Origin of the sequence: Nocardia sp. NPDC058666, assembly GCF_042714895.1 — a bacterium.
GTDB lineage: Bacteria > Actinomycetota > Actinomycetes > Mycobacteriales > Mycobacteriaceae > Nocardia.
This window is the reverse complement of sequence record NZ_JBHXRY010000006.1, coordinates 56,258-110,643: the sequence shown is the minus strand read 5'-3', so window position 1 is coordinate 110,643 and position 54,386 is coordinate 56,258. Positions and strand designations below refer to the sequence as shown.

General features: G+C 66.9%; 61 protein-coding genes (2 of these 61 running past the window's edge). 38 read left to right on the top strand and 23 right to left on the bottom strand.

Annotated features, from left to right (window positions below; genetic code table 11):
* Together ACFWVD_RS16560 and ACFWVD_RS16555 are read left to right on the top strand one after the other, a co-directional pair.
* On the top strand, positions 1-992 hold the 3' portion of the coding sequence (locus ACFWVD_RS16560) for an AI-2E family transporter (protein ID WP_379243525.1). It extends 181 nt beyond the left edge of the window; 992 of the gene's 1,173 nt are visible here — the last part of the coding sequence; its start codon lies beyond the left edge, outside the window; it ends in the stop codon at positions 990-992.
* Positions 993-999: 7 nt separating this feature from the next.
* The gene (locus ACFWVD_RS16555) at positions 1,000-1,731 is read left to right on the top strand and encodes a ZIP family metal transporter (protein WP_379243524.1); all 732 of its coding nucleotides are present in this window, start codon (positions 1,000-1,002) and stop codon (positions 1,729-1,731) included.
* A gap of 13 nt (positions 1,732-1,744) precedes the next feature.
* Here the strand turns inward: ACFWVD_RS16555 and ACFWVD_RS16550 are convergent, their stop codons facing one another.
* The 3 genes from ACFWVD_RS16550 to ACFWVD_RS16540 all read right to left on the bottom strand — a co-directional run bounded on the left by ACFWVD_RS16550 (position 1,745) and on the right by ACFWVD_RS16540 (position 4,129).
* Positions 1,745-2,305 (bottom strand): putative toxin-antitoxin system toxin component, PIN family, encoded by a 561-nt coding sequence (locus ACFWVD_RS16550; protein WP_379243522.1) that lies wholly within the window; start codon positions 2,303-2,305, stop codon positions 1,745-1,747.
* Positions 2,305-2,781 (bottom strand): excisionase family DNA-binding protein, encoded by a 477-nt coding sequence (locus ACFWVD_RS16545; RefSeq protein ID WP_379243520.1) that lies wholly within the window; start codon positions 2,779-2,781, stop codon positions 2,305-2,307. Before ACFWVD_RS16545 ends, ACFWVD_RS16550 begins: the two co-directional genes overlap by 1 nt.
* Before the next feature lie 64 nt (positions 2,782-2,845).
* A complete protein-coding gene (locus tag ACFWVD_RS16540; RefSeq protein ID WP_379243518.1) occupies positions 2,846-4,129 on the bottom strand; it encodes a condensation domain-containing protein in 1,284 nt (427 codons plus the stop codon).
* Positions 4,130-4,216: 87 nt separating this feature from the next.
* Here ACFWVD_RS16540 and ACFWVD_RS16535 point away from each other — a divergent pair, with 87 nt between their 5' ends.
* A complete protein-coding gene (locus ACFWVD_RS16535) occupies positions 4,217-4,753 on the top strand; it encodes a TetR/AcrR family transcriptional regulator (protein ID WP_379243516.1) in 537 nt (178 codons plus the stop codon).
* 98 nt (positions 4,754-4,851) lie between these two features.
* The gene (locus ACFWVD_RS16530) at positions 4,852-6,300 is read left to right on the top strand and encodes an alanine/glycine:cation symporter family protein (protein ID WP_379243514.1); all 1,449 of its coding nucleotides are present in this window, start codon (positions 4,852-4,854) and stop codon (positions 6,298-6,300) included.
* Here the strand turns inward: ACFWVD_RS16530 and ACFWVD_RS16525 are convergent.
* The 7 genes from ACFWVD_RS16525 to ACFWVD_RS16495 form a co-directional block, all read right to left on the bottom strand.
* Complete coding sequence (locus ACFWVD_RS16525) at positions 6,279-6,845, bottom strand: vitamin K epoxide reductase family protein (RefSeq protein WP_379243512.1); 567 nt, start codon at positions 6,843-6,845, stop codon at positions 6,279-6,281. The two genes, ACFWVD_RS16530 and ACFWVD_RS16525, sit on opposite strands and share 22 nt — an antisense overlap.
* Positions 6,842-7,588: a DsbA family protein gene (locus tag ACFWVD_RS16520; protein ID WP_379243510.1), complete on the bottom strand. Its 747-nt coding sequence runs from the start codon at positions 7,586-7,588 to the stop codon at positions 6,842-6,844. Before ACFWVD_RS16520 ends, ACFWVD_RS16525 begins: the two co-directional genes overlap by 4 nt.
* A gap of 84 nt (positions 7,589-7,672) precedes the next feature.
* Positions 7,673-8,518: a polyphosphate kinase 2 family protein gene (locus ACFWVD_RS16515; protein WP_379243508.1), complete on the bottom strand. Its 846-nt coding sequence runs from the start codon at positions 8,516-8,518 to the stop codon at positions 7,673-7,675.
* A gap of 64 nt (positions 8,519-8,582) precedes the next feature.
* A complete protein-coding gene (locus ACFWVD_RS16510; RefSeq protein WP_379243506.1) occupies positions 8,583-9,215 on the bottom strand; it encodes a class I SAM-dependent methyltransferase in 633 nt (210 codons plus the stop codon).
* Positions 9,212-10,456 (bottom strand): saccharopine dehydrogenase family protein, encoded by a 1,245-nt coding sequence (locus ACFWVD_RS16505; RefSeq protein ID WP_379243504.1) that lies wholly within the window; start codon positions 10,454-10,456, stop codon positions 9,212-9,214. Before ACFWVD_RS16505 ends, ACFWVD_RS16510 begins: the two co-directional genes overlap by 4 nt.
* Before the next feature lie 25 nt (positions 10,457-10,481).
* Positions 10,482-11,906, bottom strand: coding sequence for an ABC1 kinase family protein (locus ACFWVD_RS16500; RefSeq protein WP_379243502.1), 1,425 nt, complete (start codon positions 11,904-11,906; stop codon positions 10,482-10,484).
* 142 nt (positions 11,907-12,048) lie between these two features.
* Entirely contained in the window at positions 12,049-12,729 is a 681-nt protein-coding gene (locus ACFWVD_RS16495) for a TetR/AcrR family transcriptional regulator (protein ID WP_379243943.1), read from the bottom strand.
* A 263-nt stretch (positions 12,730-12,992) separates the two neighbouring features.
* Here ACFWVD_RS16495 and ACFWVD_RS16490 point away from each other — a divergent pair, with 263 nt between their 5' ends.
* From ACFWVD_RS16490 to purU, 6 genes are all read left to right on the top strand, one after another.
* Entirely contained in the window at positions 12,993-14,324 is a 1,332-nt protein-coding gene (locus tag ACFWVD_RS16490; RefSeq protein ID WP_379243500.1) for a DUF445 domain-containing protein, read from the top strand.
* Positions 14,325-14,437: 113 nt separating this feature from the next.
* On the top strand, positions 14,438-14,884 hold the full coding sequence (locus tag ACFWVD_RS16485) for a helix-turn-helix domain-containing protein (protein ID WP_379243498.1): 447 nt from the start codon (positions 14,438-14,440) through the stop codon (positions 14,882-14,884).
* On the top strand, positions 14,884-15,537 hold the full coding sequence (locus ACFWVD_RS16480) for a heparin-binding hemagglutinin (protein WP_379243496.1): 654 nt from the start codon (positions 14,884-14,886) through the stop codon (positions 15,535-15,537). Before ACFWVD_RS16485 ends, ACFWVD_RS16480 begins: the two co-directional genes overlap by 1 nt.
* A 74-nt stretch (positions 15,538-15,611) precedes the next feature.
* Positions 15,612-15,902: a DUF2516 family protein gene (locus tag ACFWVD_RS16475; RefSeq protein ID WP_379243941.1), complete on the top strand. Its 291-nt coding sequence runs from the start codon at positions 15,612-15,614 to the stop codon at positions 15,900-15,902.
* 70 nt (positions 15,903-15,972) lie between these two features.
* On the top strand, positions 15,973-17,025 hold the full coding sequence (locus ACFWVD_RS16470; RefSeq protein WP_379243494.1) for an alpha/beta fold hydrolase: 1,053 nt from the start codon (positions 15,973-15,975) through the stop codon (positions 17,023-17,025).
* 21 nt (positions 17,026-17,046) lie between these two features.
* Positions 17,047-17,937 (top strand): formyltetrahydrofolate deformylase, encoded by an 891-nt coding sequence (gene purU, locus ACFWVD_RS16465; protein WP_379243492.1) that lies wholly within the window; start codon positions 17,047-17,049, stop codon positions 17,935-17,937.
* A 5-nt stretch (positions 17,938-17,942) separates the two neighbouring features.
* Here purU and ACFWVD_RS16460 read toward each other — a convergent pair whose 3' ends face one another.
* Positions 17,943-18,461, bottom strand: coding sequence for a GNAT family N-acetyltransferase (locus ACFWVD_RS16460; RefSeq protein WP_379243490.1), 519 nt, complete (start codon positions 18,459-18,461; stop codon positions 17,943-17,945).
* Between the two features lie 105 nt (positions 18,462-18,566).
* Here ACFWVD_RS16460 and deoC point away from each other — a divergent pair, with 105 nt between their 5' ends.
* Positions 18,567-19,232, top strand: coding sequence for a deoxyribose-phosphate aldolase (gene deoC / locus ACFWVD_RS16455; RefSeq protein WP_379243488.1), 666 nt, complete (start codon positions 18,567-18,569; stop codon positions 19,230-19,232).
* Here deoC and ACFWVD_RS16450 read toward each other — a convergent pair whose 3' ends face one another.
* The gene (locus tag ACFWVD_RS16450) at positions 19,233-19,967 is read right to left on the bottom strand and encodes a DUF2993 domain-containing protein (RefSeq protein WP_379243486.1); all 735 of its coding nucleotides are present in this window, start codon (positions 19,965-19,967) and stop codon (positions 19,233-19,235) included.
* Positions 19,968-20,072: 105 nt separating this feature from the next.
* Here ACFWVD_RS16450 and ACFWVD_RS16445 point away from each other — a divergent pair, with 105 nt between their 5' ends.
* On the top strand, positions 20,073-20,681 hold the full coding sequence (locus ACFWVD_RS16445) for a hypothetical protein (RefSeq protein WP_379243484.1): 609 nt from the start codon (positions 20,073-20,075) through the stop codon (positions 20,679-20,681).
* Here ACFWVD_RS16445 and ACFWVD_RS16440 read toward each other — a convergent pair.
* From ACFWVD_RS16440 to ACFWVD_RS16430, 3 genes are all read right to left on the bottom strand, one after another.
* Positions 20,667-21,464 (bottom strand): class I SAM-dependent methyltransferase, encoded by a 798-nt coding sequence (locus tag ACFWVD_RS16440; RefSeq protein ID WP_379243482.1) that lies wholly within the window; start codon positions 21,462-21,464, stop codon positions 20,667-20,669. The genes ACFWVD_RS16445 and ACFWVD_RS16440 overlap by 15 nt on opposite strands.
* Positions 21,464-21,985: a DUF2505 domain-containing protein gene (locus tag ACFWVD_RS16435; protein ID WP_379243480.1), complete on the bottom strand. Its 522-nt coding sequence runs from the start codon at positions 21,983-21,985 to the stop codon at positions 21,464-21,466. Before ACFWVD_RS16435 ends, ACFWVD_RS16440 begins: the two co-directional genes overlap by 1 nt.
* Before the next feature lie 85 nt (positions 21,986-22,070).
* Positions 22,071-23,162: a UDP-N-acetylmuramate dehydrogenase gene (locus tag ACFWVD_RS16430; RefSeq protein WP_379243939.1), complete on the bottom strand. Its 1,092-nt coding sequence runs from the start codon at positions 23,160-23,162 to the stop codon at positions 22,071-22,073.
* A 43-nt stretch (positions 23,163-23,205) separates the two neighbouring features.
* Between ACFWVD_RS16430 and ACFWVD_RS16425 the strand changes: the two genes are divergently transcribed.
* Complete coding sequence (locus ACFWVD_RS16425; RefSeq protein WP_379243478.1) at positions 23,206-23,694, top strand: DUF2505 domain-containing protein; 489 nt, start codon at positions 23,206-23,208, stop codon at positions 23,692-23,694.
* Positions 23,695-24,012: 318 nt separating this feature from the next.
* On the top strand, positions 24,013-25,170 hold the full coding sequence (locus ACFWVD_RS16420) for an Ig-like domain-containing protein (RefSeq protein WP_379243937.1): 1,158 nt from the start codon (positions 24,013-24,015) through the stop codon (positions 25,168-25,170).
* Between the two features lie 98 nt (positions 25,171-25,268).
* Here ACFWVD_RS16420 and ACFWVD_RS16415 read toward each other — a convergent pair whose 3' ends face one another.
* From ACFWVD_RS16415 to ACFWVD_RS16405, 3 genes are all read right to left on the bottom strand, one after another.
* On the bottom strand, positions 25,269-26,621 hold the full coding sequence (locus tag ACFWVD_RS16415) for an MFS transporter (protein WP_379243476.1): 1,353 nt from the start codon (positions 26,619-26,621) through the stop codon (positions 25,269-25,271).
* A gap of 234 nt (positions 26,622-26,855) precedes the next feature.
* Entirely contained in the window at positions 26,856-27,272 is a 417-nt protein-coding gene (locus tag ACFWVD_RS16410) for an MscL family protein (RefSeq protein ID WP_379243474.1), read from the bottom strand.
* Positions 27,273-27,564: 292 nt separating this feature from the next.
* A complete protein-coding gene (locus tag ACFWVD_RS16405; RefSeq protein ID WP_379243472.1) occupies positions 27,565-28,296 on the bottom strand; it encodes an SDR family NAD(P)-dependent oxidoreductase in 732 nt (243 codons plus the stop codon).
* Between the two features lie 116 nt (positions 28,297-28,412).
* On the opposite strand from ACFWVD_RS16405, the gene ACFWVD_RS16400 reads away from it, so the two are divergent.
* The 5 genes from ACFWVD_RS16400 (at position 28,413) to ACFWVD_RS16380 (ending at position 33,717) form a co-directional block, all read left to right on the top strand.
* Positions 28,413-29,231, top strand: coding sequence for an alpha/beta fold hydrolase (locus ACFWVD_RS16400; protein ID WP_379243470.1), 819 nt, complete (start codon positions 28,413-28,415; stop codon positions 29,229-29,231).
* Between the two features lie 120 nt (positions 29,232-29,351).
* The gene (locus ACFWVD_RS16395; RefSeq protein ID WP_379243468.1) at positions 29,352-30,359 is read left to right on the top strand and encodes an alpha/beta hydrolase; all 1,008 of its coding nucleotides are present in this window, start codon (positions 29,352-29,354) and stop codon (positions 30,357-30,359) included.
* A 356-nt stretch (positions 30,360-30,715) separates the two neighbouring features.
* Positions 30,716-31,705: an alpha/beta hydrolase gene (locus ACFWVD_RS16390; protein ID WP_379243935.1), complete on the top strand. Its 990-nt coding sequence runs from the start codon at positions 30,716-30,718 to the stop codon at positions 31,703-31,705.
* Between the two features lie 159 nt (positions 31,706-31,864).
* A complete protein-coding gene (gene mshA / locus ACFWVD_RS16385; protein ID WP_379243933.1) occupies positions 31,865-33,223 on the top strand; it encodes a D-inositol-3-phosphate glycosyltransferase in 1,359 nt (452 codons plus the stop codon).
* Between the two features lie 14 nt (positions 33,224-33,237).
* Positions 33,238-33,717, top strand: a complete 480-nt coding sequence (locus ACFWVD_RS16380; RefSeq protein WP_379243931.1) for a YbjN domain-containing protein — start codon at positions 33,238-33,240, stop codon at positions 33,715-33,717.
* Between the two features lie 47 nt (positions 33,718-33,764).
* Here the strand turns inward: ACFWVD_RS16380 and ACFWVD_RS16375 are convergent, their stop codons facing one another.
* A complete protein-coding gene (locus ACFWVD_RS16375) occupies positions 33,765-34,940 on the bottom strand; it encodes a lipase family protein (RefSeq protein ID WP_379243466.1) in 1,176 nt (391 codons plus the stop codon).
* 188 nt (positions 34,941-35,128) lie between these two features.
* Here ACFWVD_RS16375 and ACFWVD_RS16370 point away from each other — a divergent pair, with 188 nt between their 5' ends.
* The 4 genes from ACFWVD_RS16370 (at position 35,129) to ACFWVD_RS16355 (ending at position 37,600) form a co-directional block, all read left to right on the top strand.
* Entirely contained in the window at positions 35,129-36,034 is a 906-nt protein-coding gene (locus tag ACFWVD_RS16370) for an ROK family protein (protein WP_379243464.1), read from the top strand.
* A gap of 80 nt (positions 36,035-36,114) precedes the next feature.
* The gene (locus tag ACFWVD_RS16365; protein ID WP_379243462.1) at positions 36,115-36,291 is read left to right on the top strand and encodes a hypothetical protein; all 177 of its coding nucleotides are present in this window, start codon (positions 36,115-36,117) and stop codon (positions 36,289-36,291) included.
* Positions 36,292-36,318: 27 nt separating this feature from the next.
* A complete protein-coding gene (locus tag ACFWVD_RS16360) occupies positions 36,319-37,056 on the top strand; it encodes a phosphoglyceromutase (RefSeq protein ID WP_379243460.1) in 738 nt (245 codons plus the stop codon).
* Positions 37,057-37,252: 196 nt separating this feature from the next.
* Complete coding sequence (locus ACFWVD_RS16355) at positions 37,253-37,600, top strand: DoxX family protein (RefSeq protein WP_379243458.1); 348 nt, start codon at positions 37,253-37,255, stop codon at positions 37,598-37,600.
* Positions 37,601-37,709: 109 nt separating this feature from the next.
* On the opposite strand, the gene ACFWVD_RS16350 is transcribed toward ACFWVD_RS16355, so the two are convergent.
* On the bottom strand, positions 37,710-38,420 hold the full coding sequence (locus tag ACFWVD_RS16350; RefSeq protein WP_379243456.1) for an NADPH-dependent F420 reductase: 711 nt from the start codon (positions 38,418-38,420) through the stop codon (positions 37,710-37,712).
* Between ACFWVD_RS16350 and ACFWVD_RS16345 the strand changes: the two genes are divergently transcribed.
* The 3 genes from ACFWVD_RS16345 to ACFWVD_RS16335 all read left to right on the top strand — a co-directional run bounded on the left by ACFWVD_RS16345 (position 38,419) and on the right by ACFWVD_RS16335 (position 40,959).
* Positions 38,419-38,904, top strand: a complete 486-nt coding sequence (locus ACFWVD_RS16345; protein WP_379243455.1) for a winged helix-turn-helix transcriptional regulator — start codon at positions 38,419-38,421, stop codon at positions 38,902-38,904. The two genes, ACFWVD_RS16350 and ACFWVD_RS16345, sit on opposite strands and share 2 nt — an antisense overlap.
* A 130-nt stretch (positions 38,905-39,034) precedes the next feature.
* A complete protein-coding gene (locus ACFWVD_RS16340; RefSeq protein ID WP_379243453.1) occupies positions 39,035-40,273 on the top strand; it encodes a sensor histidine kinase in 1,239 nt (412 codons plus the stop codon).
* Positions 40,270-40,959, top strand: coding sequence for a response regulator (locus ACFWVD_RS16335; RefSeq protein ID WP_379243451.1), 690 nt, complete (start codon positions 40,270-40,272; stop codon positions 40,957-40,959). Before ACFWVD_RS16340 ends, ACFWVD_RS16335 begins: the two co-directional genes overlap by 4 nt.
* A gap of 57 nt (positions 40,960-41,016) precedes the next feature.
* Here the strand turns inward: ACFWVD_RS16335 and ACFWVD_RS16330 are convergent, their stop codons facing one another.
* The gene (locus ACFWVD_RS16330) at positions 41,017-41,346 is read right to left on the bottom strand and encodes a hypothetical protein (RefSeq protein ID WP_379243449.1); all 330 of its coding nucleotides are present in this window, start codon (positions 41,344-41,346) and stop codon (positions 41,017-41,019) included.
* Between the two features lie 70 nt (positions 41,347-41,416).
* On the bottom strand, positions 41,417-42,295 hold the full coding sequence (locus ACFWVD_RS16325; protein ID WP_379243447.1) for a hypothetical protein: 879 nt from the start codon (positions 42,293-42,295) through the stop codon (positions 41,417-41,419).
* 65 nt (positions 42,296-42,360) lie between these two features.
* On the opposite strand from ACFWVD_RS16325, the gene ACFWVD_RS16320 reads away from it, so the two are divergent.
* From ACFWVD_RS16320 to ACFWVD_RS16280, 9 genes are all read left to right on the top strand, one after another.
* Entirely contained in the window at positions 42,361-43,347 is a 987-nt protein-coding gene (locus ACFWVD_RS16320) for a hypothetical protein (protein ID WP_379243445.1), read from the top strand.
* A gap of 82 nt (positions 43,348-43,429) precedes the next feature.
* Positions 43,430-45,487: a hypothetical protein gene (locus ACFWVD_RS16315; RefSeq protein ID WP_379243443.1), complete on the top strand. Its 2,058-nt coding sequence runs from the start codon at positions 43,430-43,432 to the stop codon at positions 45,485-45,487.
* Positions 45,488-45,503: 16 nt separating this feature from the next.
* The gene (locus ACFWVD_RS16310) at positions 45,504-46,388 is read left to right on the top strand and encodes a sugar phosphate isomerase/epimerase family protein (RefSeq protein ID WP_379243441.1); all 885 of its coding nucleotides are present in this window, start codon (positions 45,504-45,506) and stop codon (positions 46,386-46,388) included.
* Between the two features lie 76 nt (positions 46,389-46,464).
* Complete coding sequence (locus ACFWVD_RS16305; RefSeq protein ID WP_379243439.1) at positions 46,465-47,331, top strand: thioesterase family protein; 867 nt, start codon at positions 46,465-46,467, stop codon at positions 47,329-47,331.
* Between the two features lie 28 nt (positions 47,332-47,359).
* Positions 47,360-48,178 carry a pyrroline-5-carboxylate reductase gene (gene proC / locus ACFWVD_RS16300; protein ID WP_379243437.1) on the top strand — a complete coding sequence of 273 codons (819 nt, stop codon included), beginning with the start codon at positions 47,360-47,362 and terminating at the stop codon, positions 48,176-48,178.
* Positions 48,179-48,322: 144 nt separating this feature from the next.
* Positions 48,323-48,604 carry a helix-turn-helix domain-containing protein gene (locus ACFWVD_RS16295; protein WP_228537168.1) on the top strand — a complete coding sequence of 94 codons (282 nt, stop codon included), beginning with the start codon at positions 48,323-48,325 and terminating at the stop codon, positions 48,602-48,604.
* 189 nt (positions 48,605-48,793) lie between these two features.
* Positions 48,794-48,895 carry a 30S ribosomal protein bS22 gene (locus ACFWVD_RS16290; protein WP_003402602.1) on the top strand — a complete coding sequence of 34 codons (102 nt, stop codon included), beginning with the start codon at positions 48,794-48,796 and terminating at the stop codon, positions 48,893-48,895.
* Positions 48,896-49,080: 185 nt separating this feature from the next.
* Positions 49,081-50,166 (top strand): NAD-dependent epimerase/dehydratase family protein, encoded by a 1,086-nt coding sequence (locus ACFWVD_RS16285; protein WP_379243435.1) that lies wholly within the window; start codon positions 49,081-49,083, stop codon positions 50,164-50,166.
* Positions 50,163-51,179, top strand: a complete 1,017-nt coding sequence (locus ACFWVD_RS16280; protein WP_379243433.1) for a lysophospholipid acyltransferase family protein — start codon at positions 50,163-50,165, stop codon at positions 51,177-51,179. Before ACFWVD_RS16285 ends, ACFWVD_RS16280 begins: the two co-directional genes overlap by 4 nt.
* Positions 51,180-51,191: 12 nt before the next feature.
* On the opposite strand, the gene ACFWVD_RS16275 is transcribed toward ACFWVD_RS16280, so the two are convergent.
* Complete coding sequence (locus tag ACFWVD_RS16275) at positions 51,192-52,217, bottom strand: HAD family hydrolase (protein ID WP_379243431.1); 1,026 nt, start codon at positions 52,215-52,217, stop codon at positions 51,192-51,194.
* An 88-nt stretch (positions 52,218-52,305) separates the two neighbouring features.
* Between ACFWVD_RS16275 and ACFWVD_RS16270 the strand changes: the two genes are divergently transcribed.
* The 3 genes from ACFWVD_RS16270 to ACFWVD_RS16260 form a co-directional block, all read left to right on the top strand.
* Entirely contained in the window at positions 52,306-52,587 is a 282-nt protein-coding gene (locus tag ACFWVD_RS16270) for a glutaredoxin family protein (RefSeq protein WP_379243429.1), read from the top strand.
* Between the two features lie 207 nt (positions 52,588-52,794).
* Positions 52,795-53,652, top strand: coding sequence for a redox-sensing transcriptional repressor Rex (locus ACFWVD_RS16265; RefSeq protein ID WP_379243427.1), 858 nt, complete (start codon positions 52,795-52,797; stop codon positions 53,650-53,652).
* A gap of 49 nt (positions 53,653-53,701) precedes the next feature.
* Positions 53,702-54,386: the start of a glutamyl-tRNA reductase gene (locus ACFWVD_RS16260; RefSeq protein WP_379243425.1), read on the top strand. 788 nt of this gene lie beyond the right edge of the window; the window shows 685 of its 1,473 coding nt (coding positions 1-685); it begins with the start codon at positions 53,702-53,704; the stop codon falls past the right edge of the window.

The window sequence follows — 54,386 nt, the reverse complement described above, 5'->3', positions numbered from 1 at the left end:
TGCTGGTCTCGTTGTTCCTGGCGTTCGCGATCGAGCCGGCCGTGAATTGGCTTGCCGCGCGCGGCGTTCGGCGTGGGGCAGGCACCGGGTTGGTGTTCGGGTTGGTGCTGGTGGTGATCGTCGCGTTCGTGTGGACGTTGGGCGCGTTGCTGATCAACCAGGTGACCATGCTGGTGCAGAACGCGCCCGGTTACGTGCAAGACCTGGTCGATTGGGTCAATGTCACCTTCCACCAAACGATTTCGGGTGAGGACCTGACCAAGTACGCCTCGGAGTGGAGTTCCACGATCGAGAAATACCTGGTGAGCATGGCCGGAAACGTCTGGGGCATAGGCACTGTCGCGATCGGGGCACTCTTCCAGCTGCTCGGGGTGCTGCTGTTCACGTTCTACTTCGCCGCCGACGGCCCGCGTTTTCGCACCTGGGTGTGCTCGCTGCTGCCACCCAGACAGCAGAAACATGTGCTGCGAGCCTGGGATATCGCGGTCGAGAAAACCGGCGGCTACATCTATTCGCGCGCACTGCTTGCCCTGTGCTCGGCGATCGCGCATTACGTCGCGCTGCGGGTGCTCGATGTGCCGTCGGCGTTCGCGTTGGCGCTGTGGGTAGGCGTTGTCTCCCAGTTCATTCCGACCGTGGGCACGTATATGGCCGGTGCGCTGCCGGTGCTGGTGGCGTTGGTGCACGACCCGATCACCGCGCTGTGGATCTTGCTGTTCATCGCCGCCTACCAGCAGTTCGAGAACTATGTGCTGCAGCCGCGCATCACCGCGACCACCCTGGACATGCACCCGGCGGTGGCGTTCGGGGCGGTGATCGCGGGTGCCGCGTTACTCGGGCCGACCGGTGCGCTGCTGGCGATCCCGGTCACCGCCACCCTGCAGGGTTTCGCGGGCGCCTACGTGCGGCGCTATGCCGTGGCCGAAGAACCCGAAGCCACACCTTCGAAGAAGAAGCGCAAGCCCCGCAAGCCCGAACCCACCGACGAATAGGCGGACCATGGCGATCCTGTTGTCCCTGGTGTCGATGCTGTCGACCCTGTTCGGCGGATTCGTCGCCATGCGCATCGGCGACCGCAAACACCTGGTCCTGGGCCTGGCCGCGGGTGTGATGCTCGGCGTGGTCGCCTTCGACCTGATCCCGGAGGCATTGGAACAGTCCGACGGCCAGTTCCACGGCATCCCCGTGGTGCTCATCGCCGCGGTCATCGGCTTCCTCAGCCTGCACATCATCGAACGCGCGGTCGCGATCCACAAAGGCCACGAACACGAATTCGGTTCACACAAGCACGGTTTCGAGTCCGTGGGCCTGCTCGCCGCGGGCGGGCTGATCTTCCACAGCACCCTGGACGGTTTCGGCATCGGCCTGGGCTACCAGGCGGGCGCGGCCGTCGGTATGTCCGTGGCGATCGCGGTGATCTGCCACGACTTCGCCGACGGCTTCAACACCTTCACCATCCCCACCGTCTACGGCAACGCCCGCAAACGCGCCCTGATCCTGCTGGCCATGGACGCCATCGCCCCGGTCGTGGGCGCCGTCCTCGGCACCATCATCCACGTACCGGAAAACTGGATCGGCCTGTACATGGGTTACTTCGCCGGCTTCCTGCTCTACCTGGCCACCGCCGACATCCTCCCCGAAGCCCACGCAGGCCACCCTTCCCGCCTGACCCTGCTGTGCACCATCCTCGGCGTGGCAGCGATGTTCGTCGTGGCCGCACTGAGTCACTGAGTCGCCGACACTGTCAGTCGAGGTGCCGTCGCACCTCAGCAGCGAAACCAGGAACACCGGAACGGTCCAGGACGTCGAGCAGGCCAAGAAGATGTTTCGGTGGACGTTTGTGCTCGGCGACTTGCCGATCGAGCAACCGGAGCACGCAGCCGGGAGCCAGATCCAGAACATCCAGTAGGAACGCATCCGGGTGCAGCAACTCCGGGAAACCTTCGCCGACTGGTCTTACCTCGAAGTCTTTGAGATTGAACGTCAGCAGCACATCCGCATTGCCTTGCAGCGCGGCCGCGAGCACGTGCCGATCCTTAGGATGGTTCTCCATCCGATCGACCAGTGGCTCGTAACCGTCGACGATCGAGTCGGAGAAGAAGCCTGTCAACGTGCTGATCAGTCGGTCGACCTTGGCCGAGGCAAGCTCGTCCTCCGCCGGCCTGTTGCAGAGGTTTCGGCGGAGTTCCGTGAGGATCTCCGCCGACCACAGAGGCTGAAACAGGTCCGCTTCAGCCAGTCGAAGCATCGTGTCGCGTAGGTGGGACGGATACAAGACGCAGGTATCGAGGAAGACGCGCTGCATCAGCCCTCTCGCTTCAGCGGCTCCGTAGGAATGTCGTCGTAGAGGCCTAAATCCTCGGAGATTCTGGTCAGTTCGGACAATCCGGCGGCGCGTTCAGCACGGCGATGCTCACGAAAGTCGAGGACGTCCGCGAGGCGAACACGACGATGTCGGCCCGGCCGGGTGAACGGGATACTGCCCGCATCCAAGAGTTTGACGAACGTAGGCCGGCTCATACCGAGTAGCTCCGCGGCTTCCTGGGTTGTCAACGTGGTGTGCAGCGGCGCAACGGTGACTGCCTTCCCTTCGGACAACGCCAGTGCGACCAAGCGCAGACCCTCGAAGACCTCGGCAGGCAAGGCCACCACCTCACCTGCGGCTGAACGCAGAATGGTGGCCTCAGCGGTGTTCGGGGTCGCGTCCAGGAACCTCCGGACCTCGACGAGCTGGTCTGGATGCTCAGGCAAAAGCGTTCGTTCGTTCAATGTCGCGGTCATCGCGCCTCCTAGATGGATAGCGCCATCATCCCACCTTTTCGAATAATTCGAAAGGGCGGGCACCCTATTCGATGGTCTGTAGCAGTTCGACCAAGGTCAGGCGTAGTTTTTCCATTTGGGTTCGGCTGTACAGGGTGGTGTCGTATTCGAGTTGGAGGGTGAGGCGGGCGGCGAGGGTGAAGGCGGTGATTTTGGGGGGCATCGCGGGGCCCATGGCGTAGATGTCGTCGCGGAGGAAGGCGATGTCGTCGGGGAGGGTGTGGGGTGGGAGTTTGCCGATGTTGGAGAGGGCGAGGGTGGGGGGTGCGGAGAGTAGGGCTGTGGTGAGGTCGTCGTGGGGTAGTTGTGCGGCGAGGGGGAAGATCGCGGGTTCGCGGCGGGACAGGGCTGCGTGGAGGGCGGTTTCGACTTGGTGGGCGAGGTCCAGTTGGGTGGCGTCGTCGGCTACTTGGATGAGGATGCCTGCGCCGGAGGCGTAATTGGCCAGGGTGTCGGCGGGGACCGGGGGATCGAATTCCGCGCGGACGTCGGCGGCTTGGCCGCAGAACATCGTTACGGTGCCTGTTTCGGGGAAGCGGGTTCGCAGGGCTGCCAGGGCCGTCGCGGTGAGCACGCTGTTCACCGACAGGCCCTCGGTGCGGGCGATCGCCACGAGGGCGGCGGTCTCCTGGGCGGTCAGTTCCACGCGCTGCATCGCGAATCTGCCCAGTGGATCGTCGTCGCCACCGTCGCGAGGTAGGTTGCGCGGCGCGGACTCTGGGCCCATCGTCGCCGCGCCCGCTCTGATCTGGTTCAGCCATTCTTGTGCGCTTGCGGTCGAAACTTGTTCGGCTAGGCGGGTATCCAAGGCTGCGGGCAGTTCGGACCTCGAAACGGCTTCTGGAGCAACATCTCCGGTGGCTCGCGCGGTATAGAGCTGCCACATCTGGGCGAGCAACGCGAATCCTGATCTGCCGTCGGAGATTCCGTGATGCACGACCAGCACCACCTGCTGACGCTGACCGGAGCGCAGGAGATACGCGCGAAACAGTCCTTCGCTCCAATCTCGATCACCGTTGACCAGTGCGAGGTACTCCGGTTCGCCACCTTCGACGATGTCGAATCGGGGTCGGAACTCGTCGTCGCGAACGAAGTACCGCACTCCGTCCTCGGTTACCACCCGACTGCGCAGCAGTGGGTGCGCGGCGGTCAGGTCGTCCAGGACTGTGCGCAGGATCGTGGGGTCGAGTGTGCCGAACACGGTCGTGCCGATGAACAGGGGCATTCCGGCCGTCGGCACGCTGCCGAGGGCTGTGTCGATGCCGAAGTAGCTGGATTCGAAGGGGGAGATACGTCGTCGCGCGGTCATATTCTGACGGTACCTGCGATTCAAACGCTTGTCACTGACGTGTGTTTGAAACAGTTGTCAGAAACGGGTGTTTGCTATCGTGCGCAGGTGGGAACCCGCGAAGATCTCCTCGAAGCCGCCAAGCAGTGCCTGGCCGACCGTGGCTACGCCCGCACCACCGTGCGCGACATCGTCGCAGCGTCGGGCACCAATCTCGCGGCCATCAACTACCACTTCGGCACCCGCGACAAGCTGCTGCAGCAGGCGATGTTGGAAGCCAGCGCGGCCGCGGTGACGCAGATCCTGGACTCACTGCCGCCCACAGATCCCGCCGATCCGACCGCCCGGCTCAAGGCCTTCTGGCGGAATCTGCTCGACTCGTTCGCCCAGAATCCGCCGCTGTGGCGCGCCAACGCGCAGTGTCTGACCCAGGCGCTGCACTCGCCGGAACTGCGCGCCGAACTCGCCGCCGCGCAGCAGCAGGCCCGTCGCGGACTGGCCGATTCGTTCGGCGACGGCGACGACACTGTCGGGGCGATCCTGCAGACGATGATCGGTGGGCTGCTGCTGCAGTGGCTGATCGACCCCGTCAACACGCCGACGCCCACCGATCTCACGGCGGGCGCCAGAGCTCTGCTGGCCTGAAGTCGGCCACCGCCCGCATGGCACCGACCGGGCCGGACCTGGCGACATCGGCGGACAGCCTGACCGTTCACGCTGCGTGACGGCGGTAGCGTCGGGCTATGGACACGCTGAACTCGGTGATCGTGGATATCAACGATGTCTTCTGGAATTGGTTGTTGATTCCGTTGGTCGTGGTGGCCGGGGTGTATTTCACCGCGCGCAGTGGTGTGGTGCAGTTGCGGATGTTGCCGGAGATGTTCCGGGTGGTGGCGGAGAAGGGGCCCGTCGCGGCGGACGGGAAGAAGTCGGTGTCGGCGTTCGGGGCGTTCAGCATTTCGGCGGCGGCTCGGGTCGGGACGGGCAATATCGCGGGGGTGGCCACCGCGATCAGTGTCGGGGGGCCGGGGGCGGTGTTCTGGATGTGGACGATGGCGACCGTGGGGGCGGCTTCGGCGTTCGTCGAGTCGACGTTGGCGCAGCTGTACAAGCGGCGCGAGAGTGAGCCGGGGACGTTTCGGGGTGGGCCCGCGTACTACATGGAGTACGGGTTGCGGCGGCGGTGGCAGGGGTTGCTTTTCGCGGTGATCATCACCGTGACCTTCGGGTTCGTGTTCAACGCGGTGCAGTCGAACACGATCGTGGCGACCAGTCGGGTGTCGCTGTCGGCGTTGGACGGTGATTGGTACGCGCCGGTTGTCGGGCTCGGGTTGGTGGTGTTGCTGGGGTTGGTGATCTTCGGTGGGGTGCGGCGGATCAGTCACATCACCGAGGTGTTGGTTCCGGTGATGGCGTTCGTGTATCTGCTGTTGGGAATTGCGGTGGTGGCGTTGAACATCGGTGATCTGCCGCGCGTGGTGGCCGATATCGTCGGTGGGGCGTTCGGGTTGCGCGAAGTGGTCGGTGGCGGGATCGGGGTCGCGATCGCGCAGGGGATTCGGCGGGGGATGTTCTCGAACGAGGCCGGGTTGGGGTCGGCGCCCAATGCCGCTGCGGCGGCGGATGTTTCGCATCCGGTGAAGCAGGGGTTGGTGCAGGCGCTGGGCGTGTACTTCGACACGCTGCTGATCTGTTCGATCACCGCGTTCATCATCTTGACCAGCGACCCGGACCTGTCGGAGCGGCGCAGCGCCGACCTCACGCAGAGCGCGCTGACCAGCACCCTCGGTGGCTGGGCCGGGCACGTGCTCACCGCGGTGGTGTTCATGCTGGCGTTCAGTTCGATGATCGGCAATTTCTACTACGGGCGCACCAACATCGAATTCATCACCACCCGTCCCCAGGTGCTCACCGCGTTCCGGGTGCTGGTGCTGTTGGCGGTGTTCGGCGGGGCGCTGGGGTCGGTGGCGCTGGTGTGGAATCTGGCCGACGTGTTCATGGGCGTGATGGCGCTGGTCAATATGGCCGCGATCATTCCGCTGGGGGTGATCGCGTTCCGGTTGCTCACCGACTACCGGGCGCAGCAGCGGGCGGGCAAGGATCCGGTGTACGTGCACAGTGCCGATGTCGCGGACCCGGCGGGCGTGCAGTGCTGGTCGGAGTCCGAACGTCAGACCAGGCTCAGCCAGTAGTCCTGGAACTTCAGGAACACCAGCAGCAGGACCACGGCGTAGAACACCACGACCAGCGTCCAACGCCATTCCGCGAGAATCCCCAGCGGCCCGCGCGAGCGACCCCACAGTTCCTGCGTGGTCACCGCGAACAGCACCGGCACCGACACCCACACCACCATGCAGTACGGGCACAGGGCGTTGATCCGGTACAGGCTCTGGAAGATCAACCAGCACAACCCGGCGATGCCGAGCACGGTGCCGATCCACATCCCGCCCCAGATCCAGCGCGGGAAACCGACGCCGACCACCGACAGCAGACCGAGTGTCACCACGACGGAGAACCCGACCACGCCGAGTAGCGGGTTGGGGAAGCCGAACACCGCGGCCTGGTCGGTCTTCATGATCGACCCGCACGACAGCACCGAGTTGATGCTGCACGAGGTGACGTAATCCGGGTCTACGAACAGCTTGAACCGTTCGACCGTCAGGGTGAACGACGCCAGCCAGCCCGCCAGCCCGGCGATCAACAGCAGCCAGGCCGAGCGGGCGGGGGCGGTGATCATTTGGCCGCGTCAGCGATCACGGAGGTCAGGCCGTTCTCGGTGAAGATCGCGTCGGACTGTTCGAGCTTGCCGTTGATGTACACCGACGGAGTGGACTCGACGCCGCTCTTCAGCGTGGCCTGGGTGACCTGCTTGATGTAGTCGTTGTACGGCTTGTCCTTGATGCAGGTGGCCACGGCCGGGTCGGTGTAACCGGCACCCTGGGCGATCGCGACCAGTTCGTCGTTGCTCAGACCGGCACTGCCCTCGGCGGGCTGCTTGTCGAACATGGTCTGCAACCAACCCTGGTACTTGGTCGTATCGGCCTTGGCCACGCAGAACGACGCGTTGGCCGCGCGCGAGGAGTACTGGGTGCTCGACGCCTTGTCGAGGAACGAGATGATCTGGTACTCGACCGAGGCGGTGCCGTCGGCGGCGGCTTTGGCCAGCGCTTCGCCGTTGGCGGCCTCGAACTGCTGGCAGGCGGGGCACTGCAGGTCGGCTACGACGCGGACCTTGACCTTGGCGTCGGGATTGCCGATGAGAACCGTGCCGGAATCGGTGACCGATCCGCCGGTCGCGGGAAGTTGTGCCACAGAGCTCGCCGTCCCCTCGTTGTCGGAGTCTGACTTCTTCACCGCGATGCCGATGCCGATGGCGGCGACCAGGGCGACCAGTACCGCGGCCACCGCGACCTGGATCGCGATCTTGCGCTTCTTGTCCGCGGCCTCAGCCGCCGCGAGCGGATTCTTGCCAGTGCTCACCGTGGTCACACGCCTTTCGCTCGAGGGCCCCCCATCTGCGAACATCATGCGGGCCGAACCTGAGAGTTTGCGCAAAGCGCGACGTCAGGACTGGTCGAGTCGCCGCAACTGCTCGGCGATATCGAAGTTGGCGGGCGGCCAGTCCAGGTTCAGCCCGGCCAACGCGCCGATCAACAGCTCGGTCACGGCCAGGCGCGCGTACCACTTGTGGTCGCTGGGCAGCACGTACCAGGGGGCGTAATCGGTGTTCGTGCGGTCGAGAACGGCCTGGTAGGCCTGCTGGTACTGGGGCCAGTACGCGCGTTCGGTGATGTCGGCGGGGTTGAACTTCCAGTACTTGTCCGGGCGTTCCAGCCGTTCGCGCAGCCGGATTTTCTGTTCTTCCAGGGACACGAACATGGCGACCTTGACGATGACGGTGCCCGTTTCGGCCAGCTCCTTATCGAAGGCGTTGATCTGGTCGTAGCGCTGCTCCCATTCGGCCTGCGGGACGAGGTTGTGCACGCGAACCACCAGCACGTCCTCGTACTGGGAGCGGTCGAACACGCCGATCTGCCCGTGCGCGGGCAGGCGTTTGCTGATCCGCCACAGGAAATCGTGCTGCTTCTCCAGCTCGGTGGGCACGCCGAACGACGCGTGATCCACACCCTGCGGGTCCACCGACCCGATCACGTGCCGCACGATGCCACCCTTGCCCGCGGTGTCCATGCCCTGCAGGATCAGCAGCACATTGCGGTGACCGCCGGTGCGCCCGTGCGCGAACAGCTTCTCCTGCAGCACCGACAGCACCGTCGCCCGCTCGGCGAGCAAGTCCTTGCCCGCACGCTTGCCGCCGGTGAAACCGGGCGTGCTCGACGTGTCGAGATCAGCGACCCGCACACCACCGGCCCGCAGCGCGACATCGGCCGGTTCGGTCCACAGATTCGCCATTTCCCATGCCTACCACCTGTGCGCCCGTTTACTGCCCAAGCTCGACGCAATCGTTGCGGACCTGTCAGGCGGGCTTGGTGGCGTCCACGTACTGCATGAAACGGTGGATCCGCTGGTCGATTTCGGTCAGGCCCGCCCTGGCGAACAGCTTCGGGAAGACATCGCCGTCGAACGCGCGCAGGCCGCTCAGGCTCGCGGCCATGCTGGCGGCGCTGCCGAACAGGTTGTCCTCGCGGAAGCTGGTGCTGATCGCGATGCGACCACCGGGGGCGAGCACGCGGATCATCTCGCGGGCGGCGATCAGCGGGTCGGGGATCAGGTACAGGGCACCGAAACAGCACACCGCGTCGAAGGTGCCGTCGGCGAACGGCAGGGTGCGGGCGTCGCCGCGCACGTAACCCACGCGCGGACTCGCGTTGTCGGTGGCGGCCTTGGCCAGCATCGGCGCGGAGTAGTCGATGCCGGTGACGAAGCCGCCACGGGTCAGGTACTCGCTGAGATATTTGGTGAAATTGCCTGGGCCGCAGGCGATATCGAGGACCTTCATGGGGCCGTGCAGTCGCAGGGTGTCCACGGCGTCGCGGCGGTCGGTGCCGGTGGTGCGGCCGCTGGCGAGGTAGAACATCGTGGGTCGCCACGCGTGTTCGTAGACCGCGGCCAGCGCGGGGGCGTTCATGGTCTTGCGGGCGAGATTCACGAGCGGGTGACCTCGATGGTCATGCCCGCGTCGCGCAGCCGCTGCGTGAGCGCTTCGCCCATCGCGGAGGCGGGGGTGAGCACGCCCGCACGGTCGGGCAGGGTGTCGAAGGCCAGGCACAGGCCGCTCTGGCCCAGCAGCACGGCGGTGGCCTGGTAGCCGGGGTCGCCGCTGCCGGAGAAAGTGGCCTGGTACTTGGCGCCGGAACTGGTGCGGGCGAAGGTCTTCATGGCGAACCAGCCGGCCAGCCGGGCCGCTTCGCTGGGGCCGGTGCCGGGCTTGGGCAGGATCCGGTCGAGCAGTTTGCGGCCCAGCGATACGCGCGAAAGCACTGCGCCCGAAGCCATTCCGGCCACGATGCCGCCCGCGATACCGGCGGCCACCAGCGGCGCGGCGGGGGAGGTGCCCGCGTTCATCACCTCGCGGTAGCGGAACTGCTTGCCGTACGCCCAGCCCAGCAGGCCGTTGGTGCGGCGCACGACCTTGGTGTTGTGCGAGGCCATGATGAACGTGGTGACCCAGCCGCTCAGGCTGGCGTCGATGCTGTCCGCGCGGGCCAGCGCCTGGTCGGACTGGCGGCCCACATTCGGTTCCATGCTGCGGTCGGGGCTCAGCGAGTACGGGTGGGCCAGGATCTTGCCGCGGGCGGAATCACCGGCGACGTCTTCCATCATCGCGCGCCCGGAATCGATGGTGCCGCCGCTCATGCCGCCCTTGAGGTAGGCGACCAGGGTGGTGCTCTCGAGCTCGCCGGTGTCGTCGGCGAGGCTGGCGCGGTAGATCTCGTAGACCGACAGGTCCGACGGAATCGAGTCGTAGCCACAGGAATTCACGATCTTGGCGCCGGAGTCGACCGCGGTCTGCTCGAACTTCTCGATGGCGTCGTGGATGAACAGCGGCTCGCCGGTGAGGTCGGCGTAGTGGGTGCCCGCCGCGGCGCAGGCGCCCAGCAGCGGCATGCCGTAGCGCAGGTACGGTCCGACCGTGGTGACCACGACCTTGGTGCGTTCGGCCATAGCCGCAAGCGATGCTGGATCGCTCGAATCCGCCACTACCAGTTCCCAATTCGCGGCGACCGGGCCCAGTGCGGCGCGGGTGGCGGCGAGCTTGTCCGCCGAACGCCCGGCCAGCGCGATCCTGGCGTCGGCGGGGACGGCGGTGGTCAGGTACTGGGCGGTGAGCTTGCCGACGAAACCTGTTGCGCCGAACAGGATCAGGTCGAACTCGCGGTGCTGCGGCATTGCGGGCCTTTCGAAAACAGGGAAATCAGGATTTGGTGGTCGCGGCCTTGCGGGCGCGCGTTTTCTTCACCGGCTTGGGTGGATGGGTGGCCAGCCAATCGCGATGGGCCACACCGAGTTCGGTGACCGGCGGTTCGTCGTAGAGCCATTCGCGGGCGATCGAATGCCAGTTGTTGGTGCTGTCGAGCTGGCCGAGCATGCCGAAGGTGAGGAAGTCCGCGCGCCGGGAGAACAGGTGCTCGGGCGGCAGATTCTGCTGCTTCATGCCGGTGAACTCGCTGGCGCGCGGGTCGACCGCGAGCAGGAACGCGCCGCTGGCCAGCTCGGGGGTGATGGTGAGTTCCTCGTCGACCAGGCACCACTCCGACGCGGCCAGGACGTATTCCAGGCACTCCTCGGCACCGATCTCTTCCGGCGAATCGATCACGCCACGCTCGATCATCAACTGCCGCAGGTCTTCCGCGCGATCCTCGGCGGCAGCGCGCAGGCACTGGATCTCGAAAGCGACCAGCTTGGGGTCCATGCGGTTGAACAGGCCGAAATCCAGGAACGCGACCCGGCCGTCGCGCGCGAGCAACACATTGCCCGGATGCGGGTCGCCGCAGAACTCGTGGAAGGTGAACAGTGAGCCGACGTAGAACCGGTAGATGATCTCGCCGAGGCGATTCCGTTGCGCCGCAGGCATTTCCCGCATCTGCTCGAAGCCGTCGCCGTCGATGAACTCGCTGACCAGCACCCGCGTGGTCGACAGCTCCGGCACCGAGGACGGCACCACGATGAACGGGTGGTCGCGGTACAAGTGCGCGATCCCGGCCTGGGTGGCGGCCTCGGCCCGGTAGTCCAGCTCGCTTTCCATGTTCAGTTTCAGCTCGTCGAGCACCGCGGGGGTGATCCACGGCATCGCCGAGGCCAGCACGCGACGAAACATGGTGAGGTTCTTCAGGTCCGCGCGCACCGCGGCGTCGACACCGGGGTACTGGACCTTCACCGCGACCGACCGGCCGTCGTGCAGGGTGGCCCGGTAGACCTGGCCGATCGAGGCGGCGGCGATCGGCTCCGGATCGAACTCGGCGAAGACCTCCTGCAGCGGTGCGCCGAAATCCTGCTCGATCACCTCGCGCATGGACTCGAACGACACCGTCGGCGCCGCATTGCGCAACACCGCCAGCCGCTGCTGGAACCGCTCGCGATGATTCTCGGGCACCAGGTCCAGATCCAGCACCGACATCATCTGGCCCAGCTTCATGGCCACGCCCTTCATGGTGCCCAGCACCATGACCACCTGCTCGGTGGTGCGGATCATCGACTCCTCGGCCATCCGCTCGCGCACAGCCTCGGACCGGCCCCGCATCGACAGCCTGGTCTTCTTCGATCGGATGACCGAACTCGCCGCGACCGCCCCGAGCTTCGTCCCACGGGCAAGCCGAGAAGTCGGCACGTTCTTCGCCATCGAGGTACCTCCGTTGGTGCGCACGTGCACGGCGACACCCAGCCGCCAGCGGTGACGCAAGCCACAGCGTCACGCTCGGTTCAGCGTAACCAACTGTGTTGCGCTGTCGAGTCCGGCTCCCCAGATCGTGAGAACGGGCAGGTCAGGACTGCGGCATCTCCGGCAGGGGGTGTTCCTGGGCGCTGAAGATCTCGGGCGAACCACCCGCGCGGGCGATGCCCTCGATCGCGCTCCAGGCCATCATCGTGAGGTAGTCGATCACGTCCTGGCGCGGCATGGCCTTGTCGGTGGTGGTCCACCAGTGCGTGGCCAGCTGGATGCCGCCGACCAGCACATACGACCACAGCATCGCGCCGTCGGTGCGCATGCCCTTGCCGCCCGCCCGGTCGATCAACACGGTGGTGACCACCTCGGCGAACAGCCGCTCGAACTCCGCCAGCGAGGACTTGTCGCCGGAGGCGTTGCTCATGATGAACCGGTAGACCTCGGGGTCGTCGTCGACGGTGCCCACGTACTCGGTCATCGCGGCGCGCACGAGCTGGTACTCGTCGGCGTCGAGGCTGATCGCGCCGTACACGCGCGGCAGCAGGGTGGTCTCGATGAAGCGCTGCATGGTGGCGTGGACCAGGTCGTTCTTGTCCGCGAAATAGCGGTACAGCACGGTCTTGGACACGCCGATCTCGGTGGCGATCTCGTCCATGCCCGCCTGGCTGCCGCGCGTGCGGATGGCGTTGAGCGTGCCGTCGACGAGCTCTTCGCGGCGGTCGATCTTGTGCTGGCGCCACCGCCGTTTACGGCCGTCGGCCGGGCCGTTGCCGCGCACCGCGGCTCGGCTGCCCTGCTCGCCGATCTCGACAAGGTCTTCGGTGGACAACAGCAGGCCCCCTTGTGATCGATATGGCGTGTCTCGCGATACAGCTTAGGCGGGCGAGTGTGGGGTGGCACTCGTTTGGGTGCCGATGCGGCATTTACCACACTCGCGTACTTACCCGCGCGTATGACCGAAGGGCCGATTCAGCGTGTCCGACGGCAGCCACGCGGGGTTGGCGGCGGCGCACTCGGCGCGCGCACAGCAGAATGGGGGCTATGGAGAAAGCTCCCGGCACCACGGCGGTTCTCACGCCGCGCACCGAGCCCGCCTCGCCGCCCGGCGGTTTCGGCTTGATGACCGACGAGGCGGCCAAGAAACGCGACCTGTTCAAGATGAAGGCGCTGGCGACCAGCTTCCTGGTGGTTGCCAGCGTGATCTACCTGCTGTGCCGCTGGCTGGAATCGCGCGGCGGGGGTGGCGAGTGGGTGGGCTATGTGCGCGCGGCGTCGGAGGCCGGCATGGTCGGCGCGCTGGCCGACTGGTTCGCGGTCACGGCGTTGTTCAAGCATCCGCTGGGCCTGCCGATTCCGCACACCGCGATCATTCGGAAGAAGAAGGACCAGCTCGGCGAGAGCCTGGGTGCCTTCGTCGGCACCAACTTCCTCGCGCCCGATGTGGTGTCGGCGCGGCTGGAATCGGCGCAGATCTCGCTGCGGGTGGGTCGATGGATGGCCGATCCGGGGCACGCGGCGCGGGTGGCGCAGGAGAGCGCCACGATTCTGACCGCGGTGGTGAACACGCTGCGCGACGAGGACGTCGAGCAGATCATCGACAACACCATCGTGAAGCGGATCGCCGAACCGCTGTGGGGACCGCCGCTGGGGCGGGTGCTGTCGGAGATGATCGCCGACAATCGGCAGCGGCCGCTGATCGATCTGCTGGCCGAGCGCGCGCATCAGTGGGCGTTGGGTTCGCAGGACACCATCGACCGGATCGTGCTGCGTGATTCGCCGCAGTGGGCGCCGAAATTCGTCAATACGTTGCTTTCCGAGCGAATCTATCGGGAATTGGTGGAGTTCACCTGGAAGGTGCGCTCCGATCCCGATCATGAATTGCGGCGGGCCGCGGATCGCTTTCTGCAGGATTTCGCCGAGGACCTGCAGCACGACGACGCGATGATCGCCAAGGCGGAAAAGGTCAAGGCCGAGATCATGGGCCGCGAACAGATCACCGGAATGGCCGAGGCCACCTGGCGCGCGGCGAAACGGTTGATCTTGGAGTCCGCGCACGATCCCGATTCCACGTTGCGTCGCAAGGTCGCGGAGAATGTGCAACAGCTGGGCGAGCGTCTGCGTGACGATCCGGCGATGCGTGGCAAGGTGGACGGGTGGATCGATCGCGGCGCGCGCTATCTGGTCGGTAACTACTCCGGCGAGATCTCGACCTTGGTCACCGACACGGTCGCACGCTGGGATGCCGACGAGGCGAGCAAGAAGATCGAATTGCAGGTGGGTCGGGATCTGCAATTCATCCGGATCAACGGCACGGTGGTCGGGTCGCTCGCGGGCCTGGCGATCTACGCGATCTCGCAGCTGCTGTTCCACTGAAAGACCTGGTAGCCGGGGCTACGAGAGTGTCAGCCGACCGGGTGCTAACTGTAGTGCTTGCAATAGCTAGCACCCTGTTCTAGTATTGGCCTTACAACGCCAGAAGGTGAGCGATGACAGACCAACCCGAGAGTCGTGTAGCGCACGCGGCTCAAGATATCGGAGGTTTCATCAGGGCACAGCGCGAAGGCGCGCAGGTGTCCCTGCGTCAGCTCGCCGCTCTGGCGGGGGTGAGTAATCCGTACCTGAGCCAAATCGAACGCGGATTGCGTAATCCCTCCGCCGAAGTACTCGCGCAGATCGCCAAGGCACTGCGTGTTTCCTCGGAGGTGTTGTATGTGCGGGCCGGATTTCTGGAACAGCGTCCGCACAGCCCGGTCCGCGATGCCCTGCTCGCCGACACTTCGGTGTCGGAGCGGCAGAAACAGGTGTTGTTGGAAATCTATGAGTCGTTTCGCCGGGAAAACGGGGAAGACACCGGCTCAGGGGGGACCGAACGGAACAGCGACGTTTCGTTCACGACAACTGACACTCCGCCACACCAGGAGAATGAAGACTGATGACCGAGAAGACCGCCACTGTGACCAAGCCGCTGTTCGCCACCGTCGGCGCCGGTGACGCCATCTACGCCGCCGTGAACGACGTTGTCGCCGACGTGCGTGACCGCGTTGCCACCGCCGACCCCAAGGCCCGCGTCGAAGAGGCCCGTGAGCGCATCGCGAACGTGCCCGCCGACGTGCAGGCCCAGTTCGACACCCTGCGTGAGCGCATCTCCGGCCTGCCGTCCGAGCTGCCGGAGGACCTCGCCGAGCTGCGCGAGAAGTTCACCACCGAAGAGCTGCGCAAGCTGGCCGAGCAGTACTACCGCCAGGCGCTGGACATCTACGCCGACCTCGCCGTGCGCGGCGAGGAGACCGTCGACCGGCTGCGTGCCAACGAGGCCGTCGACGAGCAGATCGGTCGCGTGGAGACCCTCTACAAGGATGCTTCGGCTCGCGCCGAGGATGCCCTGACCAAGGTCAACGACCTGCTGGGCCGTGGCAAGGTCGAGGCCGAGGCTGTGGCCGACGAGGTCGCCGCCGTGGTCGAGGCCGAGGTTGTGGCCGTGACCACCGAGCCGGCTCCGGCCAAGGCTCCCGCCGCCAAGAAGGCCGCTCCGGCCAAGAAGGCTGCTCCGGCTGCCAAGAAAGCTGCTGCGCCCAAGAAGGTGTAATCAGCATCTGCTACTGACAGCGACCCCGTACACCACGTGTGCGGGGTCGCTGTTCGTATGATGGGGGTGTGAATATGGTGAATAACCTGACGATGCTGATCATGCTGGTCATCTGGGTGGCCGCCTTCGGCGCGACGGTGTTCGCCTTGATCCACGCGGTGCGCCAACGGTCGGACGCGTTCACCGCGGTGGACAAGATGACCAAGCCGATCTGGTTGGCGATTCTGGGCGGGGCGCTGGTGTTCCTGTTGATCGCCGCGGGTGGGCTGGGGTTGCTGTCGTTCATCGCGATCATCGCCACCGGGGTGTATCTGGCTGATGTGCGGCCGAAGGTGGACGAGGTGCAGCGCGGTCCGCGCTGGTAGTTCGTTGGGCCCTCGCGTTGTGTGATACTCGGTGTTACTGTATCGAGCAGTAACACAAAGGAGTGTGCCGATGCGTGCAATGCTGCCCACGGCCCTGGGGAACCTGATCGATCAGGCGTCCACCGTGGTCAAGACCACCCTGGCGGCCCACCGTGCCGACCTGCGGACCAGGTCGCACGGGATCGCGGCGTTGGATCCGCCGCGGATGCCATACGACGTGATCCCGGTGGTCACCGCCGACGGCGCCCGGCTGCGGGTGCACGCCTACGGCCCCGTCGATGCGCCGGTGATCGTGTTCGCGCACGGCTGGACCTGTTCGCTCGAATACTGGAACGCCCAGATCAACGCCTTCGCCGGTGAGTACCGCGTGGTCGCCTACGACCAGCGCGGCCACGGCGAGAGCACCAACGGATACGCGCGGCCCAGCACCAACCTGCTCGCCGACGACCTGTGCGATGTGCTCGACGCGGTACTGCTGCCGGGTCAGCGCGCGGTGCTCGCGGGGCACAGCATGGGCGGGATGACGCTGATCGCGTGGGCCGGTCGCTACCCCGAGCGGGTCGCCGAACAGGCCGCCGCGGTGCTGCTCACCAACACCGGCGCGCACTCGCTGGTCTCGGTGTCGACCATGGTGCCCGGTTTGAACAAGCCGCTGCGACTGCTGGGTGGGCGCACGCTGCCCTCGCCGGACTGGGTCGGCAAGCTCATCCTCGGTACCCCGGTGGTGATGCCGCCGATCAAGCCGGTGCGCTGGATCTTCGCGCGTCAGGTGATGACCCTCGACACCTCGCGCGAAAAGCTGGACTACGCGCTGTCGGTGGTGCGTGGTTGCCCGATGATGACGCGTTCGCGGTACGGATTCCTGCTCACCGCACTGCATCTGGGCGATGACGCGAAGAACTTCTCGGTGCCGACTACAGTGCTGGCCGGCGATCGCGACGACATGACGCCGGTGCTGCACGCGCAGCGATTGGCCGCGCTGCTGGCCGACGCGGGCACGCTGGCCGGGTTCAAGGTGCTGCCGACCGGGCATCTGGGCAATGTCGAGCGCTACGACCTGTTCAATGCCGAACTGGCCGAAGTACTCGCCGCCGTGCGCGAGCCCGTGCGCGCTTCGGCCTGACCTCGGTGCGAAGATGGCCGGATGAGTTCTACCGCTGTGACCTCGGACGACCGTCGCTTCGTACTGACGCTGGGCTGCCCTGACCGACCGGGCATCATCGCTGCGATCTCCTCGTTCATCGCCGATTTCGGCGGGTCGATCGTGGAGGCCGGGTACCACTCCGACGGTGACATCGGCTGGTTCTTCACCCGGCAGGCCGTGAAAGCGTCGACGGTGCCGTTCTCGATCGACGAGCTGCGGCAGCGCTTCGCCCAGGTGGCCGCGGAGTTCGGGCCCGAGACCGACTGGCAGTTGCACGATTCCGGGGCGCCGAGTCGGGTGGTGTTGCTGGTCAGCAAGGACGGGCACTGCCTGCACGACCTGCTCGGGCGCGCGCAGGCCGGGGAATTGCCGGCCAATATCGAGGCGGTGATCGGTAATCATCCCGATCTGGCCGGGATGACCGAGGCGCACGGGGTGAAGTTCCACTACGTGCCGTTCCCGAAGGACCCGGCCGAGCGCGGACCGGCTTTCGAGCAGGTGCGGGAGCTGGTGGACTCCTACGATCCGCAGGCGGTGGTGCTCGCCCGGTTCATGCAGGTGCTGCCCGCGTCACTGTGCGAGCACTGGGCGGGGCGCGCGATCAATATCCACCACAGCTTCCTGCCCTCGTTCGTGGGCGCGCGGCCCTATCACCAGGCGTATGCGCGCGGGGTGAAGCTGATCGGGGCGACCTGCCATTACGTCACCGCGGAGTTGGACGCGGGGCCGATCATCGAACAGGACGTGATCCGGGTCGATCACGCCGACGACGTGCGCGACATGGTGCGGCAGGGGCGTGACATCGAACGGGTGGTGCTCGCGCGCGGACTGCGCTGGCACCTGGAAGGTCGGGTGCTGGTGCACGGGCGGCGCACGGTGGTCTTCGAGTGAGCAGGTTACAGGTCGTAAAACGGTGCGGGATAACGGAATTCGCCGGTGACCGCGGGGTCGTAGGCGGTGAGTGGGCGGACCTGGAAATGGGACGCCCAGTCCGGCTCGTCGGGGACGATGCCCAGGCGCGGGCCCGGGACGAAACCGAAGCGGGCGTAGTAGTCGGGGTCGCCGACCAGGCCGACCACCGATTCGTCGAGGGCGTCGGCGGCGCCGAGGGCGGCGTGGACCAGGGCCGAGCCGATGCCGGATTTCTGGTTTTCCGGGTCTACGCCCAGGGGGCCGAGTGCGAGTACGGGGAACGGGCCGATGCCGGCTCTGGTGAGGCAGATGTGGCCCACGACCGTGTCGTATTCCAGCGCTACCAGTGACAGGGTCGGCATCCACGACTCGTCGGTGCGTAGCTTTTCGACGAGCGCGGGCTCGGGTGGAAGGGCATCGTCGGCGTAGTGGGGGGCGAAGGCGGCCTGGTGGATCGCGGCGATCGCCGGGGCGTCCGCTGGGGTCTCGCGACGAATCAGCACAGGGTTAAGTGTCCAGGATTTGGGTAGCGCAGCGCAATGATGTGCGACGTCCTCTTTGCCGGACTACCTTGTCGGACTTCGCCGTGAATGTGACATGCTCGGAAAATGACTTCCGCTGCGCTGACTCGGGCCGCCGTGGCCGACATGATCGACCACACCCTGCTCGCACCGGAGGCCACCGCGGCCGAGGTCGACGCGCTGATCGCCGACGCGCGGAAGCTGGGGGTGTACGCGATCTGCATTTCGCCCTCGATGCTGCCCGTTCGGGCGCCGGGGCTGGTGGTCGCGACCGTGGCGGGGTTCCCGTCGGGTAAGCATCATTCGCTGGTGAAGGGTGCAGAGGCGCGCTTGGCCGTGGATCAGGGGGCTGCCGAGGTCGACATGGTGATCGACGTCGGTGCGGCTTTGGCCGGGGATTTCAATGCGGTGCTCGCCGACATCATCACCGTGCGTGAGGCGACTGCTGATCGGGCTGTGCTCAAGGTGATCATCGAGTCGGCGGCGTTGACCGATGAGGCGATCGTCGGGGCGTGCCGGGCGGCTGAGCAGGCCGGTGCGGATTTCGTGAAGACCTCGACCGGGTTCCATCCGGCCGGTGGGGCGAGTGTGCACGCGGTTTCTCTGATGGCTCAGACCGTCGGTGGGCGGCTGGGGGTGAAGGCCAGCGGTGGGATTCGTACCGCTGAGGACGCCGCCGCGATGATCGCCGCGGGGGCTACGCGGCTGGGATTGTCGAAGTCCGCGGTGGTGTTGGACGGGTTTCCCGACTGATCAGCAGGTGTATTCGACCTGCTGACCGGTTCGGGTGTCGGTGGTGTCCAGGGAGGTCTTGCCGCCGGAAAGGTGCACGGCCACACCGTCATCGGTGACCTTCACCTCTTGGGCGCGCAGGCCGAGCGGGTAGCTCTGCAGGCTCTGGGTGAAGGTTTCGACGATGCCCTGCACCAGGTCGGTGGGCAGGCCGATGCCCAGCAGCTGGGCCGACTTGGTTTCGACGGTGATGTTGCCGTCGCGGACCAGTGGCTGGACCTCCAACTGGGCCAGGCCGCCCAGCACGTCCAGGGTCAGCACGCCGGTGCTCGCCGAGGAACGCACGCCGCTGACCATGGTGCCCAGCGTTTCCTGGATGCCGGCGTTGTTCCAGGTCACGTCGGCGGACGAGCTGCCGACGGTGCCGCCGCCGCGACCACGGTCGACCAGTTCGATGTCGTTGAATTTCGCGTGCACGACCATGCCGATCGCGGGACCGAACTTGTTGTCCTCGCTGTCGACCGTCAGTGAACCGACCTTGCCGTCGACATACGACAGCAGGATGGGTCTGAGACCGAAGCCCACATCGATATTCGAGCCCATCTGCTGCTCGAACGCGCCGCTGATACAGCGGGAGATCTTGTGCCGGGCATAGGCCTCGGTGCCGCCGATGGCCGCCACGAGCAACACGGCGACCACGGCCAACGCGATCACCAGCGGGCGCGCACCGATCCTGGGGGGCATGTTCGTGGTCATGGCATCGGATTCTTCCGCACGTTTCTGTGTTCGCTCTGAGGACGTAGTGAAAGCCTTCCCATCGATCTGTGACCTGGAACACGTACGCGGCGTAACCTGGGATCCATGACTGGCGAGGTTGCGCGCCGGGTGGCGGGGACAGCGGACCACCGATGGCGGGTGCTGCGGCGCCTGGCCGGGCGGCACGCGGGATACTTCACGACCCGGCAGGTATTGCGGACCGGGTGCGAGCTGCAGGTCAGGGCCGCACTGGGGGACGGGTCGGTGACCAGGGCCGGGGTCGGGATGATGCGGCTGGGGCAATGGCGGGCGGGGCCGCTGGACGAATACGCGATGTGGGCGGCCTGGTTCGACGGGGCGGCGGCGGTGTCGTATCAGAGCGCGGCGGAACTGCACGGGATCGGACGGTTGGCGCCGCGGTTCCTGCACCTGTCGGTGTCGGCGGGGCGGCCACCGGTCACGCCGCGGTTGGTGTTGACGCGGCGCAAGCTCGGCGACGGGGACGTGGAGTCGGCGGGGCCGTTTCTGGTGACCACGCCGGTGCGCACGGTGTTGGATCTGGCCGAGACCGAGATCTCGCAGTCGGCGTTGGACGAGGTGGTGGCCGACGCGGTGGCCATCCACCGGTGCGATATCGACGAGATCTGGTGGGGTGGGCAGCAATTGGGGCCGCGGGCGGTTACTCGGGTGCGGCGGGCGTTAAGTCGGGTGTGACGGGGCTACTACGTCCCAGGGGACCGACAGGACGCAGTCGCGCATTCGTCGGTTGTAGGTGCGGACGGGGAAACCGTTGGCGCGCAACATGTTCGCGGCTTCCCGCCAGCGGGTTCGCGGGCCGTAGGGTGCCATCGCCGCCGATCGTTCCCAGGCTTGGTCTGCCTCTTTGAGCAGGGTGTGGATGCGTTCGCCGGGAATGTTGCGGTGGATCAACGCTTTCGGCAGGCGCTCGGCGATGTCGGAGGGTCGGTCTACGGTGAAGGGATCCCAGGCCAGGGTCAGGGAAAGGGGGTGGTGGCGGTCGAGGAGTACCCAGGCGCAGCGGCGGCCGAGTTCGTCGCAGGTGCCGTCGACGAGTAGGCCGTCGGGGGCCAGGTTCTCCTGGATGCGGGACCAGGCTTCGGGGACGGCTTCTTCGGGGTATTGGCGCAGGACGTTGAAGGCTCGGACCAGGGTGGGGCGCAGGCCCGCCAGTTCGAAACCGCCGCGGGCGAAGCGGACGCCGTCGCGGGGTTCGACCACGCGCGCGGGGTCGATCTCGAGGCCGACCACCTCGAGATCGGGGCGCACGGTGCGCAGGCGCGCGGCCAGCTCGAACGTGGTCCACGGGGCCGCGCCGTAGCCCAGATCCACGGCCAACGGGTGGGTGGCCTCGCGCAACGTGGTACTGACCAGGTCGTCGTTGACCAGCCAGCGGTCGCTGCGGCGCAGCCGGTTCACGCCCGTGGTGCCGCGGGTGATCGTGCCGACCGGGGGGATGGCTTTGCGGCTGGGGGCCACTACTTCTCGGCGGACTGGCGGTCCAGGTAGCGCAGGGTCTCCTCCTGCTCGGCGCGGAACAGGTCGACCAGGTTCACCAGCATCAACTGCTCCAGGCGCGGGCCGACCATGGGGATGAAGACCTTGGCGGTAGGGGAGAAACGCATGGTGGCGCCGGTTTCGGTGGGGAAAAGGCGGATGGTGCCGTTGAGGCTGCCAGGGCCCGCCGGGATCGAGGCGGAGAACTTGCCCTCGGTCTCTTCGTGGTCGGACGGACCCCAGCTCTCCTTGCGGGTGATCACCATGTCCTTGCGCATGACCGTCTGGGCGATCTCGGGCAGCATCTCGCGCGGGAGCGTGTGGTGCAGGACCACGTCGATGCCGTCATCGGAGACGTCCAGCGACACGACTTCGTTGTTGGGCGCGTACTTGCGCATCTCCGCGACACGGGCTTCCCAGTAGTCCCTGCGCTGCATCGCCGCGTACAGCTCTTCGGTGGTGTGCAGGGGGTAGCGGGCGGAGTAGTCGAGTCTGCGTGCCATGGCAGGACACGTTACGGGGTTGAGGTGGGGGCGCACGGAAGAGGTGGGGATGTTGTTGGGGGTCCCAATGGGGTGGGACCGTGTTCTAGAGGGTGAGGCCGACGGTGACCGGCTCTGGTTCCAGGGTTACGCCGAAGCGTTCGTGGACGCCTGCTCGGACGGTGCGGGCCAGGGCGACGATGTCGGCGGCGGTGGCGGTGCCTCGGTTGGTCAGGGCGAGGGTGTGTTTGGTGGACAGGCGGGCGGGGGCTGCTTCGTCGGGGAAGCCTTTGGCGAAACCGGCGCGTTCGATGAGCCAGCCCGCGGAGAGCTTGGTGCCGTCGGGGGCGGGGTAGGTGGGGACCTTGACGTCGTCGCCGACGTGGGCGGCGATCGCGGCCAGGACCTGGGGGAGTTGTGCGTCGGTGACCACCGGGTTGGTGAAAAACGAACCGGCACTCCAGGTGTCGTGATCGGTGGGGTTCAGGACCATGCCCTTGCCCGCGCGCAGGCGCAGTACTTCGGTGCGGACCTGGTCGACCGGGCGGGTTTCGCCGTCTTTTGCGTCGAGGACTTTGGCCAGTTCGCCGTAGCGCAGCGGCGCGCTCATTCCGCTCGGGTCCAGCGCGAAATCCACCGCCAGGATCACGCCGTCGTTGCTGTGCTTGAGAACGCTGGTGCGGTAGCCGAAACCCAATTCGGCGGGCTCGGCCCAGCGCACCTCGCCGGTCTTGCGGTCGAGCAGACGCACCCGGCGCAACAGCGACGCCACCTCGACGCCGTACGCGCCGACGTTCTGCACCGGGGTCGCACCGGCGGAACCGGGAATGCCGGACAGGCACTCGAGCCCGCCCAGGCCTGCCGCCACGGTCGCCGCGACGACGGAATCCCAGTTGGCGCCCGCTTCGGCCACCACGCCGTCGGCACGCAGTTCGACACCGGTCGTGTTCACCGCGACGACCACCCCGTCGAAGCCCGCGTCGTCGATGAGCAGGTTCGACCCGCCCGCGATCAGCAGGATGTCGATCCCGGCCGCGTCGAGGGTTCGCACCGTGGCCACCAGGGCGTCGGTGGTCGCGCAGTCGGCGACCAGGGCGGGCCCGCCGACCCGCAACGTCGTCAATTCGGACAAACGCACCGAATCTCGAACCGTCGCGCCGGTCTCGGCAAGCAGTTCACGCAGCTGATCGGAGGACACCACCCGTGTTGTACGCACGTTCGCAGACGGTACCGTGTCGGGCATGGCTACACCTCTGGCGTTCACTGCCGGCTACACGCATTCCGTCGATGCGGTGCGCGCCGCGTACTCCGACGAGCAGTACTGGAAGGCCCGGATCGCCGAGGTCGGCGGCCCCGGCGCACGACTGGACTCCTTCGCCGTCGACGGTGACCAGGTCCGCGTCCAGATGGTGCAGTCCATCCCCGCCGACCAGCTGCCCCCCGCCATCACCGCGGTGCGCCCCGGCGACCTGGTCATCCCGCGCACCGAGACCTACACCGGCACCGGCGGCATCTTCGAAGCCCACGTCGACGGCGCCCCCGCGGTGGTCCGCGGCACGGTGACCATGGCGCCCGACGGCGGCACCGGCTCCACCACCGCCATCAACGGCACCATCGAGGTGAAGATCCCGCTGTTCGGCGGCAAGATCGAAGCGGCCATCTCCGAGCGGCTGATCGAACTGCTGGGCAACGAGGCGACCTTCACCGAAGAGTGGCTCAACCGCCAGTAGGTCGGTGGCACCGGCGTAATCACGCACAACGGCTCGTTTCAGTCAGAATTCTGATTCGAGCGAGGCCGATTGTGTGATTTCGCCGGACTCGAGTCGGCTGGGTGCGCTCACGCGGCGGCGGACGTACACATGGGTCGGCTGCGCCGTGAGCACGCTCACGGGGTGCGGGTCGGTAGCTCGGCGTACATTCGATGCGTGAGCAAACATTCGGTAACCGGGCTGTTGCGTGCGCGTAATACGGCGGTACGCGGTAGACGGCGGGTTTCGGCCGTTCCGGGGCCTGAGAAGGGCCTTCGGGGTGGGCGGTCCGCGGTTGCGGTGATCTTGCTGGCGGTGCTCGTTGTGCTGACCGGGTGTTCATCCGGCGGGCTCGGCGGGGATGCCGAGCCTGCTGGGCCGGTCGCGCAGGTGACCATCGCGCCCACGCCGGGAGCTACCGATGTCGACCCGGTCGCGCCCGTTTCGGTGAGGGTCGCGCACGGCACCATCGATCAGATCGCGCTCACCAATGCCGCGGGCAAGCAGATCACCGGCGAGCTCAGTGCCGATCGCACGACCTATGAGGTTTCCGAACCGCTGGGCTACGGCGCGTCGTACACCTGGGCAGGCACGGCCATCGGCGCCGATGCGAAACCGATTCCGATCGACGGCACGTTCACCACGATCAGTCCGCAGTCGACGATTCCGGCCACGATCAATATCGGTGACGGCCAGGAGGTCGGCATCGCGGCGCCGATCATTCTGAAGTTCGCGGGGCCCGTCACCAACAAAGCTGCCGTGGAGAAGGCGCTCACCGTCACCACCGACCGGGAAACCGAAGGCTCGTGGGCGTGGCTGCCCGACGACGGAGGCTCGCGGGTGCACTGGCGTCCGAAGAACTACTGGACGCCCGGCACCACCGTGCACGTCGCGGCGAAGTTGTACGGCGTCGACCTGGGTGGGGGCGCGTACGGCGACTCCGATGTGACCTCCGATTTCACCATCGGCCGCAGTCAGATCGTCATCGCGAACGCGCCGAGCCATCGGATGCAGGTGGTGCGCGACGGGGCCACGATCTTCGACTTCGCGGTCTCCTATGGTGAGGGCAATGAGCCGCGCAATGTCACTCGGTCGGGCGTGCACGTGGTCACCGAGAAGTACGAAGACTTCATGATGTCGAACCCGCCGTACTACACCAACGTGCGCGAACGCTGGGCCGTGCGGATCTCCAACAACGGCGAGTTCATCCACGCCAATCCCGAATCCCTGTCTGCGCAGGGGTCGTCGAATGTCACCAACGGGTGCATCAATCTTTCGCCCAGTGATGCGCAGGCCTACTTCCCGACCGCGCGGTACGGCGATCCGGTCGAGGTGACCGGGACGTCCATCGAGTTGTCCCAGGCTGATGGGGATATCTACGACTGGGCCATCGATTGGTCCACGTGGCAGTCGATGTCCGCGTTGGCGGATGGATCGGGCGTCGCGCAGCCGCGCTAATCCGACGACACCGGCGTAATCGACCACTTCGCCGCGTTCCGGTCGGATTTCCGACTTTTCGAAGGCGAAGTGGTCGATTACGCCGGGCTTGTGGTGGGTCAGGCGTAGGCGGGGGTCGGCCAGCGGGGGTGGTTGGGATCGATGACGTAGGCGTGGGTGTGTTGGTAGTGGCGGGGGCCGACTTTGATTGCGTCGGCCAGGATCGCGGGGTCGACTGAGCCCAGTTCGTGGACGTGGGTGATTTCGGCCGGGTCGTGTCGGGGCCAGAAGCGGATTGCGGCGGCGGTGCCCAGGGCGGCGATGACGGCCAGGGCTGCCCAGGTGGTGGTGAAGCCCGCGGTGGTGGCCAGCCAGCCGGTGATCGGGTAGGTGATCAGCCAGGCCACGTGGGACAGGGAGAACTGGGCGGCGAACAGGGCCGGGCGGTCTTGGGGGCGGGCGGAGCGGCGTAGGACGCGGCCGGTGGGGGTGAGGATCAGGGCGGTGCCCGCGCCGATGGTGGCCCAGGTGGTCAGGGCCGCGGGCCAGTGCCAGGTGCCGGTCGGCAGGGTGGACAGAGTCAGTGCGGCGGTCAGGCCGGTGATGAGAACTGTTGCGCCGGTGAGCATGACGGTGCGTTCGCTGCGGCGGTCCAGGACGGCGGGCAGGGTCAGGGCCATGAGCATGGTGCCGAGGCCGTGGGCGGCCAGGAGCAGGGCGACGCCGGACTGGTTGCCGCCCAGCACATCTCGGGCGTAGTTCACGGTGTTGACCATGACCACCGAACCCGCGGCGGCGACCACCAGGTTCAGGCCGAGCAGGCCGCGCAGGCGGGGAGTCGCCGCGAAAAGGCGCACGCCGGCGACCAGTCGTTCCTTGATCGCGCCGTCGCCGACCACCGCGTTCGGGATGCGGGCGGACATCACCAGGGCGACCGAGACCGCGAAACCGAGGCCGGTGCCCACGAACAGCCAGTGGAAACTGATCAGGCTCAGGGCCAGGGCTGCCAGCATCGGGCTGAGCAGGGTTTCCATGGTCGCGGCGAGTTGGGCGGCGGACAGGGCCTTGGTGTAGTCGCGCTCGTCGGGGAGGAGGTCGGGCAGGATCGCCTGGTAGGTGGGGGTGTAGGCGGCGGAGGCGATCTGTAGCAGCGTGATGAGCACGTAGATCTGCCAGATCTGGTCCACGAAGGGCAGGGCGAGCACGATCGCGCCGCGAATGCCGTTGAGCGCCATCAGGAATTGTCGGCGGGGGAGTTTGCCCGCGTAGGCGCCCGCGATCGGGGCGATGGTCACGTAGGCGACCATTTTCAGTGTCAGCGCGGTGCTGAGGACGAGGGCGGCGTTGGCGCCTGCCAGGTCGTAGGCGAGCAGGCCCAGGGCCACGGTGGTGAGTCCGGTGCCGAACAGGGCCGCGAGCTGGGCGGTGAACAGCAGGCGGTAGTCGCGGTGGGCGAACAGTGAGGTGGTCATGGTGCCTGCTCCTTCGAGGCTGCTTATCTGCGTATGAATGCAATAAGCAGGATATGGCTCGAAGTATTCCCGGAACGGATCGCGGGGCAGGAGGACGTACGTAGTGAAAGCCCGGCCAGTGGTTGGCGGTCCCGGCCCGGCTCGACCGGGGGGCCCAGGCCGCAGCCCGGCCGGGCGGTGGACGTTATGCAGTCAGCCCGGCCGGTGACTCGGTGCCACCGGCCGGAGGGTGGATCAGGCTTCGACGGACTCGTTCGCGCGTTCCTTGCTCAGCTCGACGGCCTGGTCGGTGGTCAGGCCCTGCTGCTTGGCGAGCAGGTCGCGGATCTCGATGAGCAGTTCGGTTTCGGTGGGCTCGGCGTCCTTGGTGGTGCCGAACTTGTTCTTCAGGGTCTTCATGGGCAGCATCAGCACGAAGTACAGGACCGCGGCGACCATGGCGAAGTCGATGAGGCCGGTGATGATCGGGCCGACGGCGATGAAGGTGGCCGGCTTGTTCGCCACCAGCTGGAAGCCGAGGCCCAGTTCGTTGGTGGAACCGAAGACCGCCAGCAGCGGGCTGACGATGCCCTTGGTCACCGAGGTGACCACCGCGGTGAAGGCGGTGCCCATGACGACAGCGACCGCGAGGTCGATGACGTTGCCGCGCATCAGAAAATCTTTGAAACCACTGAAAACGGACTTCAGACCGAGCATCGCTGAACGACTCCTTAGGATGGCTAATAGCAAACGTCTATGTTAACGGCCATTAGCCGATCGCGGCAAACTTTGGGCAACGCCTGAACGGCCCGTCCTCAGTATCGAGTCCAGCCGCCCGGCTCGCCACTCGAACAGCAGTCGGTCCGGGTTCGCCTGTGGCGTCGCCGAATTCAGCGTTCGCGATCAGGAAGTTCGGTGAACAAGCTGGTCAGGCCCTTCACCCTGGCAGTGTGGAGCCTCACGTTTACCGCCGCGCGAAGGAACCCGGACCTGCCTGATCTCGCGGCTTCACCACGATTGTGTCGAGGTTGACGTGCGACGGGCGCGACGCCACGAAGCCGACGATTTCGGCGATGTCCTGGGCGTAGAGCGGGTCGATGCCCTCGTAGACCTTGGCGGCGCGGTCGGCGTCGCCGTCGAAACGGACCAGGGAGAACTCGGTCTCCACCGCGCCGGGGGCGATCTCGGTCAGGCGCACCGGTTGGCCGAGCAGTTCGCCGCGCAGGGTGCGGTGGACCACGGCTTGGGCGTGCTTGGCGGAGGTGTAGCCGGACCCGTTGTCGTAGGTGAGCATGGCGGCGATGGAGGTGACGGTGACGATCAGGCCGTCGCCCGACGCGATCAGTTTCGGCAGCAGGGCCTTGGTCACGCGCAGGGTGCCAAGGACATTGGTTTCCCACATCCAGCGCCAGTCGTCGAGGTCGGCGTCGGCGACCGAGGCCAGGCCTTTCGCGCCGCCCGCGTTGTTGACCAGCACGTCGACGTGTTCGATCGCATCGGTGAAGGCGCGCACCGATTCGTCGGAGGTGACGTCGAGTTCCAGGGCGGTGCCGCCGATCTCCGACGCCAGGGCCTGCACCCGGTCGAACCGGCGGGCGCCCACATAGACGTGATAGCCCTGCTTGGCCAGTTCCCGGGCGGTGGCTTCGCCGATGCCCGAGCTGGCTCCGGTGACGACGGCGGTGCGAATGCTCATGGTGGTCGATCCTATTCGCCCCGGAGATGGCGTCACCACGGCTGGGATCACGGTGACGATTAGGCGTGGGTTCGCGGCCGTGCGTGGCCGAGGGGGTGCGCCGTTACCCTGTCGGCATGGCTATTCGTGATGCTGTCAGTGCCGATGGAACGACGATCGTCTACCGGGTCGGTGGTGCTGGTCGGCCGCTGGTGTTGTTGCACGGGTGGGCCGGGAATCTGCGGTGTTGGGGTGCGGCCGCCGACGAGTTGGCGCAGCGGTATCGGGTGATCGCGGTGGATCTGCGGGGGCACGGGTATTCCGATGATCCGGGTGCGGGGTATGACGATCCGAAGGCGTGGGCGGGGGATGTGGCGGCGGTGTTGGCCGCGGAGGGGATCGACTCGGGGGCGGTGCTGTTGGGGTGGTCGTATGGCGGGATCGTGGCTACCGATTACCTGGCTACCTTTGGGACCTCGGCTGTCGCGGGGGTGATCTATTGCGGGGCGCCCGCCCATATCGGTCGCGATGTGCCCGGTGCGGCGCCGGGGCCCGCGATGGAGAAGGCGATTCCCGGGGTGTTCGACGAGGCGGCGGGGCGGGCGGTGCGCGCGTTCTCGGTGTTCGGCAATGCCAATACCGGGCCCGGCGCGGATAAGGGGGTCGACGCGCAGCGGTTGTTCGGTGGCAGTCTGGCGACCACGCCTTCGGTGCGTAAGGCGCTGTTCTATCGCACGATCGACAACACCGAAACTCTTCGCGCCCTTGATGTTCCGGTGTTGGTCATGCACGGTACCGAGGATCCGGTGGTGCCGGCGGCCAACGGTCAGTACATCGTCGACACTGCACCGAATGTGTCCGCTTCCTTCTGGGAGGGTGCGCAGCACGGGTTGTTCATCGAGGATCGTGCGCGGTTCGTTGCCGAGGTCAGCGCGTTCATCGACGGTCTGGAGTGAGTCCGATCTGCCCGTTTCGACTGTGAATGGGCAATGTTTCAGAAACACGTCCGGGACGTGTGAGGGCGACCTACTCTGAGCTCGACGGCCATGTCCTGCGGCCGGGCATGGAGGTGGCGCATGGGCGTCTTGACGCGATGTGTGCTGGTCCTGGCCGCCGGGTTGGCGTGTGTCGCGCCGGTCGCGAACGCGAGTCCTGATGTCGCGCGGGTGATTTCCGCCGCGCCCGGTCCCGGACGTGCGGTGGAACTGGTCGTGCACTCGGCCGCCATGGGGAAAGCGGTGACCGTGGCGGTGCTGCCCGCCGCCGACCGCGCGGCGAAAGCGCCGGTGCTGTACCTGCTCAACGGTGTCGACGGGGGCGGGGCGCGCAGCGGGGACTGGCGCGACGGCGGCAACTGGCTCACCCGCACCGACGCCGACCCGTTCTTCGCCGACAAGCAGGTCACCGTCGTGATGCCGATCGGTGGCGCGGGCAGTTACTACGCCGACTGGCGGGCCGACGATCCCGTGCTCGGTCGGCAACGCTGGACCACTTTTCTCACTCGCGAACTGCCGCGTCTGATCGATGCCGAGTTTCATGGCAGTGGCGCCAATGCTGTTGCGGGCGTGTCGATGGCGGGCACCGCGGCGTTTCAGTTGGCGTTGGCCGCGCCGCAGTTGTACCGGGCCGTCGGCTCGTACAGTGGTTGCGTTTCCACCAGCGGTCCGCAGGGGCATGCCATCGTCAATACCGTTGTCTCCGGTCAGAACGGTGACCCTGTGAACATGTGGGGACAACCCGGCGACCCGCTCTGGGCGGCCAACGACCCGTTTCTGCACGCCGAGCGGCTGCGCGGACTGGCCATCTATGTGTCGTCCGGGAACGGTCTGCCCGGCGGGCTCGACACCGTGAATGGTCCTGGGGTGCACGGTGATTCGATGAAGCTGGTGGATCAGTTGGTGATCGGCGGTGCGCTCGACGCGGTGACCGCGCTGTGTACGCAGCAGTTGGCTACCCGGTTCGGCGAGTTGAAGATTCCCGCCACCGTTGATCTTCGACCCGATGGCACGCACTCGTGGGGTTACTGGCGCGAGGATCTGCGCAAGTCGTGGCCGGTGTTCGCGCAGGCGTTGCGCGTCGGCTGAATTTCCGCTGTGCGAACAAGTTCGCAGAGTCGGTGTGAATGTTTTCGCAAGAGGTAATGGTGGCTCGGCGGGTCTGATTGGTCCTTTTCGCCTGCTGGAATGCGGTCCGCGGAACCCTGCGTCGATGCCTATAGATTGGGTATACACGCAGGTAGAACTATCGATGTGATTGTTCTGCGGCACCGATGTGATACGTCCGTGATTGTAGTTGCGCACCAACTGCATCGAACGGACAAATTCGCGTGAAATCTTCTGGTAACCGTCACAGACATTCGGTGAATTCGTGTGTAGCGTTCGGGAATGTCGTTGGATCGTTGGTGGAGAGAAGGATTCGGCGTCGAGATCGGAGTTCGATGATGTTCGGTCGAGCAATAGGCGCTCGAGTACTGGTGGCCGTGTCGGCACTGGTGGCCGGTGCCGTGATCGGGGTGCCCGCGGTGGCACAGCCCGAGAGCGCGCGGATCGAGGATCAGCGAGTCGAGGCGGATCGCACCATCGACGTGGGCGTGTACTCGCCGGCCATGGACATCGTCACGCGCGTGCGGGTGTTGCGCGCCGCGGACCCGAATTCGCCCGCGCCCACGCTGTATCTACTCAACGGGGTCGGCGGCGGCAGCGACGGGAACTGGCTCGATCGCACCGATGTCGTGGAGTTCTTCCGCGACAAACAGGTCAATGTGGTGATCCCGTTCGGCGGGGCAGGCAGCTATTTCGCGGACTGGCGCACCGACGATCCGGTGCTGGGCAAACAGCGATGGACCACGTTTCTCACCAAGGAACTGCCGCCGGTGATCGACGCGGAATTCGACGGCACCGGGGCCAATGCCATTGCGGGACTGTCGATGGCGGGCACCTCGGTGTTCCAGCTCGCGCTGTCGGAACCGGGACTGTATCGGGCGATCGGGTCCTACAGCGGGTGCGTGCGCACCAGTGATCCACGCGGACAAGCGATCGTGCGCACCGTGGTCGGCAGCAGGCTGGGCAACGCGGGCAATATGTGGGGCCCGCCCACCGACCCGCAATGGTCGGCCAACGACCCCTACCTGCACGCGGAATCGTTCCGGGGCACCGATGTGTACATCTCGTCGGGCAACGGGCTGCCCGGGCCGTTCGACACCATCGCCGCCCAGGGCGACCCGGCGCAGCTGGCGATGCAGTTGGTGTTCGGCGCGTCGCTGGAAGCCGTCACCAATGTGTGCACGCAACAGCTGCGCGACCGGCTGCAACAGCTGGGCATCCCCGCCACGGTCGACATGCGGCCCAACGGCACCCACTCGTGGGGCTACTGGGAACAGGACATGCACAAATCGTGGCCCGTGTTCGAAGCGGCACTGCGTCGACCGTGATCGCGGTGCATCGATTGTGATGTCGAAAATCCGCTCGCGCATCGTCGGCGAATCGGGCAGGCTGACCTGCGACGAGCACGTGAACTCACTCACGAATGCGCTGTGACGGCCGTCACCGATCCCGGTAGGGGCTTCGGGGGCGGCGTCGCGGCGTGCACACTGGAGTGTGTGAGCCAGCGTCGTCCCGAACTTTTGCCGCACCGGATAGCGGTGTTGTCGGTGCATACCTCGCCGCTGGCGCAGCCGGGCACCGGGGACGCGGGCGGGATGAACGTCTACGTGCTGCAAACCGCGCTCGAGCTGGCCAAACGGGGCACCGAGGTGGAGATTTTCACGCGGGCGACGTCGTCGGAACTGCCGCCTGTGGCCGAGGCCGGGCCTGGCGTGATCGTGCGGCATGTGGTCGCGGGACCGTTCGAAGGGCTGGACAAGCACGAGCTGCCCACGCAGCTGTGTCCGTTCACCGCCGAGGTGTTGCGGCAGGAAGCACGGCATCTGCCGGGGCACTACGACCTCGTGCACTCGCACTACTGGCTGTCGGGGCAGGTCGGGTGGCTCGCGCGGGATCGGTGGCGGGTGCCGCTGGTGCACACCGCGCACACGCTTGCCGCGGTGAAGAACGCGGCGCTGGCGCAGGGGGATACTCCCGAACCCGAGACCCGGGTGATCGGCGAGAAGCAGGTGATCGCCGAAGCTGATCGGCTCGTGGCCAATACCGATGACGAAGCCCGTCAGCTGGTCGATCTCTACGGTGCCTCGCGCGATCGCATCGACGTGGTGCCGCCCGGTGCGGATCTGTCGCGCTACCAGCCCGGTGACAAGCTGGCCGCGCGCGCGGAACTGGGACTGCGGGCCGACGAGCAGATCGTCGCGTTCATCGGTCGGATCCAGCCGCTCAAGGCTCCTGATGTGCTCGTGCGGGCCGCCGCCGACCTGATTTCGCGCGATCCCCGGCGCAAGCTGCGGGTGCTGATCGTGGGTGGTCCGTCCGGTTCCGGGCTGGCCAGGCCCGACGCGTTGATCGAACTGGCCGCCGACCTCGGCATCGCCGACCAGGTCACCTTCCTGCCGCCGCAACCCGCGCACAAGCTCGTGCAGGTGTACCGCGCGGCCGACGTGGTCGCGGTGCCCAGCTACAACGAATCCTTCGGCCTGGTCGCCATCGAGGCGCAGGCCAGCGGCACCCCCGTGCTCGCCGCCGACGTCGGCGGCCTGGGGACCGCGGTGCGCAATCACGAATCCGGGCTGCTGGTTCCCGGCCATCGCACGCCCGACTGGGCCGACGCGCTGGGCTCGCTGCTCGACGACACCGACCGCCTGACGCGCATGGGCCTTACCGCCGTGCAGCACGCCAGCCGGTTCTCCTGGGCGCACACCGCCGACGGCCTGCTCGACAGTTACGCTGCCGCGATGGCCGGATTCCGCGCCGAACGCGGTCCCATCGCCCTGCACGCGGGCGATACCCGACAGGCCAGATCGCGGGCGCTGCTGCGGCGCCGGACAGGAGTGCGCCGGTGAGTGCCGTTTCGCAGATCATCGACGACACACTGCGCGATCGCGAGATCGAATACACCCGGCACGGCGACGACACGTTCATCGTGGTGCTGCCGGGGGAGCGCAAGCTGAAAACCACCGTGATGCTGACGGCCGGCAAGCACGGGGTTCGCATCGAATCGTTCGTGTGCCGCAAGCCCGACGAGAACTTCGAAGGGGTCTACAAGTACCTGCTTCGGCGCAACCGTCGGCTCTACGGCGTGGCCTACACGCTGGACAATGTCGGCGACATCTATCTGGTCGGGCGCATGGCGGCCGAATCGGTCACCGCCGACGAGCTCGACCGGATCTTCGGTCAGACGCTGGAAGCCGTCGACAACGACTTCAACATCCTGCTCGAACTGGGGTTCGCGGAATCCATTCGCAAGGAATGGAAGTGGCGGGTCTCGCGCGGGGAATCGTTGAAGAACCTGCGCGCGTTCGAACACCTCATCGACGACGAGCTCGACAAGGCATGAAAAAACCCGGTACCGCGTTGTGCGGCACCGGGTTTCAGTTCAGCAAGTCAGCAGTTCGACGGCACCGGTTCGTTGCGGAACCGGGACTCGACGTAGTTCCACGCGTCCGGGAAGCCCGCCACCGCGGCGGTCATGTGCTCGGAGATCTCCACGGTGTTCAACTGCACCGGGGTACCCGACTTGCACCAGTGCGCGATGGTGTCCGCGACCGGCGCGTACGGGGTGAGGATGTCGTACTTGCCCTGCCAGATGTACGTGGGAGCGGTCGGCGCGCCCTGGAAGTGCACCAGGCTGTTCTCCCGCAGCACGCCACGCGCGACCTCGCTGGTCAGCAGTTCCTTCGACGCCGCCATCTGGTCGGCGTTGCGCAGGGCACCGTGGAACAGCAGGAAGCGACGGCACGCGTCCTTGGTGAAATCGCGGAACCACAGGCCGTTCTCGTTGAGCTGATCCGACACCGGCACGCGATCGGGGTACTCACGCTCGATGCCCATCGCGGCGGCGAACGCCAGACCGAAACCGGGGTGCGGGGCGAAACCCAGTGCGTCGGCCATCAATTCGAGGTCGGCGGGGATACCGCCCGACACCACCGCGGCCAGCTTCAGCTCCGGCGCGTAGGTGGGCTGCAGTGCCGCCGCCCACGCGGTCGCCATGCCGCCGCCGGAGTAACCCGCGATCGCCACCGGCGAGGAACCCACACCCAGTTCGGCGACCTTCTGCACCGCGCGCACGCTGTCCAGAGTGACCATGCCGCTGAGCTTGGCCGCACCGTACGCCACCGTCGGGCCCAGGTAATCGGGCACCGAGATCGCCCAGCCGCGCGCCAACGGCAACATCGCGCCCGCGGCATCTTGCAGCTCACCGTTGAACATCGACTGCGACGGGTTGCAGCGCGTGCCGATGGAGTTGATCAGCGCCTGGTACGACACCAACGGCGGGTTCTTCACACCGATCGGCAGCAGCACCGTGGTGACGCCCATGATCGCGTCGCCCGCGGAATTGGTGGAGCGGAACGCGACCTGGTGGCCCTGCGTGCCCGGGTACATCCAGGTGTCGATGTGGCGGCTGCGCACCACGTCGCCGGGAGCCAGCGCGCCGATGTTCGCCGGTGCGGCGAAGAACGGATCCGGATCAGGCGTCGGATACAGCGGATTCGCACCCGCGGGAGCGGCGAACAAGCCCACAGACAGCAGACTCAACACCAAGACAACTATTTTCGACACAGCTTTCCTTCATCAACAGTAGTGCTGCCCAACTAAGACGACCCGACCCGGAACGAAGTATCTAACGAAAACCGGTGAAATGTACCGACCAGTAGTCAAAGTGTCGTGTGCCACATGTTGTGATCGTTCACATCGAAGTCGGGGCCGATGGGTGGCACGGTAACCCGACGTAGCAGGTAGGAGTGAGGATGACGGCGCTCGCGCTCGACATCGGGGCGACGAAATTCGCTGCGGGGCTTGTGGACCCGCACTACGGGGTGCACGAGGTGCGGCAGGTAGCAGCCGCCTCGGACGACCCGTGGCGCACCTGTCGGGACCTTTTGGTGGCTGTGGCAGGTGACAATCGGGTGCGCTCGATCGGGATCGGGTCGGCGGGGCCCGTCGATGTGCGCGCGGGGGTGACGCGGCCGTTGAACCTGGCGGCCTGGCGGGACGGGTTCACCATCGTCGACCATGTGCGGGCGTTGTTCCCGGACGCGGTGGTGCGGTTCGCGATCGACGGGGCGTGTTTGGTGTTGGCCGAGCATCGGGTCGGCGGGTTGCGTGGGGTGGACAACGGGTTGGCTTTGACCGTGTCGTCGGGGGTTGGTGGGGGGATCATCGCCGATGGACGAGTTGTGGTGGGGCGCACGGGGAATGCGGGGCACATCGGGCACATTGTGGTGCCCGGTGATGACACACCTTGTCCCTGTGGGGGATTCGGGTGCGTGGAGGCGGTGGCCAGTGGGATGTCGTCGGTGCGGTGGGCGCGTTCGCGCGGGTGGATGGGATCGAACGGTCTGGAGCTCGCGGCGGCCGCTCACGCTGGGGACGCGATCGCGGTGGCGGCGATGGCGCGGGCGGGAACTGCGTTGGGACAAGCAGTTTCGTCGGCCGCGGCGCTGTTGGATGTGGATCGGGTGGTGATCAGTGGCGGATTCGCGCAGTCAGGGCAGCCGCTGTGGGGGCCGTTGCGGGCTGCGGTGGCACGGCATTGTGGGCTCGAGTTCGTTCGCGGGTTGCGGGTGGAACTGTCGAGATTGAGCGACGGGGCGACGCTGGTGGGTGCGGGGGTGCTCGCGGTCGACGGTGGGGGACAGGTCAGTTCGGCATGAGGGGGACTCTTCGGTCCGAACTGTGGTGTGCTCGGGCGCGTTCGGGCGAGTAGCGCGTTTCCGGGCGTAGCCTCGATGAGGTGGCTGCCGACTATGTGCCGGGCGATGTCGTCCATATTCCGCAGGGTCCGTTCCAAGGGGTGTGCGCCGTCGTGCGCGAGGTCGACTTCGTGGCGTCGCGATTACAGGTCGACGCGCTGGTCAAAGGCGGAACGCACGGCCTGAACCTCGGGTTCGACGAGGTGGAGTGGGCCTGACATCTCCGCAATGTCAGAATGGCCTCTATGACCTACACCCTCGTGCTGCTGCGCCACGGCGAGAGCGAATGGAACGCCCTCAACCTGTTCACCGGCTGGGTGGACGTGCAACTGACCGACAAGGGCATCGCCGAGGGTAAACGGGCCGGTGAACTGCTCAAAGAAGCAGGCATCCTGCCCGACATCGTCTACACCTCGCTGCTGCGCCGCGCCATCAGCACCGCCGACAACGCGCTGGGCACCGCCGACCGGCTGTGGATCCCGGTCGTGCGCGACTGGCGCCTCAACGAACGCCACTACGGCAACCTGCAGGGCAAGAACAAGGAGCAGGTCCGCGAGGAATACGGCCAGGAGCAGTTCATGCTCTGGCGCCGCAGCTACGACACCCCGCCGCCGCCCATCCAGCCCGACAACCCGTACAGCCAGGCCGACGACCCGCGCTACGCCGGCATCCAGGTCCCCAAGACCGAATGCCTCAAAGACGTTGTCGAGCGGATGGTCCCGTACTGGGAGAACGCCATCGCGCCCGAACTGCGCACCGGCAAGACCGTGCTGGTCGCCGCCCACGGCAACTCGCTGCGCGCGCTGGTCAAGCACCTCGACGGGATCTCCGACGAGGACATCTCCAGCCTGAACATCCCCACCGGCATTCCGCTCGTCTACGAACTGGACGAGAACATGCGTCCGGTGAAGGCCGCGGAGTACCTGGACCCGGCGGCTGCTGCTGCCGGTGCGGCCGCTGTCGCCAACCAGGGCGGTAAGTAACCCTTTTCGTTCGGTCGGCCCCACACCGTTGCGCGGTGTGGGGCCGTTTTGCGCTGCTGGACGCGTTTCACCGGCGACGCGGCGTCGATCCGACCATGATCCGCAGGTCGGCCCGGCCGCGATGTCACACTCGCGCCGGTTATGTCGTCACTTCTGTAGACGCCGCGAAAAACGTGGCCGCCGAAGGAGTTACGCCATGAACACCGCCTACGTCATCGTCACCGTCGTCGCCGCACTGTGGGTCGGGTTCTCGGCGTTCTCGCTGCTGCGCCGGGCACCGTTCGTGGTGGAACCGCTGGTGGAGTACGGCGTCCCGCAGACCTGGTGGGCACCACTGGGGATCGCCAAGGCTGTTGGCTCGATCGGGCTGCTGATCGGCTTGTTCGTGCCGGTGATCGGGGTGCTCGCCGCGATCGGGCTGATCCTGTACTTCGCCGGTGCGGTGGCGACGGTGCTGCGGGCGCGGTCGTACAAGACCGTCGCGTTCCCGGTGCTGTACCTGGCCCCGGTCGCCGTCGCCTTGGGTCTCGGCCTCGCGGTGTGAACCGTTGCGGGCCGCCCGAGCCCGGCGTAATCACCCAATTCGCCTCGAAATAAGCAGAAAACTGATTTTCGAGCGTCGTTTTGGGCGATTACGCCGGGCTGTCCGTTGTTCAGGCGTCGGCCACGGCGAAAGCGGCCGACAGCGGCGGAAGCATGGCGCGGGCGTCGCAGCCCGCGAACCACAGGCCCACGGTGAAGACCGAGGTGGCCTCCAGGTATCTGGCTCGGTGCAGTCCGCCTGCCAGGAATGGTTGCAGGGCAAGGTCTTCGGCGAGTTGGGCGACTGTTCGGACGGCTTCGGGATCGTCGCCGCAGATCGGGACGGCCAAACGCACACCGTCGAAGACTCGGTCGGTGCCCGCCCAGACCTCGGCGGCGAGGAGGTTGAAAGCCTTGACCACGTGGGCATTCGGTGCGGCTGCCGCGATCCGCTCGGCCACCGCGTCCTCGCTCAGCACGAACGCGGTGACGCCTTCGGGGGCGGATTCGTCGGGGAGAAACGCGTTGGTGCAATCGATGACGATCTTTCCAGCCAGATCGTAGGTACCGAGCAGTTCGGTGAGAGCGCTCACCGGCACCGCGAGCAGCACGACCTCCGCGAAGGCGATCGCCACGTCGATGGTCGCCGCGTGCACGTCGACCGGGGAGGCGGGCGAGCCGTTCGTGTTCCGGTGGCCGCCGCTTACCGCGTTGATCGCGGAAGCGAGTGTCCGCGCCGCGTCGACCGAGCGGGCGCCGATCCGTACCTCGTGACCCGCCGCGGCCCAGCCGCCGCCCAGGGCAGACGCCATCGCGCCCGCGCCGATGATTCCGATTCGCATGAGAACTCCTGTGATGGGGCATGTCGTGCCCGATGGCATCGACCACACCGACGCTAGAAAGTTCGAAAGGCACTTCCGGGTGCCTATCGGTGGTGGCACGCTGGAACACGTGACCACCGCGGCGCAGTTCCCGCCCTACGGCGACTACGAGGCCGACTGTCCCGCGCGGATGGCGGTGGATCTGTTCGCGAATTCGTGGCTGCCGGTGCTCGTGTATCTGCTGCGCGATGGTCCGCAACGTCACAGCGAACTGTTGGCGGGGGCCGGCGGGATCAGTCAGAAGATGCTCACCCAGACCTTGCGGCGGATGCAGGCGATGACGCTGGTACGCAGGCGGCGGTATGCCGAAGCGCCGCCGCGGGTGGAGTACGAACTCACCGAAGCGGGGCGGGATCTGCTGGTTCCGATTTATGCGCTCGGTGCATGGGTCGACCGGCACGGGGTCGCGGTGAGTGCCGCGATGGACGGCGAATCGACTGGCTGACACGCCCGGCGGATGCGCAGGTGCCTGCCGGGTGAACGGCAAACCAACGCCGTGCCAAGTGCCCGTGACCTGCGTTGAACTTCGTCGACCCGGCGCCGGGATGTCGGTGCGCACTCGTACGATCAATGGTGTGAGTGTTCCGCAGGCCGTGCTGTTGGCAGTCCTCGCGGCTGTCGTGGGACTGGCAGTCGGTGGCTTGCTGATCCCGTACGTCAACGCCAGACAGGCCGCGCGGACCCAGGAAGACACCGGGCTGACCATGTCGCAGGTGCTGGACCTGATCGTGCTCGCGTCGGAGTCCGGGATCGCGGTGGTCGACGAGTATCGCGATGTGGTGCTGGTCAATCCGCGCGCGGAGGAACTCGGGCTGGTCCGTAACCGGTTGCTCGACGAACGCGCCTGGGCCGCGGTGGAGAAAGTGCTGGCCACCGGCGAATCCGCGGAATACGACCTCACCGCCAAGAACCCGCTGCCCGGTCGCGGCCGGATCGCGGTGCGTGGCGTTGCCCGCAAACTGTCTCGTGAGGAAACCAGCTTCGTCGTGCTGTTCGCCGACGACGATTCCGAGCAGGCCCGCATGGAAGCCACTCGACGCGATTTCGTCGCCAATGTCAGCCACGAACTCAAGACTCCCGTCGGCGCGATGAGCCTGTTGGCCGAGGCCATGCTGGAATCGGCCGACGATCCCGACGCGGTGCGCCACTTCGGTTCGCGGGTGCTCGGGGAATCGCGGCGGCTGGGCAAGATGGTCACCGAGCTGATCGCGTTGTCGCGACTGCAGGGTGCGGAGAAACTGCCCGACCTGGCCGTGGTCGATGTCGACACGGTGGTGCAGCAGGCGGTCGACCGCTCGCGCACCGCCGCCGAGGCCGCTGGCATCACCGTGAGCACCGACCGGCCCAGCGGGCTGGAAGTGCTCGGTGACGAAACGTTGCTGGTGACCGCGCTGTCGAATCTGGTGGAGAATGCGATCGCGTATTCACCACAGGGCTCGCACGTGTCGGTGAGCCGGTCGCTGCGCGGCGATCATGTCGCGATGGCGGTCACCGACCGTGGCATCGGCATCGCCAAGGAAGACCAGGAACGGGTGTTCGAACGGTTCTTCCGCTCGGACAAGGCCCGCTCGCGGTCCACCGGCGGCACCGGCCTCGGCCTGGCGATCGTGAAACACGTGGCGGCCAACCACAACGGCGAGATCACCCTGTGGAGCAAACTGGGCACCGGTTCGACGTTCACGCTGCGGATCCCCGCCCATCTGGAAACCGATGGGGACGAGGACGTGGAACAGACGCCCGAGCCCAGCACGAGAGAAACCAACGTCGCGCGCACTCTCGCGGGACGAACGAACGGTGTGGAGGCACGCAGATGACGAGTGTGTTGATCGTCGAAGACGAGGATTCGCTGGCCGAACCGCTGGCGTTCCTGCTTCGCAAGGAAGGCTTCGACGTCACCGTCGTGGGCGACGGCCCGTCCGCACTGGCCGAATTCGACCGCTCCGGCGCCGATATCGTGCTGCTGGACCTGATGCTGCCCGGCATGAGCGGCACCGACGTGTGCAAGCAGCTGCGCACCCGCAGCGGCGTGCCGGTGATCATGGTGACCGCGCGCGACAGCGAGATCGACAAGGTCGTGGGGCTGGAACTGGGCGCCGACGACTATGTCACCAAGCCGTACTCCGCGCGCGAGCTGATCGCGCGCATTCGTGCCGTGCTGCGCCGCGGTGCGGGCGACGAGCTGGACTCGGGCAGCGAGAACGGTGTGCTCGAGGCCGGGCCGGTGCGCATGGATGTGGATCGGCACACTGTGCACGTCAACGGTGCGCAGGTCACGTTGCCGCTCAAGGAGTTCGACCTGCTCGAATACCTGCTGCGCAACTCCGGTCGCGTGCTCACCCGTGGACAGTTGATCGACCGGGTGTGGGGTGCGGACTACGTGGGCGACACCAAGACCCTGGACGTGCATGTGAAGCGTCTGCGTTCGAAGATCGAAGCCGACCCGGCCAAGCCCGAACATCTGGTGACCGTGCGAGGCTTGGGCTACAAGCTCGAGGCGTAACTCAGACACGAAAAAACCCGGCATCGAGGTGATGCCGGGTTTTGTGTATTTCCAGGCTTACACGGCCGACCAGGCGACGCCGATGGGGGTGTCCATCTTCTTCAGCGAGACCCAGCCGAAGGCGTCTTCCTGCATGCAGTCGTAGATCGGCACGTCGGCGCCGTTGCCACGGCAGGCGATCGTGGAGGAGGTGCCCATGGTGGACACGATGATGAACTTGCCGTCCTTGATCGCGTTCAGTGCCGCGGGATCGGTGTAGTTCACGAAGCTCGAGGTGAAGTCGGCGTACTGCGCCGGATCGCCGTTGGGTTCGGCGTTGGCCAGGCCGGTCATGGTGAGGGTGGCGCCGATCACGAGGGTCGCCAGGGAGAGCGCTTTCTTCGACATGAACCGATACTCAACCCGACTTCGGTGTCGCGCGCATGGCGAGCAGGTGAACCGGACAGTTTCGAGGGTCTCACTGCGCGTGATTCGGGGCGTGAGATTCGGGGTGCAGCCGCTCGGCTTCCACCGTCGCCGGATGCACCGCGACGATGCCGAGACCTTCGCGTCGGCGGCAATGCCGCGACAGTTCGTCGTAGGCGGGCGCACCGAGCAGCTCACGCAGCTCCGGGCCGTACGACTGCCACACCGGCTTGGTGCCCACGTGCGCGTCGGGGGAGCTGGTGCAATACCAGTCCAGATCCAACCCGCCCGGACCCCAGCCGCGCCGGTCGTACTCGGTGACCACGGTGCGCAGGATCTGCACGCCGTCGGGGCGTTCCACCCAGTCCTGGGTGCGGCGGATCGGCAGCTGCCAGCACACGTCCGGCTTCACTTCCAGGGGCTCGATGCCCTTGCGTACGGCCATGATGTGCAGCGCGCAGCCGGGGCCCGCGGCGAAACCGGGGCGGTTGAGGAAGATGCAGGCGCCGTCGAAGCGGCGGGTGCGCAGGGCCGGCTCGTCCTCGAGCTCGTCGAGTTCGAGGTAACCCTTCTTGACGACTTTGCCGTTCTCGGTGGCCTCGCCCATGAGCTGCCAGTCGTCGGGTGTGAGCATCTTCACAGCACCGTTGAGGCGCTTGCGATCGTCCTTGTCCGCGAGGAACGCGCCGTGCGAACAGCACCCGTCGTCGGGGCGTTCGGCGATGATGCCCTGGCACGCGGGCGTGCCGAACACGCAGGTCCAGCGCGACAGCAACCAGGTCAGATCGGCCACGATCTGGTGCTCGCCGTTTGCTGGGTCGGTGAACTCGATCCACTCGCGCGGGAAATCGAACTCGACTTCCGGGGCCGGATCGATCTTATTCGCAGGTCGGAGCCGGGTCTGTGCGGTGCCAGATACGCCTTCGGTCACAATCGCAGACGCTAACAGTTCAGTCGCCTGGCCTGTTGTACCGGATCACCAAGTACCGTATTCGTGTGCGGCTTGGTGTTCTCGATGTCGGAAGCAATACCGTCCACCTGCTCGTGGTGGACGCGCATCGTGGTGGCCACCCGATGCCCATGAGCTCGTCGAAGTCGGCCTTGCGCCTGTCGGAGAGCATGGACTCGATGGGCCGGATCACCGAGGAAGGCGAGGCGCGACTGATCGCGACCATCGCCGAATTCGCTGACCTGGCCCGCAATTCCAAATGCGTGGAGCTGATGCCGTTCGCGACGTCGGCGCTGCGCGAGGCGACCAATTCCGAGGAAGTGCTGGCCCGGGTTCGGTCCATGACCGGGGTCGATCTGCAGGTGCTGTCCGGCGACGACGAAGCTCGCCTGACGTTCCTGGCGGTGCGCCGCTGGTTCGGCTGGAGCGCGGGCCGGATCATCAACCTCGACATCGGCGGCGGCTCGCTCGAGCTGTCCAACGGCGGCGACGAGGAACCCGACGTGGCGCTGTCGCTGCAACTGGGCGCGGGCAGGCTCACGCGGGAGTGGCTGCGCGACGACCCGCCGGGCAAGCGCAAGATCGCGGTGCTGCGCGACTGGCTCGACGCCGAACTGGTCGCCCCGTCCAAGATCATGATCGAGGCGGGCAAGCCCGACTTGGCCGTGGGCACTTCGAAAACCTTCCGTTCGCTGGCCCGTCTGACCGGTGCCGCACCCTCGGCCGCCGGACCGCGCGTGCGCCGTACACTGACCAGCTCCGGTCTGCGCCAGCTGATCGCGTTCATCTCCCGGATGACCGCCTCGGACCGCGCGGAACTGGAAGGCGTGAGCTCCGACCGCTCCCAACAACTGGTGGCCGGTGCGCTGGTCGCGGAGGCGAGCATGCGGGCGTTATCGCTGGACAGCATCGAAATCTGTCCCTGGGCGCTGCGCGAAGGACTTATCCTGCGCAAACTGGACTCCGAACCCAATGGCGGAGGACCGGTCGAACAACCGCCGGTGACCCCGGTCGCAGAGGTGGAGACGGCATGAACGGGCAGGTTCGCACGACCAGGCCGGAGGCGGTGGCTCGCGTGCGTTCGCGAGGCAGTAGAGCGTGCCGGAAGGACGCAGTATGAGTGGCGAGGATTCCAAGCAGTTATCGGTGGCGGAGCTGCTGGCTCGCAATGCCGCACAGGGTGCCGCACCCGCGGCCTCCGGTGGTGGCGGCCGACGGCGGCGCAGTGGGCGTGGGGTGTCGGTCAATGATCTGACCGGCGAGAACGCGGCTGTGAAGCCGAACTCGCACGCCGCGCCCGCGGCACCTCCCGCGCCGCCCGCTTATGCGCCCGCACCGAGTTATGAACCGGCGCCGAGCTATGAACCGGCGCCGAGCTACGCGCCCGAGCCCAGTTACGAACCGCCTGCGAGTTACCAGCCCGCGCCCTACCCGCCGCCGGGTCCGGCCGAGCCTGCGTTCTCGCCGATGTCGGGGCCGATCACTCGTTTCGATCCCCACGCTTCCGCGCCCGATCCTCGTGATCCGCTGGGCTTGGGCGAACAGCGGCCGTCGTCCGATCCGTTCGGGCCGTTCCGGGCCGAGGCGCGCGACGGCGGTGCCCGCGGGCGTGGACCGAATCGGCTCGGGGTGCCCGGTGGTGCTTCGCAGCCGGTTGATCCGGCTATCGCCGAAACTTTCGGGTCGGGTGCGATGCCCGCTGTCGGTGGGGGTCGTCGGCATCGGCCCGAGGAGCCCGAGGTCGCGCAGCCCTCGCCGCCGGTGAGTGGTGGGCGGGCGGCTCGGCGACGGGCCGCCGAGGCTGCGGAAGAGGCTGTGGAGCCGCCTGCGGCGCGGTCGTTCGACGCTCCCCTGTACGAGTCGGGGATCGATGCGCCGCGGGCCTTCATGGGTCGGCCCGGGCAGAGTTCGGGGTTCGACAGTCTTCCCGATCCTGCGCTCGGGTTCGATGATGGGTCGGCGTTCGATGCCGGTTCGGGTTTCGATGGTGGTTCGGGTTTCGATGGTGGGTCGGGATTCGGTCAGGGTGGCGGGGCTTTCAACGGACGGCCTGCGTCGGGGTTCAATGGGCCGCCGGGTGAGTCTTTCGACGGGCGGCCTGCTTCGGGTGCGCGAGGTTTCAACGGGCGCAACGGTTCTGGTGAGGCCGTGCCGGGGTTCCCTGCTGCTGGTTTCGACCAGCCTGCTCCTGGTTTCGAGGCTGCGCCGGGGTTCGATGCGCCCGCGCCGAACGGATTCGAGCCCAACGCCGATGCCACGCAGGCCTACAACGTCGCGCCGAGTGTCGATGTGCCCACGCGGGGTGCCGCACCGGCGGACAAGCGGCCGTCGCTGGATCGTCGGCGGGGGTCTGCGGAGCCGAAGTCCGGTGGGTTGCCGTCGTGGTCCGCGCGTCGGCATCGGCCCGACAAGGCCGCGCCCGAGAGTGGTGGGTTCCCGACTGCGGCGTGGTCGCCGGTCAGCCAGGAGCAGCCGCTGGTTTCCGGGCAGTCGGTGGCCGGGGATCTGCTGCGGCAGCGCGCCGATCGTGCGGCCGACGCGCACACCGAGGTGCATCGTCTCGACGTCGACCCGATCACCGGCGACGAGCCCGACACCGACGACTACGCCGAATCCGAGTACGACGACCGCGACTACGTCGACAACGACTACTCCGACGGTGACTACGTCGAGTACGACGACGACTACGACGACTACGAACCGGAACTGAAGCCGACCAGGGCGAGCAGGCGGGCCGCGACCAAGGCGGCCGCGTCGAAGGTCGCGGGTCGGGCGAAGTCGAAGGTGGCCGGTCGCGGCAAGTCCGGGCCGTCGAAGGCCGCGAGCCGGAAGACGGGCAACCGGGCCGGTGGGTCGTTGGCCGACCGGGCCGCACGCGTGTCGAGCATGGCGCGTGGCTCCGACGAGAACGACAACCGTCGACAGTGGATGATTCTGGGCGCGCAGAGCGTCGGTGCGGCGATCGCCGGGATGTTGCTGTTCAAGGGTTTCGAGGTCATGTGGGAGACCATGCCGTGGGTCGCGCTGGCCCTGGCCACGGTGGTCATCCTCGGTCTGGTCGCGCTGGTGCGCATCCTGCGCCGCACCGATGACATCTTCAGCACCGTGATCGCGGTGTTCGTGGGCGTCTTCGTGACGCTGGGACCGCTAGCCTTTCTCCTCAGTACCAGCTGAATACAGGGAGTGGGCTGTGGGGAACGCACGAGCGGACATCGCGATCGGGCTGTCGACGGCCTCGGTGTATCCGGAGAACACGCAGGCCGCGTTCCGATACGCGGCCGAATTGGGTTACGACGGTGTGGAATTGATGGTCTGGGCCGAACCGGCCAGCCAGGACATCGCCACCGTGCAGTCCTACGCCAAGCGCTACGGCGTGCCGGTGTTGGCCGTGCACGCGCCGTGTCTGCTGATCTCGCAACGGGTGTGGGGCGCCGATCCGGTGGCCAAGCTGGAACGCAGCGTGCGCACGGCCGAGGCGCTGGGCGCGGACACCGTCGTGGTGCACCCGCCGTTTCGCTGGCAGCGTCGCTACGCCAAGGGTTTCGCCGATCAGGTCGGTGAGCTCGAGGCGCATCACCCGGTGAAGGTCGCGGTGGAGAACATGTTCCCGATGCGCGCGGACACCCTGTTCCGCGAGGGCGCGGTGCGCAGGCTGGAACGCCGCGCGGGCCCCGGACGTGCGGTGAGCGCGTTCAGCCCGTCCTACGACCCGACCGACATCGGCTTCGACCACTACACCCTCGACCTGTCGCACACCGCCACCGCGGGCACCGACGCACTCGAGCTGGCCCGCCGCATGGGCAGCGGCCTGGTCCACCTGCACCTGGCCGACGGCCGCGGCGCCGCCCACGACGAACACCTGGTCCCCGGCGACGGCACCCAGCCTTGCGCGCAACTGTGTGAACACTTGGTGCACACGGGTTTCCGCGGCCACGCCGTCGCGGAGATCAACACCCAGAACGCGCGAACCACCACCCAACGCGCAGCCCAACTGTCCCGCACCCTGGATTTCGCCCGCCGCCACCTGACCGGCGCATCGCCCGACCCCCAGCCGCACCACGCCGACCTGCCGTGACCGGGGGAATAGTGGGGGCGCGTGCAGGCTTGTACGCTGTACGAATCCCGCTGGGCCCCTTCGACCAGGAGTGACGATGACGCGAGAGCTCGCGACCGATGCGCCGTTCAGCCAGGTCCTGGACCTGACCGAGCTGACCACCACCGACGCCGAGACCGGGCGCTTCGCCGGCGTCATCGGCGACACCTGGACGATCGGCCCCAAGGTGCACGGCGGCACCATGGTCGCCGCGACCGCCGCTGCCGCCACTCGCTGGCTGACCGAGACCGATGAATCTCTGGCCCAGATGGCTCCCATCGCGGCCAGCACCGACTTCCTCGGCGCCCCGGACCCCGGCGAGGTCGAATACGCGGTTCACATTCGCAAGAAGGGCCGCCAGATCTGCCTGGCCGACGTGGACCTGATCCAGAACGGCCGCACCCTGGTGCGCACCGCGTTCACCTTCGGGTACCTCGACTCCACCGAAACCAGCTGGACCGGCCCCGAAACCGACATGCCCGCCGAGCCCAGCGACGAAGCCATCCGGTACAGCCCGGATTCGCCGATGGGCAAGATCGTGCACGTCAGCCAGGGTGCGCACCTGCTGATCGACCCCACCTGGGGTGAATTCCTGCGCGGTGAGACCGGTCCGCCCCGGCTGCGGCTGTGGATCCGCCCGTTCGACGGCGACGAAACCGATCCGCGCGCGCGTGCCGCCTTCGCGATGATGGCCGCCGACATCAGCCCGCCGGTGCCGATGAACCTGGGCCACTTCGGTTGGTCGCCCACGGTCCAGATGACCACCTACCTGCGCCGCATCCCCGCCCCCGGCTGGTTGCGCGTGATCGCCACCGCCCGTGAGGTCGGCGAGCGCATGTTCGACGAGGACCACCTGGTCATCGACTCCACCGGTGCCGTGGTGGCGCAGAGTCGCCAGCTGGCTTTGATCCCGGCGGCGCGCTGAGGCTGTCCGGCCCACTAATCTTGTTGTCATGACGAGAATTGCGGTGGTCGGTGGCGGTCGGATCGGTGAGGCGCTGGTGGCCGGATTGCTGGAATCCGGTCGGGCGACCAAGGATCTGGTCGTGGTCGAGCCGGTCGCCGCCCGCGCCGCGCAGCTGGCCGAGCGGTTCAAGGTGCGGGTGAGTGGGTCGGTCGCCGACGCGGTCGAGGGCGCCGACATCGTGGTCATCGCGGTCAAGCCCGGCGTGGTCGACTCCGTGCTCACCGACCTGTCCAAGGCCGATCTGGACAACGGCCGCGACCAGGTGCTGGTGTCGCTGGCCGCGGGTGTGTCCACCGCCCGGCTCGAGTCGAAACTGCCCGCCGGATTCCCGGTCGTTCGGGTGATGCCGAATACGCCCATGCTGGTCGGGCAGGGGATGAGCGTGCAGTCGCCGGGCCGCTACGCCAAGCCCGAGCAGCTGGAACTGGTCGGCGACATGCTCGAAGCGGTCGGCAAGGTCGTCACGGTGCCCGAGGCGCAGATGGACGCGGTCACCGCGGTGTCCGGTTCGGGTCCGGCCTATTTCTTCCTGGTCGTGGAGGCCATGATCGACGCCGGTGTGGGCCTCGGCCTCACGCACGATGTGGCCAGCGAACTGGTCGTGCAGACCATGATCGGCTCGGCCGCGCTGCTGGACGAGACCGGGCAGAGCGCCGCGGAATTGCGCGTCGCGGTCACCTCGCCCGGTGGCACCACCGCCGCGGCACTGCGCGAACTCGAACGTGGCGCGCTGCGTTCGACCTTCATCGAAGCCCTGCACGCGGCCAAGCGACGCTCGGCCGAACACGGCGCAACGAACGAGTGACGAACGGGTACTCGGTTTGAAAACCGATTTCTCCCACCCGTCGCAGTAATCCCACTGGTCCCGCTAAGCTCGTAGAAGCACGTGCGTGTCTGTTCCGCTGGTGGGGAAGCCGGCGGCGCGGGCGTGCCGGAGGTCAATGGTGCCATGATGTCTGCGAACAGAATGTCCAGTAATCCATCGGCGTCGGGCGGTGGTTCGGGTTCGCCCGCGCCGCGGGTCGGCGCCACCCCGCAAACGGTGATCGGCGGCGGCACACAGTTTCTCACCGTCGCCGAAGTAGCCGATCTCATGCGGGTCTCCAAGATGACGGTGTACCGGCTCGTGCATTCGGGTGAACTGCCCGCGGTGCGTGTCGGACGCTCGTTCCGAGTGCACGCGAAGGCGGTGCACGACTACCTGGAGACGTCGTATTTCGACGCCGGATAGATGTAGTACGGCCAGGTGTAAGGGCGGTTTCGTCGCCGCGACGGTGTCCCGGTAGCATGGACAATCGGTTCGTGTCCGCCTGCCGGTGGCACCGTTCGTGGTGTCCGGTTGCCCCGGCGGCGCGGACGCCAGACGACGCACGTGAAGACCGCGTGTGTATGCCGAGTAGAGAGAACGCGAGGAAACCCTATGGGTTCTGTGATCAAGAAGCGCCGCAAGCGTATGTCGAAGAAGAAGCACCGCAAGCTGCTTCGCCGCACGCGTGTTCAGCGTCGCAAACTCGGCAAGTAAGCCTGCGTGCCTGCGACGAGCCCGTCACCTTCGAGGTGGCGGGCTCTCGCTGTGAAAATGGCCGGGTTTGTGACCGGTACCGGGCGAGGACGGGTCGCCAGTGTTAAAAGCTTGTAGATCGTGACGGCCAGTGGCAGGAATGCGGCTACTCTGGTACGCGAAACACGATGAGCAGGGGGCTTTGAGTGGGGTCAGGTTCGAGTTCCGATACGCGGGAACGACACGCGCCGAAAGTTGTGCTGGTCACGGGTGCCAGCCGGTTCTTCGGCGGCAACGTCGCGGCACGGTTGGCTGCCGAACCCGGCGTCGAACGTGTCATCGCGGTGGATACCGTGACCCCCAGTCGCGAGTTGCGTCGCAAGATGGGCCGCGCCGAATTCGTGCGCGCCGACATCAGGAATCCGCTGATTCGCAAGGTTGTCGAGGGCAACAACGTCGACACCGTGGTGCACGCGGCCGTGCTCACCCGTCCGCCCGCCGGTGGTGGGCGCGCGGTGATGAAGGACCTCAATGTGCTGGGCACGATGCAGTTGCTGGCCGTGTGCCAGAAGGCGTCGTCGGTGCGGCGGGTCGTGGTGCGGTCGTCGTCGGCGGTGTACGGCTGCAGCGCCAAGGATCCGGCGAAATTCACCGAGGAAATGGGTGCGCGCACTCCGCCCGCGGGATGGTTCGCGCGCGACATGATCGATATCGAGGCGTTGGTGCGCGGAATGGCGCGGCGCAGGCCCGATATCTCCGCGTCGATTCTGCGTTTCGCGCCGATCGTGGGCCCGCGCCTGGCCGATCGTGGCGTGCAATATCTGCGTTCGCCGATTACCCCGACCGTGCTGGGTCGTGAAGCGCGACTGCAATTGCTGCACGAGGAGGACGCGGTCGCGGTGCTCGTGCACGCGGCGCAGCGGGCGCACGGCGGCACCGTGAATATCGCCGGAGACGGCGCGTTGGCGATGTCGCAGGCGATTCGTCGGGCCGGGCGGATCGTGGCGCCGGTGCCCTTCTTCCTGTTCCGCACGGTCGGTCGTTCGCTGATGGGTCCGATCATGCGCGGATTCAGTGGTGAACAACCCGATTACTTCTACTTCGGCTGCGGCCTGGACACCACCCGGATGCGCACCGAACTCGGTTTCACCCCACGCTGGACCACGGTTCAGGCATTCGACGACTTCATCGCGGGCGCAGCGTTGCGGCCCGTCTTCGATCCGACTTGGATCGACGCCGCGGAAAACAAACTGCTCGGTCTCATCGGGGCCGGTTCGGGAGCGCGTACATGAACGAGGGAGCGAAAGTCATTCGTCTCGACGTGAATGTCGAGGCCCGACAGCGACCGCAGACCCGGCGATGGCCGGATCAGCCCATGGCGGCGATGCCGGTGACCTCCCTGAGCGAACGTCGCCCCGGAATGCCCGCCCGGCCGCCGAAGTCGCTGACAGACATCGTGCGCGACGCCGTCGGCGAACAGATCGAACGCACCGCGGAATTCGCGCGACGCAGGCTCACCGGCGACTACCAGATCGACGAGTTCGGCTACGACCGGCACCTGCTCGAATCGGTCATCCTGCCCGCCCTGCGGCCACTGTCGGATTTCTGGTTCCGGGTCGAAGTCAGTGGCATCGAGAACATTCCGGCGGTCGGTGGCGCGCTGCTGGTGGCCAACCACGCCGGCACCGTGCCGTTGGACGGGCTGATGCTGCAACTGGCCGTGCACGACAAACACCCGCATCACCGGGCCCTGCGACTACTGGCCGCGGACCTGATCTTCGAATTACCGGTGCTCGGCGCGTTGGCGCGCAAGGCCGGGCACACCCTGGCCTGCCATCCCGATGCCGAGCGACTGCTGCGCGCCGGACACATCGCCGGCGTGTTCCCGGAAGGGTTCAAGGGCGTGGGCAAGAGCTACGCCGACCGGTACAAGCTGCAGCGCTTCGGGCGCGGCGGGTTCGTGTCGGCGGCGGTGCGCGCCGGGGTGCCGATCATTCCGGTGTCGATCGTGGGCTCGGAGGAGATCTACCCGAAACTGGCCGACATCAAGCCCCTTGCGCGCCTGCTCGGGCTGCCGTACTTCCCGGTGACGCCGCTGTTCCCGCATCTCGGGCTGCTCGGCGCGGTGCCGATGCCGTCGAAGTGGTACATCGAGTTCGGTGAGCCGATCGCGACCACGGCATTCGAACCCGAAGAGGCCGATGACCCGATGACGATGTTCGAGGTCACCGACCAGGTCCGCGAAACCATCCAGCAGACGCTGTACAAGCTGCTGGCCAAGCGCCGGAACGTGGTGCTGGGGTAGGCAGTTCGGCGGTCAGTGTTCGCGGTGGCGGGCGACGACCGCCGCTACCGCTCCACCCGCCGCGCCGATCGCCAGTGCGGTGGGCACGCCGATCTTGGCCGCCTTGCGACCCGTGCGGAAATCGCGGATCTCCCAGCCCCGGTTCTTCGCCACTTCGCGTAGGTCCGAGTCGGGGTTGATGGCCACGGCGGTGCCGACCAGCGACAGCATGGGGACGTCGTTGTGGCTGTCGGAGTAGGCGGTACAGCGTTTGAGGTTCAGGCCCTCGCGGATGGCCAGGGTGCGCACCGCGTGTGCCTTGCCCAGACCGTGCAGGATGTCGCCGACCAGGCGGCCGGTGAACTTGCCGTCGACACTTTCCGCGACCGTGCCCAACGCGCCGGTCAGACCCAGACGTTTGGCGATCACGTTGGCCAGTTCCACCGGGGTCGCGGTGACCAGCCAGACCTGCTGACCCGCGTCCAGGTGCATCTGCGCCAGCGCCCGAGTGCCCGGCCAGATCTTGTCGGCGATGATCTCGTCGTAGATCTCCTCGCCCAGCGCGGCGAGTTCGGCGGTGGGGCGGCCCGCGATGAAGCTCAGGGCCTTCTCCCGGCCCGAGACCATGTCCGAGGAATTCTCCTTGCCGGTGACCCGGAACTTCACCTGCTTCCAGGCGACATCGACCAGGTCGGAGGTCTTGAAATACTTGCGCGCGGCCAGGCCACGGGCGAAATGCACGATCGAGGCACCCTGCACGAGGGTGTTGTCCACATCGAAGAACGCCGCGGCGGTGAGGTCGCGCGGGACCTCAGGACCGGCGTCGGTGCCCTGCTCGGCGAGCTCGGCGTCGTGTAACTCGAGCGCGGCGTCGGCACTGGCCTCACCGGCCAGATTGGCGCGCAGCTCTTCCTCGCTCGGCCCGAACGGGCTGCGTGGCAGCCGTGCGAACTGTTCCTGCAGCTCCTGACCCAGGCGGCTCGGTTGCCACCGCGCAGGGAACTCCCCGAATCGCCCTGCGACGAATCCGGCCCTAGTCACCTTCGAACGTTCCGGCACCAGTACCCTCCGCTAGTCGCGCGAACCATGTCCACAGTAACCGGATACACCGACAACCCGCGCCGGGCTCGAGGATTAAATAGAGCTCATGACCAATCCCACACCCACCGTGACCCTGTTGACCCGCGCCGGTTGCGGCATGTGCACCACGGCACTGACGCAATTGCAGAGTATCTGTGGTGATTTCGGTCTCCCGGTCGCCACGGTCGATGTCGACGAAGCCGCGGTCAACGACCCCGCACTGCGGGCGGAATACGGTGATCGACTGCCGGTGGTGCTGTTGAACGGCCGTGAACACAGCTATTTCGACGTCGATGAGCCCCGTTTGCGGGCCGACCTGAGCCGCATCGCTGGTCGCGACGGAAAATGAGGCCCAATTCACCGACTTTGTGAACGCCTGCACAAGCGGTTACGGTGGTGACACGCAATCCGCACCGCCCCTGGCACGCAGCGGCGGTGGCCGGGTTTGTACCGCCCCTATGGCACCGGTCGCGCTCTCTTTCCCGCAGCGACCCACACCGGTGAACGACACAGAGGAACCGGACCGCGATCAGGCCCGGAACGAGGAGCCGACGACGTGACAGAGCAGCACGAGACGCCAAGTGGCGCCTCCGGCAAGCCTGTCGTGCGCGATATTCCGCAAGCCACGGTGACTCGTCTGGCCACCTATCTCCGTGTTCTGTCCGGACTGGCCGACTCCGGTGTTGCCATCGTATCGAGTGAGGAACTCGCTGTCGCGGCGGGTGTCAATTCCGCCAAGCTGCGCAAGGATCTTTCCTTCCTCGGACCCAACGGTGTGCGGGGTGTCGGCTATGACGTAGCCAAGTTGCGCACCAGGATCGAAGATGTGCTCGGACTGTCGCAGGGACATCGAGTGGTGCTGGTCGGCGCGGGCAATCTCGGTCGCGCGCTGGTCGGTTACGGCGGATTCGGGGTACGAGGCTTCACCGTGGTCGGGATCTTCGACAACGACCCCGCGGTGATCGGTGCGTCGTACGCCGGTCTCGTCGTGCGCGATGTCGAACAGCTGTCCGCGCAGATACCCGCGTTGGCGCCCACGATCGCGGTGGTGGCCGTGCCCGACGAGGCCGCCCAGGATGTGTGTGACCGGCTGGTCGCGGCCGGTCTGCCGTCGATTCTGAGCTTCGCCCCGCTGGAACTGCGCGCGCCCGCGCACGTGCAGGTCCGCCGCGTCGACCTGGCGATGGAACTGCAGATGCTGTCGTTCGACGCCGCCCGCAACGACGCGCTGCCCGAGATCGCCCAGATCGGTTCCGGCCGGATCGCGCGCCGGGTACCGCCACCGACCCACCTCACACACGCCGCACCGGTCGAACCGGCGCGCGGCAGGCCAGCGCGTCGCACCGCGCCGCATGCGGCCACCCCCCACTCGGCAACGGAGCCAAGCACCAAGGGATCGGTGATTACGCCATGAGCGAGCGTCAGCGAGCGAATCAGCAACTCAGCGCTAGTGGGGTGCGGTCATGAGCGTTCTTCTGGTGGGGATTTCGCATCGCAGCGCCCCGGTGTCGGTGTTGGAGAAGGTCGCTATCAGCGACGCCGACCGGCCGAAGCTGGTGGACCGGCTGCTGGAATCCAGCCATGTGTCCGAGGCGATGATCGTTTCCACCTGTAACCGCGTCGAGGTCTACGCCGTGGTCGACGCCTTCCACGGCGGGCTCGGTGAGGTGAGCGACCTGCTCACCAAGCATTCCGGGCTGCCGCTGGGCGATCTCACCAAGCACGCGTACGTCCGCTACAGCGAGGCCGCGGCCGAGCATCTGTTCGCGGTGGCCAGCGGTCTGGACTCGATGGTGGTCGGCGAGCAGCAGGTGCTCAGCCAGATTCGCACGGCCTATGCCAGCGCCGATGGGCAGCAGGCGGTCGGGCGCACCCTGCACGAACTGGCGCAGCACGGGTTGCGGGTGGGCAAGCGGGTGCATTCGGAGACCGGGATCGACCGGGCCGGTGCGTCGGTGGTGTCGGTGGCGCTGGATCGGGCCCGCGCGGTGGTCGGCGATCTGGCCGGGCGGACCGCGGTGGTGGTCGGTGCCGGTGCGATGGGCGGGCTGGCTGTGGCGCACCTGTCGCGGGCCGGGATCGGGCGGATCGTGGTGGTCAACCGGACGTTGGAACGCGCGCAGCGGCTGGCCGAAACCGGGCGGACCA

Excerpts from the sequence above, each read along its gene's own strand:
- ACFWVD_RS16555 (WP_379243524.1), top strand. The coding sequence starts at position 1,000 with ATGGCGATCCTGTTGTCCCTGGTGTCGATGCTGTCGACCCTGTTCGGC.
- ACFWVD_RS16550 (WP_379243522.1), bottom strand. The coding sequence starts at position 2,305 with ATGCAGCGCGTCTTCCTCGATACCTGCGTCTTGTATCCGTCCCACCTA.
- ACFWVD_RS16545 (WP_379243520.1), bottom strand. The coding sequence starts at position 2,781 with ATGACCGCGACATTGAACGAACGAACGCTTTTGCCTGAGCATCCAGAC.
- ACFWVD_RS16540 (WP_379243518.1), bottom strand. The coding sequence starts at position 4,129 with ATGACCGCGCGACGACGTATCTCCCCCTTCGAATCCAGCTACTTCGGC.
- ACFWVD_RS16530 (WP_379243514.1), top strand. The coding sequence starts at position 4,852 with ATGGACACGCTGAACTCGGTGATCGTGGATATCAACGATGTCTTCTGG.
- ACFWVD_RS16525 (WP_379243512.1), bottom strand. The coding sequence starts at position 6,845 with ATGATCACCGCCCCCGCCCGCTCGGCCTGGCTGCTGTTGATCGCCGGG.
- ACFWVD_RS16515 (WP_379243508.1), bottom strand. The coding sequence starts at position 8,518 with ATGGCGAATCTGTGGACCGAACCGGCCGATGTCGCGCTGCGGGCCGGT.
- ACFWVD_RS16505 (WP_379243504.1), bottom strand. The coding sequence starts at position 10,456 with ATGCCGCAGCACCGCGAGTTCGACCTGATCCTGTTCGGCGCAACAGGT.
- ACFWVD_RS16500 (WP_379243502.1), bottom strand. The coding sequence starts at position 11,906 with ATGGCGAAGAACGTGCCGACTTCTCGGCTTGCCCGTGGGACGAAGCTC.
- ACFWVD_RS16490 (WP_379243500.1), top strand. The coding sequence starts at position 12,993 with ATGGAGAAAGCTCCCGGCACCACGGCGGTTCTCACGCCGCGCACCGAG.
- ACFWVD_RS16485 (WP_379243498.1), top strand. The coding sequence starts at position 14,438 with ATGACAGACCAACCCGAGAGTCGTGTAGCGCACGCGGCTCAAGATATC.
- ACFWVD_RS16480 (WP_379243496.1), top strand. The coding sequence starts at position 14,884 with ATGACCGAGAAGACCGCCACTGTGACCAAGCCGCTGTTCGCCACCGTC.
- ACFWVD_RS16475 (WP_379243941.1), top strand. The coding sequence starts at position 15,612 with ATGGTGAATAACCTGACGATGCTGATCATGCTGGTCATCTGGGTGGCC.
- ACFWVD_RS16470 (WP_379243494.1), top strand. The coding sequence starts at position 15,973 with ATGCGTGCAATGCTGCCCACGGCCCTGGGGAACCTGATCGATCAGGCG.
- purU (WP_379243492.1), top strand. The coding sequence starts at position 17,047 with ATGAGTTCTACCGCTGTGACCTCGGACGACCGTCGCTTCGTACTGACG.
- deoC (WP_379243488.1), top strand. The coding sequence starts at position 18,567 with ATGACTTCCGCTGCGCTGACTCGGGCCGCCGTGGCCGACATGATCGAC.
- ACFWVD_RS16450 (WP_379243486.1), bottom strand. The coding sequence starts at position 19,967 with ATGACCACGAACATGCCCCCCAGGATCGGTGCGCGCCCGCTGGTGATC.
- ACFWVD_RS16445 (WP_379243484.1), top strand. The coding sequence starts at position 20,073 with ATGACTGGCGAGGTTGCGCGCCGGGTGGCGGGGACAGCGGACCACCGA.
- ACFWVD_RS16435 (WP_379243480.1), bottom strand. The coding sequence starts at position 21,985 with ATGGCACGCAGACTCGACTACTCCGCCCGCTACCCCCTGCACACCACC.
- ACFWVD_RS16425 (WP_379243478.1), top strand. The coding sequence starts at position 23,206 with ATGGCTACACCTCTGGCGTTCACTGCCGGCTACACGCATTCCGTCGAT.
- ACFWVD_RS16415 (WP_379243476.1), bottom strand. The coding sequence starts at position 26,621 with ATGACCACCTCACTGTTCGCCCACCGCGACTACCGCCTGCTGTTCACC.
- ACFWVD_RS16410 (WP_379243474.1), bottom strand. The coding sequence starts at position 27,272 with ATGCGCGGCAACGTCATCGACCTCGCGGTCGCTGTCGTCATGGGCACC.
- ACFWVD_RS16405 (WP_379243472.1), bottom strand. The coding sequence starts at position 28,296 with ATGAGCATTCGCACCGCCGTCGTCACCGGAGCCAGCTCGGGCATCGGC.
- ACFWVD_RS16400 (WP_379243470.1), top strand. The coding sequence starts at position 28,413 with ATGGCTATTCGTGATGCTGTCAGTGCCGATGGAACGACGATCGTCTAC.
- ACFWVD_RS16395 (WP_379243468.1), top strand. The coding sequence starts at position 29,352 with ATGGGCGTCTTGACGCGATGTGTGCTGGTCCTGGCCGCCGGGTTGGCG.
- ACFWVD_RS16390 (WP_379243935.1), top strand. The coding sequence starts at position 30,716 with ATGTTCGGTCGAGCAATAGGCGCTCGAGTACTGGTGGCCGTGTCGGCA.
- ACFWVD_RS16370 (WP_379243464.1), top strand. The coding sequence starts at position 35,129 with ATGACGGCGCTCGCGCTCGACATCGGGGCGACGAAATTCGCTGCGGGG.
- ACFWVD_RS16360 (WP_379243460.1), top strand. The coding sequence starts at position 36,319 with ATGACCTACACCCTCGTGCTGCTGCGCCACGGCGAGAGCGAATGGAAC.
- ACFWVD_RS16355 (WP_379243458.1), top strand. The coding sequence starts at position 37,253 with ATGAACACCGCCTACGTCATCGTCACCGTCGTCGCCGCACTGTGGGTC.
- ACFWVD_RS16345 (WP_379243455.1), top strand. The coding sequence starts at position 38,419 with ATGAGAACTCCTGTGATGGGGCATGTCGTGCCCGATGGCATCGACCAC.
- ACFWVD_RS16350 (WP_379243456.1), bottom strand. The coding sequence starts at position 38,420 with ATGCGAATCGGAATCATCGGCGCGGGCGCGATGGCGTCTGCCCTGGGC.
- ACFWVD_RS16335 (WP_379243451.1), top strand. The coding sequence starts at position 40,270 with ATGACGAGTGTGTTGATCGTCGAAGACGAGGATTCGCTGGCCGAACCG.
- ACFWVD_RS16330 (WP_379243449.1), bottom strand. The coding sequence starts at position 41,346 with ATGTCGAAGAAAGCGCTCTCCCTGGCGACCCTCGTGATCGGCGCCACC.
- ACFWVD_RS16315 (WP_379243443.1), top strand. The coding sequence starts at position 43,430 with ATGAGTGGCGAGGATTCCAAGCAGTTATCGGTGGCGGAGCTGCTGGCT.
- ACFWVD_RS16305 (WP_379243439.1), top strand. The coding sequence starts at position 46,465 with ATGACGCGAGAGCTCGCGACCGATGCGCCGTTCAGCCAGGTCCTGGAC.
- proC (WP_379243437.1), top strand. The coding sequence starts at position 47,360 with ATGACGAGAATTGCGGTGGTCGGTGGCGGTCGGATCGGTGAGGCGCTG.
- ACFWVD_RS16295 (WP_228537168.1), top strand. The coding sequence starts at position 48,323 with ATGATGTCTGCGAACAGAATGTCCAGTAATCCATCGGCGTCGGGCGGT.
- ACFWVD_RS16290 (WP_003402602.1), top strand. The coding sequence starts at position 48,794 with ATGGGTTCTGTGATCAAGAAGCGCCGCAAGCGTATGTCGAAGAAGAAG.
- ACFWVD_RS16280 (WP_379243433.1), top strand. The coding sequence starts at position 50,163 with ATGAACGAGGGAGCGAAAGTCATTCGTCTCGACGTGAATGTCGAGGCC.
- ACFWVD_RS16270 (WP_379243429.1), top strand. The coding sequence starts at position 52,306 with ATGACCAATCCCACACCCACCGTGACCCTGTTGACCCGCGCCGGTTGC.